At 71.6% G+C, this 54,781-nt stretch carries 55 protein-coding genes (1 of these 55 cut by a window edge); 29 read left to right on the top strand and 26 right to left on the bottom strand.

Features of this window, described 5'->3' with window-relative positions:
- Window positions 1-1,080: the 3' portion of an FAD-binding oxidoreductase gene (locus AB0B48_RS02900; RefSeq protein ID WP_357194987.1), read on the top strand. 36 nt of this gene lie to the left of the window's left edge; the window shows 1,080 of its 1,116 coding nt (coding positions 37-1,116); its start codon lies off the left edge, out of view; the stop codon is at window positions 1,078-1,080.
- Window positions 1,081-1,148: 68 nt separating this feature from the next.
- Here AB0B48_RS02900 and AB0B48_RS02895 read toward each other — a convergent pair whose 3' ends face one another.
- From AB0B48_RS02895 to AB0B48_RS02880, 4 genes are all read right to left on the bottom strand, one after another.
- Window positions 1,149-2,624, bottom strand: a complete 1,476-nt coding sequence (locus tag AB0B48_RS02895; protein ID WP_357194984.1) for a hypothetical protein — start codon at window positions 2,622-2,624, stop codon at window positions 1,149-1,151.
- Window positions 2,625-2,690: 66 nt separating this feature from the next.
- Entirely contained in the window at window positions 2,691-3,569 is an 879-nt protein-coding gene (locus AB0B48_RS02890) for a cellulose binding domain-containing protein (RefSeq protein WP_357194981.1), read from the bottom strand.
- A 192-nt stretch (window positions 3,570-3,761) separates the two neighbouring features.
- A complete protein-coding gene (locus AB0B48_RS02885) occupies window positions 3,762-3,983 on the bottom strand; it encodes a hypothetical protein (RefSeq protein WP_357194978.1) in 222 nt (73 codons plus the stop codon).
- A gap of 60 nt (window positions 3,984-4,043) precedes the next feature.
- Entirely contained in the window at window positions 4,044-5,024 is a 981-nt protein-coding gene (locus AB0B48_RS02880; RefSeq protein WP_357194975.1) for a hypothetical protein, read from the bottom strand.
- A 50-nt stretch (window positions 5,025-5,074) separates the two neighbouring features.
- Between AB0B48_RS02880 and AB0B48_RS02875 the strand changes: the two genes are divergently transcribed.
- On the top strand, window positions 5,075-5,710 hold the full coding sequence (locus tag AB0B48_RS02875; RefSeq protein ID WP_357194972.1) for a hypothetical protein: 636 nt from the start codon (window positions 5,075-5,077) through the stop codon (window positions 5,708-5,710).
- 5 nt (window positions 5,711-5,715) lie between these two features.
- Here AB0B48_RS02875 and AB0B48_RS02870 read toward each other — a convergent pair whose 3' ends face one another.
- Complete coding sequence (locus AB0B48_RS02870; RefSeq protein ID WP_357194969.1) at window positions 5,716-6,084, bottom strand: DUF4180 domain-containing protein; 369 nt, start codon at window positions 6,082-6,084, stop codon at window positions 5,716-5,718.
- Entirely contained in the window at window positions 6,077-6,529 is a 453-nt protein-coding gene (locus tag AB0B48_RS02865; RefSeq protein ID WP_357194966.1) for a helix-turn-helix domain-containing protein, read from the bottom strand. Before AB0B48_RS02865 ends, AB0B48_RS02870 begins: the two co-directional genes overlap by 8 nt.
- Before the next feature lie 108 nt (window positions 6,530-6,637).
- Between AB0B48_RS02865 and AB0B48_RS02860 the strand changes: the two genes are divergently transcribed.
- Window positions 6,638-9,931: an AAA family ATPase gene (locus AB0B48_RS02860; RefSeq protein WP_357194963.1), complete on the top strand. Its 3,294-nt coding sequence runs from the start codon at window positions 6,638-6,640 to the stop codon at window positions 9,929-9,931.
- A gap of 107 nt (window positions 9,932-10,038) precedes the next feature.
- On the opposite strand, the gene AB0B48_RS02855 is transcribed toward AB0B48_RS02860, so the two are convergent.
- The 3 genes from AB0B48_RS02855 to AB0B48_RS02845 are packed head-to-tail and all read right to left on the bottom strand — an operon-like array spanning window position 10,039 to window position 12,488.
- Window positions 10,039-10,896 (bottom strand): ABC transporter permease, encoded by an 858-nt coding sequence (locus AB0B48_RS02855; protein ID WP_357194960.1) that lies wholly within the window; start codon window positions 10,894-10,896, stop codon window positions 10,039-10,041.
- A complete protein-coding gene (locus AB0B48_RS02850; protein WP_357194957.1) occupies window positions 10,893-11,906 on the bottom strand; it encodes an ATP-binding cassette domain-containing protein in 1,014 nt (337 codons plus the stop codon). Before AB0B48_RS02850 ends, AB0B48_RS02855 begins: the two co-directional genes overlap by 4 nt.
- Before the next feature lie 27 nt (window positions 11,907-11,933).
- Window positions 11,934-12,488 (bottom strand): NAD(P)H-dependent oxidoreductase, encoded by a 555-nt coding sequence (locus tag AB0B48_RS02845; RefSeq protein ID WP_357194954.1) that lies wholly within the window; start codon window positions 12,486-12,488, stop codon window positions 11,934-11,936.
- Window positions 12,489-12,621: 133 nt separating this feature from the next.
- Between AB0B48_RS02845 and AB0B48_RS02840 the strand changes: the two genes are divergently transcribed.
- Entirely contained in the window at window positions 12,622-13,137 is a 516-nt protein-coding gene (locus AB0B48_RS02840) for a GNAT family N-acetyltransferase (RefSeq protein WP_357194952.1), read from the top strand.
- A gap of 88 nt (window positions 13,138-13,225) precedes the next feature.
- Here the strand turns inward: AB0B48_RS02840 and AB0B48_RS02835 are convergent, their stop codons facing one another.
- On the bottom strand, window positions 13,226-13,978 hold the full coding sequence (locus AB0B48_RS02835; RefSeq protein WP_357194949.1) for an SDR family oxidoreductase: 753 nt from the start codon (window positions 13,976-13,978) through the stop codon (window positions 13,226-13,228).
- 102 nt (window positions 13,979-14,080) lie between these two features.
- On the opposite strand from AB0B48_RS02835, the gene AB0B48_RS02830 reads away from it, so the two are divergent.
- Window positions 14,081-14,923 carry a helix-turn-helix transcriptional regulator gene (locus AB0B48_RS02830; RefSeq protein WP_357194946.1) on the top strand — a complete coding sequence of 281 codons (843 nt, stop codon included), beginning with the start codon at window positions 14,081-14,083 and terminating at the stop codon, window positions 14,921-14,923.
- Between the two features lie 115 nt (window positions 14,924-15,038).
- Here AB0B48_RS02830 and AB0B48_RS02825 read toward each other — a convergent pair whose 3' ends face one another.
- Together AB0B48_RS02825 and AB0B48_RS02820 are read right to left on the bottom strand one after the other, a co-directional pair.
- Complete coding sequence (locus AB0B48_RS02825) at window positions 15,039-15,890, bottom strand: aldo/keto reductase (protein ID WP_357194943.1); 852 nt, start codon at window positions 15,888-15,890, stop codon at window positions 15,039-15,041.
- A gap of 97 nt (window positions 15,891-15,987) precedes the next feature.
- Window positions 15,988-16,953, bottom strand: coding sequence for a LysR family transcriptional regulator (locus tag AB0B48_RS02820; RefSeq protein ID WP_357194940.1), 966 nt, complete (start codon window positions 16,951-16,953; stop codon window positions 15,988-15,990).
- A 52-nt stretch (window positions 16,954-17,005) separates the two neighbouring features.
- Here AB0B48_RS02820 and AB0B48_RS02815 point away from each other — a divergent pair, with 52 nt between their 5' ends.
- On the top strand, window positions 17,006-17,917 hold the full coding sequence (locus tag AB0B48_RS02815) for a serine hydrolase (protein WP_357194937.1): 912 nt from the start codon (window positions 17,006-17,008) through the stop codon (window positions 17,915-17,917).
- A gap of 154 nt (window positions 17,918-18,071) precedes the next feature.
- A complete protein-coding gene (locus tag AB0B48_RS02810) occupies window positions 18,072-19,052 on the top strand; it encodes an MBL fold metallo-hydrolase (protein ID WP_357194934.1) in 981 nt (326 codons plus the stop codon).
- Between the two features lie 41 nt (window positions 19,053-19,093).
- On the opposite strand, the gene AB0B48_RS02805 is transcribed toward AB0B48_RS02810, so the two are convergent.
- Window positions 19,094-19,633 carry a DUF1697 domain-containing protein gene (locus tag AB0B48_RS02805; protein ID WP_357194931.1) on the bottom strand — a complete coding sequence of 180 codons (540 nt, stop codon included), beginning with the start codon at window positions 19,631-19,633 and terminating at the stop codon, window positions 19,094-19,096.
- 125 nt (window positions 19,634-19,758) lie between these two features.
- On the opposite strand from AB0B48_RS02805, the gene AB0B48_RS02800 reads away from it, so the two are divergent.
- Window positions 19,759-21,066, top strand: coding sequence for a hypothetical protein (locus AB0B48_RS02800; protein WP_357194928.1), 1,308 nt, complete (start codon window positions 19,759-19,761; stop codon window positions 21,064-21,066).
- Window positions 21,067-21,130: 64 nt separating this feature from the next.
- On the opposite strand, the gene AB0B48_RS02795 is transcribed toward AB0B48_RS02800, so the two are convergent.
- Complete coding sequence (locus tag AB0B48_RS02795) at window positions 21,131-21,799, bottom strand: response regulator transcription factor (RefSeq protein ID WP_357194925.1); 669 nt, start codon at window positions 21,797-21,799, stop codon at window positions 21,131-21,133.
- Window positions 21,796-22,953: a sensor histidine kinase gene (locus tag AB0B48_RS02790; RefSeq protein WP_357194922.1), complete on the bottom strand. Its 1,158-nt coding sequence runs from the start codon at window positions 22,951-22,953 to the stop codon at window positions 21,796-21,798. Before AB0B48_RS02790 ends, AB0B48_RS02795 begins: the two co-directional genes overlap by 4 nt.
- A gap of 169 nt (window positions 22,954-23,122) precedes the next feature.
- On the opposite strand from AB0B48_RS02790, the gene AB0B48_RS02785 reads away from it, so the two are divergent.
- Genes AB0B48_RS02785 through AB0B48_RS02775 form a run of 3 tightly spaced genes read left to right on the top strand, consistent with a single transcriptional unit; the run spans window position 23,123 to window position 27,372 of the window.
- Window positions 23,123-23,872, top strand: a complete 750-nt coding sequence (locus tag AB0B48_RS02785) for an ABC transporter ATP-binding protein (RefSeq protein ID WP_357194919.1) — start codon at window positions 23,123-23,125, stop codon at window positions 23,870-23,872.
- On the top strand, window positions 23,866-26,295 hold the full coding sequence (locus tag AB0B48_RS02780; protein ID WP_357194916.1) for an ABC transporter permease: 2,430 nt from the start codon (window positions 23,866-23,868) through the stop codon (window positions 26,293-26,295). Before AB0B48_RS02785 ends, AB0B48_RS02780 begins: the two co-directional genes overlap by 7 nt.
- A 42-nt stretch (window positions 26,296-26,337) precedes the next feature.
- Complete coding sequence (locus AB0B48_RS02775; protein ID WP_357194913.1) at window positions 26,338-27,372, top strand: hypothetical protein; 1,035 nt, start codon at window positions 26,338-26,340, stop codon at window positions 27,370-27,372.
- Between the two features lies 1 nt (window position 27,373).
- Here AB0B48_RS02775 and AB0B48_RS02770 read toward each other — a convergent pair whose 3' ends face one another.
- Genes AB0B48_RS02770 through AB0B48_RS02755 form a run of 4 tightly spaced genes read right to left on the bottom strand, consistent with a single transcriptional unit; the run spans window position 27,374 to window position 30,409 of the window.
- Window positions 27,374-27,937 (bottom strand): heme-binding protein, encoded by a 564-nt coding sequence (locus tag AB0B48_RS02770; RefSeq protein ID WP_357194910.1) that lies wholly within the window; start codon window positions 27,935-27,937, stop codon window positions 27,374-27,376.
- Window positions 27,938-27,969: 32 nt separating this feature from the next.
- The gene (locus tag AB0B48_RS02765) at window positions 27,970-28,719 is read right to left on the bottom strand and encodes a hypothetical protein (RefSeq protein ID WP_357194907.1); all 750 of its coding nucleotides are present in this window, start codon (window positions 28,717-28,719) and stop codon (window positions 27,970-27,972) included.
- Window positions 28,720-28,721: 2 nt separating this feature from the next.
- A complete protein-coding gene (locus tag AB0B48_RS02760; RefSeq protein WP_357194905.1) occupies window positions 28,722-29,516 on the bottom strand; it encodes an ABC transporter permease in 795 nt (264 codons plus the stop codon).
- Entirely contained in the window at window positions 29,513-30,409 is an 897-nt protein-coding gene (locus AB0B48_RS02755; protein ID WP_357194902.1) for an ATP-binding cassette domain-containing protein, read from the bottom strand. The genes AB0B48_RS02760 and AB0B48_RS02755 overlap by 4 nt, the downstream gene beginning before the upstream one ends.
- A gap of 132 nt (window positions 30,410-30,541) precedes the next feature.
- Here AB0B48_RS02755 and AB0B48_RS02750 point away from each other — a divergent pair, with 132 nt between their 5' ends.
- The 3 genes from AB0B48_RS02750 to AB0B48_RS02740 all read left to right on the top strand — a co-directional run bounded on the left by AB0B48_RS02750 (window position 30,542) and on the right by AB0B48_RS02740 (window position 33,069).
- Complete coding sequence (locus AB0B48_RS02750) at window positions 30,542-31,795, top strand: histidine kinase (RefSeq protein WP_357194898.1); 1,254 nt, start codon at window positions 30,542-30,544, stop codon at window positions 31,793-31,795.
- The gene (locus AB0B48_RS02745; RefSeq protein ID WP_357195015.1) at window positions 31,774-32,514 is read left to right on the top strand and encodes a response regulator transcription factor; all 741 of its coding nucleotides are present in this window, start codon (window positions 31,774-31,776) and stop codon (window positions 32,512-32,514) included. Before AB0B48_RS02750 ends, AB0B48_RS02745 begins: the two co-directional genes overlap by 22 nt.
- 201 nt (window positions 32,515-32,715) lie before the next feature.
- Window positions 32,716-33,069, top strand: a complete 354-nt coding sequence (locus AB0B48_RS02740; RefSeq protein WP_357194895.1) for a hypothetical protein — start codon at window positions 32,716-32,718, stop codon at window positions 33,067-33,069.
- Window positions 33,070-33,173: 104 nt separating this feature from the next.
- On the opposite strand, the gene AB0B48_RS02735 is transcribed toward AB0B48_RS02740, so the two are convergent.
- Window positions 33,174-33,953 carry a D-Ala-D-Ala carboxypeptidase family metallohydrolase gene (locus tag AB0B48_RS02735; protein WP_357194892.1) on the bottom strand — a complete coding sequence of 260 codons (780 nt, stop codon included), beginning with the start codon at window positions 33,951-33,953 and terminating at the stop codon, window positions 33,174-33,176.
- A 304-nt stretch (window positions 33,954-34,257) separates the two neighbouring features.
- On the opposite strand from AB0B48_RS02735, the gene AB0B48_RS02730 reads away from it, so the two are divergent.
- The 3 genes from AB0B48_RS02730 to AB0B48_RS02720 all read left to right on the top strand — a co-directional run bounded on the left by AB0B48_RS02730 (window position 34,258) and on the right by AB0B48_RS02720 (window position 36,543).
- Entirely contained in the window at window positions 34,258-34,896 is a 639-nt protein-coding gene (locus tag AB0B48_RS02730; protein ID WP_357194889.1) for a hypothetical protein, read from the top strand.
- Window positions 34,897-34,938: 42 nt separating this feature from the next.
- Window positions 34,939-35,403, top strand: a complete 465-nt coding sequence (locus AB0B48_RS02725; protein WP_357194886.1) for a PPOX class F420-dependent oxidoreductase — start codon at window positions 34,939-34,941, stop codon at window positions 35,401-35,403.
- Window positions 35,404-35,484: 81 nt separating this feature from the next.
- The gene (locus tag AB0B48_RS02720) at window positions 35,485-36,543 is read left to right on the top strand and encodes a hypothetical protein (protein ID WP_357194884.1); all 1,059 of its coding nucleotides are present in this window, start codon (window positions 35,485-35,487) and stop codon (window positions 36,541-36,543) included.
- Between the two features lie 47 nt (window positions 36,544-36,590).
- Here AB0B48_RS02720 and AB0B48_RS02715 read toward each other — a convergent pair whose 3' ends face one another.
- On the bottom strand, window positions 36,591-37,823 hold the full coding sequence (locus AB0B48_RS02715; RefSeq protein WP_357194881.1) for a serine hydrolase domain-containing protein: 1,233 nt from the start codon (window positions 37,821-37,823) through the stop codon (window positions 36,591-36,593).
- A 97-nt stretch (window positions 37,824-37,920) separates the two neighbouring features.
- On the opposite strand from AB0B48_RS02715, the gene AB0B48_RS02710 reads away from it, so the two are divergent.
- From AB0B48_RS02710 to AB0B48_RS02700, 3 genes are all read left to right on the top strand, one after another.
- Window positions 37,921-38,514: a pentapeptide repeat-containing protein gene (locus AB0B48_RS02710; protein WP_357194879.1), complete on the top strand. Its 594-nt coding sequence runs from the start codon at window positions 37,921-37,923 to the stop codon at window positions 38,512-38,514.
- A 103-nt stretch (window positions 38,515-38,617) separates the two neighbouring features.
- Window positions 38,618-39,646, top strand: a complete 1,029-nt coding sequence (locus AB0B48_RS02705; protein WP_357194876.1) for a hypothetical protein — start codon at window positions 38,618-38,620, stop codon at window positions 39,644-39,646.
- 119 nt (window positions 39,647-39,765) lie between these two features.
- The gene (locus AB0B48_RS02700) at window positions 39,766-40,095 is read left to right on the top strand and encodes a hypothetical protein (protein ID WP_357194873.1); all 330 of its coding nucleotides are present in this window, start codon (window positions 39,766-39,768) and stop codon (window positions 40,093-40,095) included.
- A gap of 45 nt (window positions 40,096-40,140) precedes the next feature.
- Here the strand turns inward: AB0B48_RS02700 and dacB are convergent, their stop codons facing one another.
- Window positions 40,141-41,724, bottom strand: coding sequence for a D-alanyl-D-alanine carboxypeptidase/D-alanyl-D-alanine-endopeptidase (dacB, locus tag AB0B48_RS02695; RefSeq protein WP_357194870.1), 1,584 nt, complete (start codon window positions 41,722-41,724; stop codon window positions 40,141-40,143).
- A gap of 66 nt (window positions 41,725-41,790) precedes the next feature.
- A complete protein-coding gene (locus AB0B48_RS02690; RefSeq protein ID WP_357194867.1) occupies window positions 41,791-42,507 on the bottom strand; it encodes an aquaporin in 717 nt (238 codons plus the stop codon).
- Window positions 42,508-42,616: 109 nt separating this feature from the next.
- On the opposite strand from AB0B48_RS02690, the gene AB0B48_RS02685 reads away from it, so the two are divergent.
- Together AB0B48_RS02685 and AB0B48_RS02680 are read left to right on the top strand one after the other, a co-directional pair.
- Complete coding sequence (locus AB0B48_RS02685) at window positions 42,617-43,690, top strand: NAD(P)-binding domain-containing protein (RefSeq protein WP_357194864.1); 1,074 nt, start codon at window positions 42,617-42,619, stop codon at window positions 43,688-43,690.
- Between the two features lie 189 nt (window positions 43,691-43,879).
- A complete protein-coding gene (locus AB0B48_RS02680) occupies window positions 43,880-44,161 on the top strand; it encodes an adhesin (protein ID WP_091393621.1) in 282 nt (93 codons plus the stop codon).
- Between the two features lie 8 nt (window positions 44,162-44,169).
- Here the strand turns inward: AB0B48_RS02680 and AB0B48_RS02675 are convergent, their stop codons facing one another.
- A complete protein-coding gene (locus tag AB0B48_RS02675) occupies window positions 44,170-45,240 on the bottom strand; it encodes a hypothetical protein (protein WP_357194861.1) in 1,071 nt (356 codons plus the stop codon).
- Between the two features lie 91 nt (window positions 45,241-45,331).
- Between AB0B48_RS02675 and AB0B48_RS02670 the strand changes: the two genes are divergently transcribed.
- From AB0B48_RS02670 to AB0B48_RS02655, 4 genes are all read left to right on the top strand, one after another.
- Window positions 45,332-46,210: a sulfotransferase domain-containing protein gene (locus AB0B48_RS02670; RefSeq protein WP_357194859.1), complete on the top strand. Its 879-nt coding sequence runs from the start codon at window positions 45,332-45,334 to the stop codon at window positions 46,208-46,210.
- Between the two features lie 233 nt (window positions 46,211-46,443).
- A complete protein-coding gene (locus AB0B48_RS02665) occupies window positions 46,444-46,836 on the top strand; it encodes a cupin domain-containing protein (RefSeq protein WP_355005457.1) in 393 nt (130 codons plus the stop codon).
- A gap of 43 nt (window positions 46,837-46,879) precedes the next feature.
- Window positions 46,880-48,679 (top strand): glycoside hydrolase family 15 protein, encoded by a 1,800-nt coding sequence (locus tag AB0B48_RS02660; RefSeq protein ID WP_357194856.1) that lies wholly within the window; start codon window positions 46,880-46,882, stop codon window positions 48,677-48,679.
- Between the two features lie 259 nt (window positions 48,680-48,938).
- Complete coding sequence (locus AB0B48_RS02655; protein ID WP_357194853.1) at window positions 48,939-50,306, top strand: pectate lyase; 1,368 nt, start codon at window positions 48,939-48,941, stop codon at window positions 50,304-50,306.
- A gap of 51 nt (window positions 50,307-50,357) precedes the next feature.
- Here AB0B48_RS02655 and AB0B48_RS02650 read toward each other — a convergent pair whose 3' ends face one another.
- Together AB0B48_RS02650 and AB0B48_RS02645 are read right to left on the bottom strand one after the other, a co-directional pair.
- On the bottom strand, window positions 50,358-51,548 hold the full coding sequence (locus AB0B48_RS02650) for a threonine synthase (RefSeq protein ID WP_357194850.1): 1,191 nt from the start codon (window positions 51,546-51,548) through the stop codon (window positions 50,358-50,360).
- Between the two features lie 14 nt (window positions 51,549-51,562).
- A complete protein-coding gene (locus tag AB0B48_RS02645; protein ID WP_357194847.1) occupies window positions 51,563-52,612 on the bottom strand; it encodes a DNA polymerase ligase N-terminal domain-containing protein in 1,050 nt (349 codons plus the stop codon).
- A 94-nt stretch (window positions 52,613-52,706) separates the two neighbouring features.
- Here AB0B48_RS02645 and AB0B48_RS02640 point away from each other — a divergent pair, with 94 nt between their 5' ends.
- From AB0B48_RS02640 to AB0B48_RS02630, 3 genes are all read left to right on the top strand, one after another.
- Complete coding sequence (locus AB0B48_RS02640; protein ID WP_357194844.1) at window positions 52,707-53,495, top strand: aldo/keto reductase; 789 nt, start codon at window positions 52,707-52,709, stop codon at window positions 53,493-53,495.
- Window positions 53,496-53,621: 126 nt separating this feature from the next.
- A complete protein-coding gene (locus tag AB0B48_RS02635; protein WP_238666485.1) occupies window positions 53,622-53,774 on the top strand; it encodes a hypothetical protein in 153 nt (50 codons plus the stop codon).
- The gene (locus AB0B48_RS02630) at window positions 53,774-54,742 is read left to right on the top strand and encodes an N-acetylmuramoyl-L-alanine amidase (protein ID WP_357194840.1); all 969 of its coding nucleotides are present in this window, start codon (window positions 53,774-53,776) and stop codon (window positions 54,740-54,742) included. The genes AB0B48_RS02635 and AB0B48_RS02630 overlap by 1 nt, the downstream gene beginning before the upstream one ends.
- Window positions 54,743-54,781: the final 39 nt, after the last annotated feature.

The following is a 54,781-nucleotide window of genomic DNA, read 5'->3' as shown; positions in this document are numbered from 1 at the left end:
GTGGGCCTGGCCGCCGCCTGGGAGTCGGTCGATGTGCGGGCCGCCGCCGACTTCTGGTGCACTGTCGAAGATCGCCGAGCTGGGCTTCTCCCGCAGCGCGACGCGCCGCTGTTCTTCACCGCGCTGGGCCGCCTCCTCGTCGGCGACGACGACGGCGACGACCCGGCGAGTCGGGCGGCGCTGCTGCGGGTGCTCGGCCGCGCGTACCGTCACTTCGACCTGCTTCCGCACGCCACCACCATCGGCGACGCGTTGCTCGCCACCGTCGCCCGCCACGCACGCCCACTGTGGACGCCGCAGCTCACCGTCACCGCCGAGCGCGCCCTGTGCCGCGCCACGCCCGCCATCCGCCGCGCCGCCGCGCAGGCCGGCGACGGCCGGGCCTGGTGGCACGTCGAGGTGATCGGCCATGACCGACCGTCGCCCGACATCGCCATCCTGACGGTACGTCCCTGGCGGCGACTGCCCTTCCAGCCAGGTCAGACCGTGCCGGTCTGCACGCCGCGCCTGCCGGGTCACTGGCGCTGGTTCTCGCCGGCCAACGCCCCACGCGCGGACGGCACCGTCGAGCTGCACGTCCGCGCCGTACCCGCCGGCACCGTCTCCCACCGCCTGGTCCATCGGGTACGCCCCGGCGAGCTGCTCTGGCTCGGCCCACCCGTCGACACCGGCCTGAGCCTCGACCCGGCGAACACGAACGATCTGCTGCTCGTCGCCGGTGGCATTGGCCTGGCGCCGCTGCGCGCCCTGGTCGAACAGGTCGCCGCCGCACCGGACGGCCGGCGGGTGACGCTGATCGTCGGCGCGCGCACCTTCACCGACCTGTATGACTCGATCACCCTCGACAAGTTGCAGTGCGCCCACGACTGGCTGACCGTCGTGCCGGCCCTCTCCGACGACCCCTGCGCCGACCCGACCGAGCGGGGCGACGCCCTGACCATCGCCCTCGACCATCACCAGCCGGATCAGGACATCTACCTCTGCGGCCCACCCGCGATGCTGACCGCCGCGCGGTCACGGCTGCCCGCCCTCGGCATCCCCGCCGCGCGCATCCACCTGCCCAGGGGCTTCACCTGCTGATGGTGTGCCTACCGGACGAACTCCGACCGGCCCGCGCATGCGCGCCGCTCATGATCCTCGACGTTCGGTTACCAGTTGGCACTGAGCTGCGTGACGGCCTGGCGGAAGCGCCGCGGCGGCAGGACGGCCCGGAGCTTGTCGGCAGCGTCAGCGAAGTCCGAGATCGTGGTGACGCAGCCGTGACCGAGGTGGGCGAGCCGGATGACGCCAAACCGCTCAACCACGAGCGCCTGGGACAGCGGGACGGTGTGCACGTTCCCGTCGCCATCCACTGTCGAAATCGCGTCGATGCCAATGACCAGCTTGGCCTTGTTGTGGAGCCGCTTGGAGAACGGCGGCCTGACAACCTCACCTGCTGGCACGAAACGGGTGGTCCGGCAGGAGTCCTCGGTGGCGCGAGGAAGGTTGGGTTTCGACCCGTACGGTACGACGATCATGGCGCTTGAGAGCCAGCCCGACACGATGTCCCGCGTCGCTTGCGGAGTAAGCCCAGTCAGCTCGCTGAGTGATTCCGAGCCGTAGATCTCAGCCGTGCCGAGCAGCTCCTGGCGGGTCAAGGGTTGAAGGTCGCTGATCGACTGCATCCATTCGATGTCGCCCTCCATGGTCATGCGTCCCGTTGGCACCCGGTCAGCGAGCTCCTCTCGATCAATCCCATCGGCGACAAGCCGTTGCAGCTCGGCCCAGAGCAGCTCCGCCGCGACGGTGGCGTCGAACTTCTTGGCTTTCTTGCCGAAGTCTGGCGTGACCCTCAACCCGAGCTCGTGCCGCGTACTGTCGACGACCTCGCACATGAATTCCGCACCAATGGCCACCCCGGCCTCGTCTACCGCCTCAGCGACTCGCGACCGCAGTGCCCACATCAGATCGACCGCTTCCGCGCTGGGTTCGACACCGACCATCAGCGCGACACCACGGACCTCGTCGGCGTACCAGATCGGTCCCATCTGGTTGTTGACGAGTGGCGTGCTGCGGGTGACTCGCGGGCCAGTGGGCAACGGGAGTCGCATCGCCTGAGGCGGTTCGCCCGTCACTGTGAGAACCGCGTTTCCGCTGGTGAAGAACCTCTCGACGTACCGTCGGATCTCGTCCGCCGTGAAGAGCCTGTAGTCCACCGCGGGCCAGCGCGACAGGCCGTGTCCGCTCGGCCCGAAACGCCGCGACAGCAGCGCTCCCCACGGGTCGCGTAGCCCTTCTTCGATGTTCGACATGTACCGGCTGTCCGCATCGAGGCCCTCGACCGCGTCGGACAGATCCTCCGGCGGAAGATTGCTGATAGCCGAGCAGATGGTGGCGAAATGCCTCACGACCTGATCAGGTGGGCCGCCTGCGAGGAATGACGTGTCGTTCATCCATGTGTTGTCCTGGTGATTCTCCGCGACGTGATCCTCGGTCCAGTCCACCAGGTGCTGGACGAGATGGGTCAGGCCGATGGAGTCGATCTCTTCGTCGCGGGCGCCGCACCCAAAGATCAACGACGCGGCCAGGGTGCCAGGCGCATTGCGTTGGATGACAGTAACTCCGTCTATCTCCTCACGCCGCATGAGCGGATCGTAAAGTGACCGGTCAAGCCAAGGGCTGAGGCGTTCGACCGAGGCGGTGCCGTTGGGTCAACTGTTGGTGTCGCCGAACTCGCGTACCCCGTCCACGTCCAGCGTGATCCGCCCGTTCTCGGTCCACTGGCCGCTGGCGGCGAGCCAGCTCGGGTCGTCGCGCTCGTCGATGGTGCTCCAACTGTGCCGGTGGTGCCGAAGCTGGATCGGCCCGGTCGACTGGCCCGGCGCGAGCGTGCCGTCGGTGAAGGTCAGCTCCACCCAGCCGGGGACCGGCGTTCCCGGGGCCGGGTACGGCGGTGCCGGCGTCGACAGCACCGACGGCCCGCCCGGCGGGAGGAAGAACTGCACGGTCTGCTGGATCCGGTGACAACCCAGTGCGGCCCAGTCGCAGTTCGGCACCAGCGAGGTGTTGCCGCCCTCGAAGCGCAGGTGGTAGCGCACCTGCACGGTGCTCAGGTCGAGCGGCGCGGTGCCGGTGTTGGTGACCTTCAGGAGGTGCTGGATCTGGTTGTTCGTCGCTGACCAGTCGAGGTTGAGGTAGCTGACCGTCGCGCGACCGTAGGCGGTGCGCACGGTGGTGGCGGGTGAGGTGTCCGAGTAGCCGCCGAGCGCGCGGGCGGCAACCGCGATCCGGTACGTCGTGCCGGGTGCCAGGTCGGTCAGCGTGATCGTGGTGTCGGTGGTGGCGCCGAGGAAGCGGTACGTGTTCGGCCCCAGCGGCACCTGCACCTCATAGTTGATCGGCTGCTCCGCGCCGGGCTCGCTCCAGGCGGAGGGCGTCCAGCTGAGCGTGAGCTGATGTGGTTCGTTGACCACCACCGTGGGGGTGCCCGGGGTGCTGATCGCTGGGCCGTCGGCGCGGGCGGCGTTGACGGCGAGCAGGCTCGCCAGCGCGGCGAGGGCGATGGTGGCGGTGACGCGGCGAGCGGACATAACCGAATGGTATGCATGGACATCGATGCCAATCCATCGTCCGTCAGTTCAGTGACGCGCCGACGACGGATCCAGTCCATGACGGGACGTAGTCGGCTTGGAGATAATGCCTGCGCTACGCCGTAGGAACCGATCAGCCGGTGCAGGTGCCCTGCGAAGCGCGTGAGCCGCTGCACCGGCTGGATGGTCGGCTCAGGAGCCGCCTTGGCGCTGGACCCGCCCGTCGCCCGAGACCTTGGCCCGGCCCAGATCGCGTTCGGTGCCGGCCGGGCCGGTCGCGGTACGGCGGTGCCGTTGGTCGGGCGAGTGCTCCACGGGCGAGCCCTGGCGGCCCCGAGCGCCGCTGCCCGAATGCCGCCGGCCTCGCGCCGACTCGCCGCCGCTGTCGTGTTTGTTCTGCTTGTGACTACCCATGGACCGCGCGTACCCGGTCACTGTGCGGCTAGTCCTGAACCCTCGTCAGCTCCAGCGGCCTCACGGATTCCAATAGACGAGGACCCTGGCCTGGTCGAAACGTCGCTCCTTCAGGTCGGCACGCTGGATCACCCAGTGGATGCTCGCGCCACCCTGTCTGCCGCCGTGAAACTCGGCCAGCACAACCCAGTCACCATGGTCGGGTCCCCCACCACCACCCCCCGACTTGTCGTACCCCGACCGGCCCGAGGGGTGGGCGCCCAACCAGGCGGGGTTGAAACCGTTGCAGTCAGTGCCGTAGCCGCCCAACAGCAGTGGCGTCGGGCCCCCGGCGGAGAACATGCCGTCCGGCACTTTGCGCAGGACGGCCTGCCACACCTCGGTCATCTGTTCGAACGGGGGATCTCCCGGCAGCGGCGGCGACCACGGGGGCCCCGGGACCGTCTTGACGTAGGGCAGAGAGATGTCGACGGTGAGGTGCAGATCGCCCTGCGGGATCTCGTAATAGACCTCCGCGTACTCGTCGTCGTCCGGAGGGAAGTCGGGCGGATACTGCGCTCGCTCCTCGACCGCCACGTCTGCCGGCACATATCTGACCTCGCCCCAGCCGCTTTCTTCGGGCCAGCCGAACAGCAGCAGTTGGCCGTCGGACGGTAGTGGAAGATCGGTCACGTCTGCCGGAAGAGCAGCGCAGTCGATGGTGGCGATCAGGGGATACTCGGGGTCCTCGGCGTCGGCCGGAAGCATCACGGGTCCGCGGATAACGCCCACGACCGGTCCGTCACCCCCCTGTGTCAGTAGGGCGGAGGGGCGGGCGAGCCCCAGCCAGCGCTCCACGTCGGCGGCGGGTACGCCGCGGTGCAGCGCCTCGGCACGGACCTGATCGATGATCTTCACGTTTCGGGGAAGCACGGGAGAACCGTAGGTCAACCGTGCGACGTTCTCGACCCCGCCGGATGCTGGCTGCCCGCAAGACAGGCGCACCTGCAATCGATACCGCGATTTGCCGTCGGCGGGCGGCAGGTGGAAGCGCCCGACCATAGCCTCCGAACCACGGAGTTCCGCGAGCGCGCGATCTGTGGGAGGCGACCATGCAGACGACCGAAGGTGTGGTGTTGCCGGGGGAGCGGGCCCCGGTCAGGTTCAACATGGACAGGTGGCGGGCTGGGCTACCACCGGATGCGTGGCCCGACACGCTGCCGGCGACCGGCGAGCTCTGGCGGCGCGACGTCTTCGCGGTGGCCGACGCGTACCGGGCGGGGTCCGCGAGCCCACGGCAACTACTGACGGCCGTGCTGGTCTGGGCTTACGGACCCATCGGGTACGGCCCGTGGCGCGCCGCCAGGTCGCTCGACGCCGACCCCGAGGGCAAGCGCCTGGCGTACGCGCTGGAAGAGGTGTCCACGCCAGCGCCCGACGAGGACGCGCTGCGCACGGCGTACCGCCGCTTCCGCGACCCCGACCACGCTCGTCTGCCCTGGTTGGGGCCGGGCCTGTTCACGAAGGTTCTCTACTTCGCCGGCTACCGGCGCGGGGCGGGCGGTGTGCAGCCTCTGATCCTCGACCGTGTGGTGGCCGGCCAACTCCCCGCCGAGGCGGGTGTCGGCCGGCGCAACGGCTGGTCATCCGAGGAGTGGCTGGCCTATCTGCGGTGGGTGGCCGATCAGGCCCGGGTCAGGGGAGTGGAGCCGGACTCGGTGGAGATGGGGGTAGTGCCCGACCGCTGAGGTGGTTACCGGCCGGCGCGGAGGCGGGTGTCGAGGGCGTCGAGGTCGGGGACGAACCAGATCTGCCCGCCCTGGTTCGACTCGTGCACCAGCGCGCGCAACGCTGAACTCTCCGCGAGCTGCGCCGAGATGTCGCCGACGACGGCCAGCCGCACCCGGTAGTTGACGAACTTCTGCATCACGTCGCCGGCGAAACGGGTGCCCAGCGAGAAGAACCGTGCGTCGAGCCGGTTGGCCGGCACGGCGACCACCTGGGCGCCGAGAAACGCCGCGCCGATCAGGTCCAGCGCGTCCTGCTCGGTGGCCACCGGCGGGCCGTCGGGGTCGCAGACCAGCACTGGCACTCCGGCGCGTTCCTGGATCTGGTCAGGCATCGTGGACCTCCCGGTCGAGCAGGCCGTTGTCGGCGTTGAGTACGGCGGCGAGCAGGTGCAGCAACTCGGCGGTGGCCGCCGGGTCACCCAGGATGACGATCTTCATGCGATGGCGTTGCTCGTCGTACACGGTCTGCACCCGCAGCGGGTTGGCCTGGTCGTGGCCGGTGTTGGCGCTGGTGAGCACGAGCGTGCCGAGCCGGTCGGCGGCGGCCCTGTCGACACCGTCGACCTGGACGATGCTCGACACCTCCGCCTGCCTGGCGACGCTGGACACGGTCGGTGCCTGGCCGGTGAGCGCGTCGAGGTCGCCGGCGGCGATCCGGTACTGCTTGCCGATCCGCACCGCGCGCAGCCGGCCCGAGCGGATGTAGCCGCGCACGGTGCGCACATGAAGGTTGAGCCGGTCGGCGACCTGTTCGACTGAGTACATCTCTTCCGTCATCACTCCCTATGCTACCCCCACAGGGAAGCATAGGGAGTGATAGGGTCGACTCGCTTACCGCATTAACCCGCTCGCGCTGTCGGACAGGTCCAGTACCGTCTGGAAACCATGGACGCGCTCGGCGACGCCATCATCGGGCGGGATCACCCCGTAGGTCTGCTGCGCGCCGAGTTGGATCGCGCCGCCACCAGCCATGGCGGTCTCGCCCTGGTCACCGGCGAGCCGGGCATCGGCAAGACGACCCTCGTCACGTCGGCGGCCCGGGAGGCCCGCCAGCGGGGCGCGCTGGTGCTCGGTGCCGCCTGCTGGGACTCCGACAGCGCCCCCGGCTACTGGCCGTGGGTACAGGTGCTGCGTGCCCTGCGGCGCTCCGCCGACGACTGGGCGGTGGCGCGGCAGTCCGCCGAGCCGGCCCTCGCGGCCCTGCTCGGCCAATCCGGTGCCGACGGCGAGCAGGCCGGTCGCCTCGTCGGTTGGGCAGGCGTCGACCCCGGCCCGGACGCCGCCGACCAGGAGGCGTTCGCGCTGTACGACGCGGTGACCGCCGCCCTGGTCGCCGTCTCCCAGCACCGGCCGGTGGTGGTCGTCCTCGACGACCTGCACTGGGCCGACCCGGCCTCACTGCGGTTGCTGAGCTTCGCCGCCCAGCACACCTGGTTTGAGCGACTCCTGCTGATCGGCACCTACCGCGACGCCGAGGTCGAGTCGGGCGAGCACCCCCTGCGCCCGCTGCTGATGCCGCTGGTCGCGAAGGCCACCACGATCACCCTCACCGGTTTCACCCGCGACGAGGTGGCCGCACTGATGACCCGGACCGCCGGCCGGGAGCCGGAGGCCAGCCTTGTGGACGAGGTGCACCGGCGTACCGGCGGCAACCCGTTCTTCGTCGAACAGACAGCGCGGCTGTGGCACGCCGACGACGCGGTCGGCACCATCGCACCCGGCGGACGGGAGGCGGTGCGCCGGCGCCTCGCTCAACTGCCCGCCACCGTGGTGGAGGCGCTGACCGTCGCCGCCGTACTGGGTCGCGAGTTCCACCGTCAGGTCCTCGCGGCCTGCGCGGCCGCTCCCGCGGCGCAGGTCGACCGGCTGCTCGACCGGGCGGTGACCGCCCGACTGGTGGTCGCCCGGGGCGGTGGCCGCTTCGCCTTCGCCCACGACCTGGTCCGCGAAACCCTCTACGACGGGCTGACCGACGACGACCGGCGGGCCCGGCACGGTGCGGTCGTCCGGGCGGTCGACGACCTGCGGGAGCTGACCGACCGGCTGATCCCCGCCGACCTCGCCCGCCACGCCTACCTCGCCGGTCCCGCGCTCGACCGGGCCCGGGTGGCCACGCTGCTGCTCGCCGCCGGCCGGGCCGCGTTCGCCCGGCTGGCGGGCGACGAGGCGGCACTGCACTTCCGCCGAGCCCTTGAGGTGGTCGAAGACCCGGTACAACGGGTGCGGATCCTCGTCGAGTTCGCCGAGTCGCACTACCACCACGCCGACCGGGAAGAGGTCACGAGGCTGCTGGCCGAGGCCGCCAAGCTGGCCCGGTCACTCGACGACCCGGTGCTGCTGGCCCGGGTCGCGCTCATCGTCAACCGCGCCCGCCAGGTGGACGCTGCCCAGTCGGCCGAAGCGGCGGAGCTGGTGCGCGAGGCGTACCGCCGGTTGATCAGCGAACCGGATGCCACCGCGCCGGTCGGCGCCCTGGTCGCCGACCTGATCACCGCCAGCGAGACGATCGCCCGTCGGGGGCAGGACGACGAGGCGCTCACCTTCAGCCTCTGGGCCCGCCACGACACGACCTGGGGGCTCGGCACCGCCGCGACCCGAGCCGCGCTCACCGCCGAGATCCGGGCCGTGGCCCGGCGGACCGGCGACCGGGAAACCGAGCTGTGGGCCACCTCGCTGCGCTGGGTGGCGCTGCTGGAGCTGGGCGACCCGCGCTTCGTCGAGGAGCTCGTCACCTTCGTCGACGCCGAACGGGAGGGTGACTTCGCCCGGCACCGGATGGCGGCGGCCGTCGACAGCGGGATCATCGCGGCGTTCCAGGGCGACTTCGCCACGGCCGACGAGCGGTTCGCCTTCCTCACCGACCAGGCCGACCCGAGCTACGCCGAATTCGGTTTCATGGGCCATCACCTGCGCTGGTCCCGGCTGCTGCTCCAGGGCCGGGTCACCGAGGCCGCCGCGCTCGTGGAAGGGCTCGCCCCGACGGACTACCCGTACCGGGAGCTGCTGCGAGCGATCACCGCCGCGGAGCGTGGCGACGGCGAGACGGCGCTCCGGTTGACCGTCGGCATCGAGGCCACCGCAACCCGGTACCCGCGCCCGGTGTCACCGCTCTGGCTCCGACTCCGCGCTCAGGCCGCCGCCGCGTCCGCCGACCCGAAGCGCTGCGATGCCGCGCGGGCCGCGCTCACCCCACACCGTGGGGAGTGGATGGTGGGGCTCTTCGGCTGCGACATCAGCGGCCCCGTCGACCACTGGGTGGCGCTGATCGACGCCGCCCAGGAACGCTGGGACGACGCCATCGCCGGATTCATCGCCGCCCGGGACTCCGCCGACCGGATGGGCTCCCGAACCTGGTCGCTGCTCGCCCGCACCGGCCTCGCGAACGCCCTCGCCGGCCGAGGTCACCCGGGCGACTCGACGACGTCGGCAGCGTTGCGCGCCGCCGCCGTCCAGGAGGCGACCGCCCTCGGCATGACGCAGGTGCTCCACCGGCTCGCCGCCCCGACAGTCCGCGACATCCACCACCCGGACCAGGCCGTCTCGCTGGGTCAGGTTGCTGGTTGGGGCCAGGCCGTCGGGTCGGGCCAGGTTGTCGCGCCCGGTCGTGCCGCGCCGGTCGCGGCTGCGGTCAAGGGGTATGAGTTTCGGCGCGACGGGCGGGTCTGGCAACTGGTGTACGACAGTGTCGTGGCGCACCTGCCCGACGCCAAGGGCCTGCATGACCTGCACCTGCTGCTCAGCCGGCCCGGCAGCGACGTGCCGGCCGTCGAACTGCTCGACCCGGCGGCCGGACCGGAGCTGATGGCCGCCCGGCGAATGGGTGCCGATCCGGTCCTCGACGACGAGGCGAAGGCCCGCTACCGGCGGCACCTGGCCCGCCTCGACGAGGAGATCGACCGGGCCGCCGCCCGCGACGACGACCGGAAGGTGTCCAAGCTGGACGCCGAGCGGGTTGCGTTGCTCGACGAGCTGCGTGCCGCGGCGGGCCTCGCCGGCCGGAGCCGTCGCCTGGGCGACGAGGCCGAACGGGCCCGCAAGACGGTGACAGCACGAATCCGCGACGCGCTCCGCAAGCTCGACGACCGGCACCCGGCACTGGCGAGCCACCTGCGCGAAACGGTCTCCACCGGAACAACCTGCCGCTACCAACCCCCCAACGCGCTGCCCTGGCAGCTCTGACCGCACCCCAGCCCTCCGCGATCTTGCACTTTCGGTCGCCGGTTCAGGTGGATTCGTCACCCTTGTCGGGACAGAAAGTGCAAGATCGCGGGGGTGGGTGGGGTGGGCTAGCGGCGGTTGTACTTGTACATGGTCAGGGTGCCGAAGACCAGGACGAAGCCGGCGCTCCACAGCAGCAGCCACATCGTCGCCGACGGGTCCGAGTCACCGCTCATCGCTCCCCGGATCGCGGCCACCAGTTGCGTCACCGGGTTGACCTTCACGAACGCCTGGAGCCAGCCGGGCATGGTGCTCGGCTCGACGAAGACGTTGCTCAGGAACGTCAGCGGGAACAGCACCATCATGCTGACCCCCATCACCGACTTCTCGCTGCGCAGGATCAGCCCGAAGAACGTCCACACCCAGGAGAACGCGAACGAGAAGATCACCAGCAGCCCGATCCCGGTAACAGCCCCGACCACCCCGCCCTCGGGGCGGAACCCGAGCACCAGCCCAAGACTCAGGATCACCACGGCGGCGAGGATGTAGCGCAGCACGTCGCCGAAGATCATGCCGACCAGGGCGGCCGGACGCCAGATGGGCAGCGTCCGGAACCTGTCGAAGATGCCCTTCTCGATGTCGGTGTTGAGGCCGACGCCGGTGTACATGGTGATCATGACGACGCTGGTCACCATGATGCCGGGCAGGAAGAACTGCAGGTAGTCACGCGGGCTGCCGGCGAGGGCACCACCGAACAGGTACGTGAACATCAGCACCATGATGATCGGGAACGCGGTCACGTCGAAGAGCTGCTCCGGCACGTGCTTGATCTTCAGCATGGCCCGCCAGCCGAAGGTGAGCGACGCGCTCAGCGCGCTCGGCCGGGGCGGTCGGGAACCGGGCGCGAGCACAGTGGCCAGCGCCTCGGCGGACGGAACGTAGACGGTCGGCGCCCGCTCGGTAGTGGTGGTCGTGGTGTCGCTCATCGGGCTGCCTCCAGCTCGTCGTCGCGCTCGTCGGTCGGCACGGCGGGGTGGTCGGTCAGGGCCAGGAAGACCTCGTCCAGGCTCGGCTGGCCGAGGGAGAAGTTGTCGACCACGATGCCGGCGCGGGCCAGGTCGCCGAGTACGCGAGCGGCCTGGGAGCTGGCGTCGAGGTCGGTGCCGGCCTCGCCGACGCGGGCGGTCAACGCCACCGGGTCGGCGGCGAGCTGCACCGGCACGTCGAGCGCCTCCCGGAGCACCCGCTCCGCCTCGGAGCGCTGAGCGGGGTCGCGCAGTCGCAGGTGGACGGTGCCGGAGCCGATCGACGACTTCAGCTCACCCGGGGTGCCCTCCGCGATCACCCGGCCGTTGTCGACGACAGCGATCCGCCCGGCGAGCTGGTCGGCCTCGTCGAGGTACTGGGTGGTCAGCAGCACCGTCGTGCCGTGCGACACCACCGCCCGGATGATCTCCCACACCTGGTTGCGGCTGCGCGGGTCGAGGCCGGTCGTCGGCTCGTCGAGGAAGAGCAGATCCGGGGTGTTCAGGATGCTGGCGGCGATGTCGATGCGTCGCCGCATGCCGCCCGAGTACTTCTTCACCTGGCGGTCGCTCGCATCGGTTAGCCCGAACGCGGCCAGCAGTGCCGCGGCGCGATCCCGAGCGGCCGGCTTGCGCAGGCCGAGCAGGCGAGCCAGGAGCACCAGGTTCTCCGTACCCGTCAGGTCCTCGTCGACGGAGGCGTACTGGCCGGTGAGGCTGACCCGGGACCGGACCTTGTCGGCCTCGGTGACCACGTCGTGCCCGAAGACCCGGGCCGAGCCGCCGTCGGGTCGCAGCAGGGTGGCGAGCACCCGGACCGCCGTGGTCTTGCCCGCGCCGTTCGGGCCGAGCAGGCCGTAGACGGTGCCGGCGGGCACCTGGAGGTCGATGCCGGCCAGCGCCCGGGTGTCCCCGAACGAGCGGGTCAGCCCCTCTGCCTCGATGGCCAGACCGGTGGTGCGTCTACTCATGATCCTTACCTTTCGCGTCGGACGTGTTCAGGAGACGTAGGGTCGAGCCGCCCGGCCGTCGCGCAGTGCCAGACCCCACCAGCGCAGCTGGTCGAGCAGGACGCCGACGTCGCGTCGCAGCTCGTCGGTGCACTGGGCGGTCGGCTCGCCGGCGAGCAGGTCGATCCCGACGACGTCGCGCACCGTCATCGCGTGCAGTGCGGTGAAGACGGTACGTAACTGGTCGACCGCGTGCAGGCCGGTGGACCGACAGCCGTACGACACGAAGCCGACCGCTTTGGCCTGCCACTCGTCGTACGCGTAGTCGATGGCTTGTTTCAAGGGTGCCGGGAAGCTGTGGTTGTACTCGGGGGTGACCACGACGAACGCGTCCGCCCGGCCCACCTCGCTGACGAACGCCCGGATGGACGCGGTCGGCTCGGCGGGGTAGGTGGCCGGGAAGTCGTACTCGGTCAGGTCAACGACCGTCACCGTCAGGTCGTCGTGCCGCGCGGCCTGCTCGACGAACCAGTGCGCCAGCCGGTCGCCGACCCGCCCCTCCCGGGTGCTGCCGACGATCACGGTGATCCGCAACGGTGCCATGGCCCACCCCCCTTCCACAGTGAAGGCGCGAGGTGACGACAGGCGCCCGCTAGATCCGATCTAGCGGGCGTGGTTCGGGGGCGAAATGTCGGTGGGATCGGCTTGACTGGGGGTCGACGAACGGGGGAGCGCAATGGCACAGGTACGCATCGAGCCGTGGCACGAGGACGACCTCGACCTGCTGCGGCAGCTCAACTCACCGGAGACCCGCAAGCACACCGGTGGCCCGGAGACCGACGAGCAGGTGCTCGCCCGGCACGACAGGTACGTGCACTTCTCGGGCACCGAGCAGGGCTGCATGTTCACGCTGGTGCTGGCGGACGGGGTGCGGGCGGGCAGCGTCGGCTACTGGGCCCGCGAGTGGCGCGACCAGCCGGTGTACGAGCTGGGCTGGGCGGTGCTGCCCGCGTACCGGGGGCAGGGGCTGGCCACTGCGGCGGTGCGCGCGGTGCTGGACGTGGCCCGCGCCCGACGGGACCGGCACTACGCCCACGCCTACCCCTCGGTCGACAATCCCGCCTCGAACGCGGTGTGCCGCAAGGCCGGCTTCACGCTGCTCGGCGAGACCGGTTTCGAATACCCGCCGGGGCAGATGATGCGGGCCAACGACTGGCAGCTCGACCTGACCGCCCCACCGACAGCGAGCTGAGGTCGGCGGGGCGGCCGGTGACAGGTCACCAGGTGGTGTCGAGGCGGTGCCGTTGCTCGGCGGTCAGCTCCAGGTCAAGCGCTCACCGTCACCAGGGCAGCACGCCGTACCCGCCGCCCGCGTCCATCTGGAAGCCCCAGAGCAGCCCGCTCGGCCCGTCGGCCGGCAGGGTGGCCAGGTGCACGCTCACCTCGGCGCCCTGCTCGGCCGTGCGGAAGCCGCTGTTGCCGTTGAGGTCGGTGGCGCAGTAGCCCGGGTTCGCCGCGTTCACGGTGATCGGGGTGTCCCGCAGCTCCTTGGCGTACATCGCGGTGAGCATGTTCAACGCCGCCTTCGACGACGGGTACGGCACTGAGGTCAGCTCGAACAGCGCGCCGGCCGGGTCGGTCATCAGGGCGATCGAGCCGACCTCGCTCGACACGTTGACGATCCGGGCGGCCGGCGCCCGGCGCAGCAGTGGCAGCATCGCGTTCGTCACCGCCACCACCCCGAAGACGTTCGTCTCGTACAGCCGGCGCAGCGTCGCCACCGTCGTCTCGCTGGGCAGCCCTCGTGCGCCGTCGGCGAGGACGAGGCCGGCGTTGTTGACCAGCACGTCCAGCCGGCCGTACTCCGCCTCCACCCGCTTCGCGGCGGCCGTCACCGACTCGGCGTCGGTGATGTCGAGCGGGAGGAACACGGCGTCCGCGCCGCCGTCGCGCAGTTCCCGTTCGGCTGCCCGACCCCGCTCGGCGTCCCGGGCGCCCACCAACACTGTCATCCCCTGGGCGCCGAGCTGCCGGGCGGTGGCGAAGCCGATTCCCTTGTTGGCCCCGGTGATCAGGGCGATCGTGTTCGTCATGACGAAGAGCGTGGCCGCGCCGACGGCGTCCCGGGAGAGACGGGCCGAGGCTGGGACCGGTGGTACCACCCTGGCCGGCCCGGGTCGAGGCATGCTGGGGTCATGACGAGCAGCGGGTTGCGGCGTGACGAACTGGCGGCGTTCCTGCGTGCCCGCCGCGCCCGGCTGCGCCCCGCCGAGGTCGGGCTCCCCGAGGGCGAACGCCGACGTACCCCCGGCCTGCGCCGGCAGGAGGTCGCGCAGCTCGCCGGGATGTCGATCGACTACTACATCCGGCTGGAGCAGGGCCGCGGACCGCACCCGTCCCGGCAGGTGCTCGCGTCGATGGCCCGGGCGCTCATGTTGAGCCGGGACGAGCGCGAGTACCTGTTCCGGATCGCCGGGGAGAACCCGCCGTCCACCGTCGGTCCGAGCCGGGAGGTGACTCCGGGGCTGCGGCACCTGCTCGACGCCATGACCGAGACCCCGGCGTACCTCGTCGACGCCGCGTACCACGTGCTGGCCTGGAACCGCCTGGCCACGTACTTCGTGGGGGATCTCGCGGCAGTGCCCGGCGCGGACCGCAACATGATCCGCTGGACGTTCCGGCAGCCGGCGACCAGCGCCCACTGGACCGATGCCGAGGTGATCCGATTCGTGCGAAGCACTGTCGCGGACCTGCGGGCCGCCTACGGGCGCTACCCGGCCGACCCGGCGATCCGTGATCTGGTCACCGAGCTGCTCGGCACCTCACCCCGGTTCGCCCGGCTCTGGGCCGAGCACGACGTCGAGGAACGCCGACCGGTCGTCAAGCGGGTGCCGCACCCCGAGCTGGGGCCGTTGGAGTTCGAGTGCCGCGTCCTGCTGGTGCCGGAGACCGACCAGCGGATGATCGTCTACGTCCCCGAGCCCGGATCGCCGACCCACGCGGTGTTCCGTCGGATCGCCGAGCGCGTCGGCTCCTGAGCGCCGGGAACAGCGTGATTGACCCGCCGGAAACAGCGTGATGCCTCACAGTCATCAAGATGACTCTGAGGCATCACGCATTCAGGAGACCTGCCCGCCGAGCGGCGGGCTCAGGTCAGCGGGGGACGTAGGCGAAGGTGTCCGGGTTCGGGCCCTGCCGGCCGGCCTCGCCCTTGTCCAGCGCGGTGATCCGCTCCATCGCCGCGTCGTCCAGCTCGAAGTCGAAGATCCGGGTGTTCTCCTCGATCCGCTTCGGGGTGGTCGACTTCGGGAAGATGATGTCGCCGCGCTGCACGTGCCAGCGAAGCACCACCTGAGCCGGGGACCGGTCGAGCTGCCCGGCGATGTCGACCACCGTCGGATCGTCGAGCACCTTGCCCTGCGCGATGGGCGACCACGCCTCGGTGAGGATGTTGTGCGCGCGACCGTAGGCGCGGACCTCGTCGTTGGTGAAGTACGGGTGCGCCTCGATCTGGTTGACCGCCGGCACGACGCTCGCCTCGTCGGCCAGCCGCTCCAGGTGCGACACCTGGAAGTTCGACACGCCGATCGAGCGGGCCCGGCCGTCGCGCTGGAACTCCTCCAGCACCTTCCAGGTCGAGACGTAGTCGCCGTCGTACAGGGTCGGCAACGGCCAGTGGATCAGGAACAGGTCGATGTGGTCCATCTTCAGCGCCGCGAGGGTCGAGTCGAACGCCTTGCGGGCGTCGTCGGGGCGGTGGAAGCCGTTGTTGAGCTTGCTGGTCACGTAGACCGAGCCCCGGTCGAGGCCGGACATCCGTACCGCCTCGCCGACCTCGGCCTCGTTGCCGTACATCTCAGCGGTGTCGATGTGCCGGTAGCCCACCTCGAGGGCGGTGGTCACCGCCGAGACGGTGTCCTTCGGCTCGATCTGGAACACCCCGAAGCCGAGCTGCGGAATGGTGGTGCCGTCATTCAGGCTGATGTCGGGAATCGTGATTGCCACTGCGGCTCCTTCGCGTCTTCGTTTCCTGTCATCCATACCCGTGCGGGTGGACGATCCACCGCCCAACCGGAGGTGACGAACGCAACGGCGGACCGGTTCACCCGGTCGTGTCGAACAGCACCGGCCACGGCCGTGCCGCCGGCACCGACGTCACGGGCGGCGCGGGCACTGTGGGCTCGGCGGCGGCCAGCACCTCCGCGGCGAGTTGGCCGAACATCGCCGCCGCCGGGTGCGCCGACCGGTCCGGCCAGGCCCCCGAGGTGCGCTTGGCCAGCGGCGCGTCGGTGATCGGCCGCCAGGCCATCCGGGGTTCCCGGCGGGCCACAGCCGCCGGTTCCACTGCCACTCCGCCGCCGGCCAGCACCAGCCCGCAGAGGAACTCCGGGTTGCGGGCCGGGCGCACCCGGTCCGGGCGCCAACCGTGCTGCCGGCACACCGCCAGCAGGTGGTCGTGCCAGCCGGGGGCGGTGGCGCGGGGAGCGGCCACCAGATCAAGACCGGCCAGCGACGCGAGCGTCACCTCGCGGCCGCGGGCCAGCGGCGAGGTGCGCGGCAGCAGCACCCCCAGGGGTACGTCGACAGGGGCGCCGAAGCGCAGCCCGTCCGCCGCCACCGGGTGGTGGACGAGCCCCACGTCCAGGGTTCGCTCGGTGAGCATCCGCACCTGCTCGGCGGTGGTCAGCTCGTGCAGCTCCACGTCCAGGCCGGGCGCCCGGGTGGCGAGCCCGTCCAGCAGCGAGCGCAACGTCACGGCGGGCGTCTCCGGCGGCACCCCGGCCCGGAGTACGCCCAGCTCACCGGCGCGGATCTGCCCCATCAGGCTGCGGAGTCGACCCTCGCCGGCGAGCAGTTCCTCCGCCTCGCCGAGCAGCAGCTCACCGGCGGTGGTGAGGCGCACCTGGCGGCGGGACCTGTCGAACAGCTCGACGGTCAGCTCCCGTTCCAGCCGCTGGATCGACTGGCTCAGCGGCGGCTGGGCCATCCCGAGCTGTTCAGCGGCCCGGCCGAAGTGCAGTTCGTGTGCGACCACCACGAAGTGCCGCAGGTGCCGGAGCAGATCCACTGCCGGGACCCTACGCCAGCGCTACCGGGGCGGCACTGGTTACCGTGCTGGCGTGGACGTGGAGGAACGCATCGGGGCCATCTTCGCCGCCGTCGGGGTGACGGCCAGCCTGCACGTCGTGGACCTGGACGCCGTCGACCCGGACGCCGTCGGGGGCGGCGGGCTTCGGGAGGTCGGGGTACGGGCCGACGAGCAGGTGGTGATCGCCTCGATCTTCAAGATCCTGCTGGTGTTGGAGTTCGCCCGGCAGGTCGAGGCCGGTCAGCTGGACCCGACCGAGCGGGTGCTGGTCACCGCCGCCGACCGGCTCGGTGGATGGGGTCTGGCCGGCTGCGACGACGACGCCGAGGTGTCGCTGCGCGACCTCGCGTACTTCGCCATGTCGGTCACCGACAACACGGCCGCCGATCTGCTGCTGCGCCGGGTCGGCCCGGACCTGCTGCCGATGCTCGCCGTCGAGCTGGGGCTGACCCGTACCCGGGTCCTCGGTGGCCCTCGGGAACTGGTCGAGATGATGCTCGCCGACGTGGGCGCCCGGACCGAGGCGGAGTTCGCCCGCATCTTCCCCACGCTGCCGGCGGACCGGGTGCGGGCGATGCGGGTCTTCGACCCCGCGCACACCACGTCCAGCACCGCCCGGGAGATCACCCGGCTGCTCACGCTGATCTGGCGGGACGAGGCCGGGCCGGCGGCGGCCTGCGCGATGGTCCGCACCTGGATGGCCCGGCAGATCTTCTGGACCCGGCTGGCCGCCGGTTTCCCGCCCGGCGTCCGGGTCTCCGGAAAGACCGGCACCCTGCCCGGGTTCCACCTGGAGGCCGGGGTCGCCGAATACCCCGACGGCGGCCGGTACGCCATCGCGGTCTTCGCCCGCGCCGAACAGTTGACCCCGCGCCGCATCGACGTGGACCTGGCGATGGGGGAGGCCGCCCGCACTGCCGTCGAGGCGCTGCGCGGCGACTGATTACGCGACCCGCCGAGCGCCGCCGCACCCCTGCTGAGCAGCACCGATATTCGGCGGCGTATCGAAGTCGACGGTCCTTGATCTTGGACCGCGGCCGGGTGCCGCTGGTTGGCTCGTGGTCGACACATCACCCGACCACGGGGAGTACATCCGCATGCCCAGTCTCGACCGCCGACGCTTCCTGCGCGACGCCGCCGCCACCACCGCCCTGGTCTCCGCCGGTGGCCTGGCCGCCGGCGTCGCCACCCCGGCCCAGGCCGCGCCCTCGACCGCCGCAGCCCCCGGGCCGACCGCTCGCCGCAAGGGCGCGGTCAGCTTCCGCTGGTGGGGTACTGCCGGCTGGCGCGTCGACATCGGCGACCGCACCGTTCTCGTCGACCCGTTCCTCAGCCGGATCGACACCGGGCTGTTCACCGGGGCGTTCAAGACCGACACCACGTTGACGGTGCGCACCGACGTGATCGACCCGCGGGTCGACCGGGCCACGACGGTGCTCGTCACGCACACCCACTGGGACCACTTCATGGATGTGCCGTACATCGCCAAGCGCACCGGGGCGCGGGTGTTCGGCACGCTGACCGCGTACCACCTGGGGTTGGCCTACGACGTGCCGTCGACGCAGCTCAGCTCCGTGAAGGGTGGGGAGGTGCTGGACTTCGGCGACCACAGCGTCGAGGTGGTCGGCTCGCTGCACAGCCGCAACCCGTCGTACTCGGTGGCGTTTCCCGGGGTGCGGGTGAGCCCGCCGCCGCAGCCGGCCACCATCGCCGACCTGCCGGAGGGCGACACGCTGGGCTACCTGCTGCGGGTCGACGGCGGGCCGTCGGTCTACTTCACCGGGGCCAGTGACGTCGCCGAGCGGAACCTCACCGGCCTCGCGCCCGACGTGGCGATGGTGGCCATGCAGAACGCCACCACCACCGGCGACTACCTGCCCCGGCTGCTGGAAGGGCTGGACTACCCGAAGGTCGTGGTGCCGGTGCACTACGACAACTTCGAGACGGCGTTGCAGAACCCGCCGCCGGTCGCCCCGACCGACCGCACCCGGCTGAACGAGATGATCGCGGCGGTGCGCCGGATCTCGCCGCGCAGCCGGGTGCTGGTGCCCGAGTACGAGACCGCGTACCACTTCTGAGCAGCGTCGGTGGGGGTCGCCGAGCCGCGACCCCCACCCGGTCAGGAGGCGGCCATCTCCGCCAGGGCCCGCACCGACTTCCAGTTGCGGGAGGTGGACACCACGCCGAGCTTCTTCTCCAGGTACGCGTTCGTGAACTTCGACCGCCCGTAACCGCCGTCGACGTAGTGCAGGAACACCTCACGGCCGGTCACAGTGAACGACACGTTCTCGCCACCAGGCACGGCCAGGGCATCCGCTGTGGACTTCTCCGGTGCGGTGGCGAGGAAGGCCACCAGCAGCCGCGTCGGGTCGTCCTCCCGGTCGGCGTACGGGTTGCCGCCGGCGATCGCCGCCAGCTCCCGGGCGCTGCGTACCAGCACCGGCACGGTCAACGCCAGCTCGTCGGTCAGCGCCCGCGCGATGCCGGCGGCCAGCTTCTCCGCGTCGCGCACCGAGCTGCCGAAGGCCACGTTGCCGCTCTGCAGGTACGTCTGGACGTCCTCGTGCCCGAGGTCGGTGACGATCCGACGCAGGTCGGCCATCGCCAGCCGGGTGCTGCCGACGTTCACCCCACGCAGCAGTGCGACGTAGCGGGTCATGGCTCCTCCGTCCACATGGGTACGACGTCAGCCTAGCGGTGTGCGCGGAGCTGTCGGACGGGATCGATAAGCTCCCACCGCCGGATGCCACTGAGCGAATCGCCGGTCTTCCCTGGAGGTCAACTTTGATCCGTTCCCGCTTTGCCGTGGCGATCGCCGTCGCCGCAGCGACAGCGATCGTGGGGCTTCCCACGACCGCACACGCCGACGAGATCCCGATCGTCACGTCTGCCCACAGCGACTACGACCTCGATCGGGGCACGTTGCTGGTGTCCATCACGTCGCCCAGCGACGTCACCGATGTCCGTGCGCACATCCGCGAGTACAACACCGGGGCGGAGGTTGCCGTTCAGGAGGACTTCTACCTCCAGTCCGGCACCGAGCGTGACGGCGTGTGGCGATCCAACCCGATCATCCTCGACAAGCTCGGCTACTACCGGGTCGACGTGGAGGTCACCGACGAGGCCGGTCACCACGTCACCCAGACCGATGCCGGCGACCTGGACTACTCGGTGGTCACGTTCTTCGACAACGTCACGCTGAACCGCACCACTGTGACCTATGAGAACCGCAACGTGACAGTGCGGGGATGGCTCAAGGGGCGCTGGCCGGGCAGCGGCGAGATCAGGTCCCTGGGGAGATTCCCCATGACGGTGAACGCCGACTTCAGTTGGGACGCGGTCACCACCAGGGCCGACGGTTCCTTCACCGGCACTGTCACGATCGGCCGCAAGGACGTGCAGGTGTACGCGAACTACCGCTATGACAACGACCATCTCTTCCACGGCTCGTCGCGTTCGGCCGAGACCGCCATCACGATCACCAAGCGGCCGATGCGGATCACCATCGACACGGACCGACCCAAGATCCTCAAGGATGAGAACGTCACGGTGAGCGGTCGGCTGACCTGGCGGACGCCGGAGGGCTGGGTGCCGGTGCCCGGTGTGGAGCCGGGGGTTTCCCTCTGCATGAGCGCCGACTACTGCCGCACGTACCTCGGCTCCGCCACCACGGACGCGGACGGTCGGTACTCACTGACCACCTCGCCGTACGAGACCGGCCGCCTCCAGGTGGGTTACTCGATGGACGACGACTTCGTCAGCGCCGCGGTCGCCAGCACGAACATCTCCGTGCTGCAACCGGCCGCGTTCCGCAGTTTCTCGGCGGCCCGGGAGAACGCGACGACTGTGACGCTCAGCGGCGAGATGGAGTTCAACGGCGGGTTGTCCCCGGGGACGGTGCCGCTGAAGGTGCAGTTCTCGGCGACCGGCGACGACGACACCTGGGGCACCCAGGCCACCATCTACGCTGGCGGCAGTTACGACTTCGCCACGTCGATCTACCGGAAGACGGCTGGGTTCTGGCGGGTCGTCTACCCCGGCACCTCTACCGACTTCCAGTCGGCGACCAGCGCGTCGGTGTACGTCAGCTGATCTCGATGGGGCGCGGGGGCGTCCAGATCGGATGTTCCCGCGCCCTCGTCGACACACGACCTCGCTACCCCGACCGGTGGGGACCCACCAGGCCCGTCTCGTACGCGACGATGACCAGTTGCGCCCGGTCGCGTACCGCCAGTTTGGTCAGCAGCCGCCCGACGTGCGTCTTGACGGTGGCCTGGCTGAGGTTGAGGTGCGCGGCCAACTCCGCGTTGGACAGGCCCCGGGCGATCAGCGCGAGGACCTCCCGTTCCCGATCGGTCACCCCGTCGAGCTGGCGGGGCAGCGGCCGGGTCGGCTCCGGCTGCCGGGCGAACTCGTCGATCAGCCGGCGGGTCACCGTCGGCGCGAGCAGCCCCTCCCCGGCGGCGACCACCCGGATCCCGGTCAGCAGATCCGCCGGTGGGGTGTCCTTGAGCAGGAACCCACTGGCCCCGGCGCGCAGCGCCCCGTAGACGTACTCGTCGAGGTCGAACGTGGTCAGAATGATGACGCGGGTGTCGGCCGTCGCCGGGTCGGCGCAGATCCGCCGGGTCGCCTCGATGCCGTCCATCTCCGGCATCCGGACGTCCATCAGCACCACATCCGGCCGGTGCTGCCCGGTCAACGCGACAGCTTCCACGCCGGTGCCCGCCTCACCGACAGTGGTGCAGTCCGGGCTGAGATCGACCAGCAACCGGAAACTGCCGCGCAGCAACGCCTGGTCGTCGACGATCAGCACGCGGATCATGCGGCCACCCGGTAGGGGAGGCTGGCCGTCACCGCGAAGCCACCGTCGGGGCGGGGCCCGGCGCGGAACTCCCCGCCGTGCAACGCCACCCGTTCCCGCATGCCGATCAACCCGTGCCCCTCCCCGCCGAGCAGGACCGGCCGCTGGCCGTCGTCGGCCACCTCCACCCGCACCTCGTCGGGCAGGACGGTCACCGTGGCCCGGCAGGAGGCCGGCGCCGCGTGCTTCACCACGTTCGTCACCGCCTCCTGCACGATCCGGTACACAGCGAGGCCCACCGACTCCGGCACCGCGCCCGCCGGCTCGTCCCGCCGCACGTCGAGCTGCACGTCGACCCCGCCGATCGCCGCCTGCCGGGCGAGGAGGGGCAACTCGTCCAGCCCTGGCGTCGGCGCGTACGGGCTGTCCTCGCGCAGCACGCCGAGCACCCGACGTACGTCGGTCAGCGCGGTGCGGCCGGTCTCCTCGATGACCCGGAGCGCGGCACCCGCCTCACGGGGGTCGGCCTCGGCGACGTGGTTGGCGACGGCCGCCTTGACCACTATGAGGCTGAGCGTGTGCGCGACCACGTCGTGCAGCTCACGCGCCACCCGCAACCGCTCCTCGGTGGCAGCCTGACGAACGAGCTGGTCACTCTGCCGGGTGGCGAGGGCTCGTCGCTCCCGGATCTGCCAACCGATCACCCAGGCCGGCGCGACCATGACGGCGGCGTAGGCGACAGCGCCGGTCCGCGACCAGAGGTCCCCCGCGGTCAGCACCAGGCCGACGCTCACCAGCGCCAGGCAACCGGCGGCGCAGAGCAGCGACCGGCGGGTGGGCGTCGCCACGGCCACCGTGTAGAAGGACAGTCCGATGGCGAGCGCCGGTGCGGCGGCGGCGAAGTTGGGGATCACCCCGGTGATCAGGGCGACGGTGGCGACGGAGCTGATCCCGACGGCCACCGCCATCGGCCACCGTCGCCGGACGGCCAACGGCAGCCCGAGGGTCATCCCGACCAGCACCGACACCCAGAGCGGCTCGCGTACGCCACCGTGCAGCGGCGACTCCAGCGCGGCGTACGGGCAGAGCAACCCGCCGACGGCAACCGCCAGCAGGGCGTCCACCGTGTACAGGTCCACCGGCCGCATCCGTCGGGTCAACAGGAGAGCAGTCACCAGTCGAACGGTAACGATCGGCTGGATCGACCGCGTCCGCCTGTGGGCCGTCATCCCCGAGGACGACGTACCGGTGCTGCCGGGCCTGCGAATCCACCCGGGGGAGGGCCGGAAAGTGCCCGCTCCGGCACGACGCGCCGTACCCCCCGCGTTCGGGACCGTAACGGTCATGACCACAGACACGGTGACAGTGACGGGGCTGCGAGCGGTGTACGGCACCGGCACCCGGCGGGTTACGGCGCTCGACGGCGTGACCACGCGCTTCGCGAGCGGCACGTTCACGGCGGTGATGGGGCCCTCCGGCTCGGGAAAGTCGACACTGCTGCACTGCGCGGCGGGGCTGGACCGCCCGACCGAGGGAACCGTCACGATCGACGGCACCCGCCTCGACAACCTCAGTGAGGACGCGCTGACCCGGCTGCGGCGCGACCGGATCGGCTTCGTCTTCCAGGCGTTCAATTTGGTGTCCACGCTGACCGCCGCGCAGAACGTCGAGTTGCCGTCGCGCCTGGCCCGCCGTCGCCCGCCAGCCGGGGACGTGATCGCCGCCCTCGACGCCGTCGGTCTCGCCGACCGGGCCGGGCACCGGCCGAGTGAGTTGTCCGGCGGGGAACAGCAGCGCGTCGCCGTGGCCCGAGCGTTGATCACCCGCCCGGCGGTGGTCTTCGCCGACGAGCCGACCGGGGCGTTGGACAGCGCGTCCTCCCGGCAGGTGCTCCGGCTGCTGCGGGCACTCGTCGACGACCACGGGCAGACCGTCGTGATGGTGACCCACGATCCCGCCGCCGCCGCGTACGCCGATCGGGTCCTCCTGCTGGCCGACGGCCGCGTCGTCGACGAGCTGACCGGCGGGTTCACCGCCGCCGCCGTCGCCGCCCGGATCGCCCAGCGGGAAGCCGTCGCGGAGTCGTCGTGCTGAGTGTCCGGCGGTCGACCAGCGCCTTCGTGGCCGTGGCCATCGGGGTCACGCTTGTCGCGGCGGCCACCCTGCTGCTCGCCTCCGGCCGCCCGCAGGTGCCGGACCGGCTGGCGCGGGCGGCGGTCGTGGTGCAGAGCCCCGAGGCGGGTGCGTCCGCTGAGGAGTTCGTGCCGACCCGGCCCTGGTCGGCCAGCGCGGCGGCGGAGTTGGTCGGCAGGCTGGCCGGTCTGCCGGACGTGGTAGCGGCGGTGCCGGACCGCACCTTCTACGCCCAGCCGCTCGTCGACGGCCGGCCTTCGGCCGCCGACACCCGGCGCGAGGACGCCTACCAGGGGCACGGCTGGTCCAGCGCCCAACTGGGTGGGCTGCGCCTCACGGCTGGCGAGCCACCCCGCCGGCCCGGCGAGGTGGTCGTCGACAGCGCGCTCGGACTGCGCGCCGGCGCACCGGTCACACTGCTGACCGCGGCGGGCCCGGAGTCGTACACCGTCACCGGTCTGGTCGACGGACCCGGCGTCCACGTCGCGGACGAGGTCGCCGCCGCGCTCGCGCCCGGCGTGCGGGCCATCGGGCTGGTGCTCGCCCCGGACGCCGACCCCGAGCGGGTCGCCACGGCGGCTCGCGGAGTCGTCGGCGGCGACGGACTGGTGTTCACCGGTGCCGCCCGTGGTGCGCTGGAGCCGCGCGGCGACGCCCGTACCCGGTGGATCGGCATGCAGGTGCTCGCCGCCACGGCGGCCCTCGCCGGCTTCGTCACGGTGTTCGTGGTCGCCTCCACCTTCGCGTTCACCATCGCGCAGCGCCGCCGTGAGCTGGGTCTGCTGCGCGCCGTCGGTGCCACCGGGGGCCAGGTTCGCCGGATGGTGTACGCCGAGGCGCTCGCCGTCGGCGTCTCGGCGGGGTTCGTCGGCCTGCTGGTGGGCGCGGCGCTCGCCCCGTTGCTGGGTCGGCTGCTGGTCGACGTCGGCTTCGAACCGTCGACCTTCCGGGTCCGCTACGAACTCTGGCCGATCGCGGTCTCGCTCGCGGCCGGGCCGGTGATCGCGGTGCTGGCCGTCTGGTCGGCGTCCCGCCGGGCGGCGCGGGTCCGCCCGTTGGAGGCGTTACGCGAGGCTGCTGTGGAACAGCGACCGGTAGGGCGGGTGCGCGCCGCCACCGGGGTGCTGCTCCTCGCGGCGGGGGCCGCGCTCAGCCTCGGCACGGCGACCGCCGACGAGGCTCGGGTGGGGGCGCAGTACGCGCTCTACGCGGTGATGGCGTTGGTGGCCGGCACCACGGTGCTCGCCCCGGTGGTGGTCGGGCCGCTGGTGCGCCTGCTGCGTTCTCCGGTGCGTCGGCCCGGTGGCGCGATCGGGATGCTGGTCCGGGGCGGGGCATTGACCGCGACCCGGCGGACCGCCGCCATCGCCGCGCCGGTGCTGCTCACTGTCGCGTTCGCGGTGCTGGTGTCCGGGATGGTGCGCACCAGCACCGCCGCGTACGCCGCGGGTCGGGCGGATAACGTGAACGCCGGCTGGATCGTCGTGCCGGACCGCGCACCCGGCCTGTCCGACCGGGCCGTCGCCGCGACCGGTGGCACCGCGCTCCTGCCGACCACCGTCTACCGCACCGACCCCGGAACGTCGCCACCGGACCGGCCGATGACAGCGCTCGGCGTGGACCCGGAGGGCTTCGCCGCCGCGAACCGGGTGCTCACCGTCGTCGCCGGTTCGCTGAACGACCTGAGGGGCGACGACACGGTGGTGGTCACCGCCTCGGCGAACCGCCTGCCGTCGGAGCCGTACCCGGTGGTCTTCGCCGACGGGACGACGGTGCCGTTGCGCGTCGTCGCCGTGGTCGACGACACCTCGATCCCCGGCGACCTGCTGGTGCCCCGGGCCGTGGTGCGGGCGCACGACCCGTCGGCGCTGACGTCCACCGTGTACGTCCGGGACCGCATCGATCCACCGGTCGGCGCGCGGATCCTCGACGTGCCGGGCTGGGCGGCCGAGGCGGACGCCGCCGAGGACCGCCTCGTCTGGCTCTTCACACTGCTGCTGATCGGGGTGTCCGCCGGCTACGGGGCCGTCGCGGTGGCCAACACGCTTCTGCTGGCCGCCGCCGGCCGCGCCGCGGACCTGCGGCTGATCCGGATGGCCGGGGCGACCCGACGGCAGGTCATCTGGCTGGTCACGGCGGAGTCCGTGCTGGTGGTCCTGATCGGCGCGCTGCTGGGTGGGGCTGTCGCGTTCGTCGGTCTGCTCAGCATCAGCGCCGGCCTCGCCGAGCAGGTCGGTGCCCCCGTCGACCTGGTGATGCCATGGTCGGTGATCGCCGGGGTGGTGGGGCTGTGCCTGCTGCTCGCGGTGCTGTCCAGTGTGTTGCCGACGTGGCGGCTGCTGCGCCACCGTCCCGCCCGGTCACCGGTGGGCCTCGTCGGATGACAGCGCCCCCCGCGCGGACGATGGGCCAGCTACCGTCCATGGATGCGATTCGCGCGCCCGGTCGGGCTGATCCTCTCCGCCGCCGCCGTCGCGCTCTGGGCGTACGGCATGACCACGTGGCAGCCGCTGACCGAGCCGCTCGGCCCGTGGTCGGAGCACCTGCCGGGCAACAACGCCTACTGGGCGCGCGACCTGCGGTTCATGGCGATCATGGCGGTGCCGCTCGGGTTGGTGCTGGCCGGGCGGGGGCAGATGCGGTGGAGCGGCCCGGCTGTGGTGCTGGGCGGCTGCTGGATCGCGGCCGACGTGGCTGTCGACCGGGCCGACCTGATCGGCGTCGGCGCGACGGTGCGCCTCGCCGTCGCCGGCTACGCCGTGCTCGGCGTGGTCGCGGCGCTGCTGCTGTGGTGGGAGCGTGCCGTGCCGCCAATGGGGGAGCCCGATACGGAGTCGGCACGGGAGCGCGGCGCGACTCCGGCCACCAACCGGCGGGTGTTGACCGGCGCCGCCTGTGTGGCCGGGGTCCTGACGCTGGTGGCGGCCGGAATGGAGTCACCGACCGACCGGGAGCCGGAACTGCACCAGGGTGCGCTGGCCACGGCGGCGCTGCTGGTGGCCCTGGCTGTCGGTGCCGCGTTGGCGGCCGCTCCGGTGCGGACCCGGGTTCGCGTCGGGCTGGCGGCCGGCCTCACAGTGGTGGCAGTGCTCGGCGTCGGGTGGGTCCGTGCCACAGCGCCCGGCACACGCCTCCTGCCGGAGGCCGCTCTCGGGGCGGTGCTGCTCACCGGAGTCACACTCCTGGCCTGGGACTGGCCGGGCGGGCGGCCGATCTGGCGGCACCACGCCCTGGCCGCGCTCATCGCGCTCGTGGGTCCGGTGGTGTTCCTGGTGGCCACGGCCATCTCCATGATGATCCTGATGCCGATCGGCGCGGCGTTCACCGCGCTGGCCGGCAACAGCCCGATCAATTCCGCCGACTCCGATCTACTGGTCTCCCTGGTCGGGCTGCTCGCCGGGTTGGGAATGGCAGTGCTGCTGGCGCGGCCGAGCGTCGAGGACCGTCGGCAGCTCCGCTAGCTCACTCGACGACCGGCAGCACCACCTCGTTGCGGCGCAGGAACCACGGCTTCCACGGCGGGTCGAAGCGCGCGTACCGGATGGCACCTGTCGGTTGCAGCCCGGCCGCGGTCACCGACCGGCCGAGCATGGTGGCCCGCTCGCTGAACGCCTGCTCCGTCCACCGCCCGGAGAACCGCATCGCCGCCGCCAGCCGCGCCGGGATCTCGCGGATCCGCACCCGGGCGTCCACCGGCTCGGGCACTGTGGCGGCGGTGAAGCTGGCCGGCATGACGAACTGGATCAGGTACGCGCCCGGCCACTCACCCTCGATCTGCACCACTGGCACGGTCATGGCGATCTTCTCCGAGCCGCTGGCCGCCGCGATCGGCGGCGCGGCGGAGCCGATCGGGTGCCGGGCCCGATTGGCGCCACCGATGTACGCGGCCAGCGGCCGGAACGCCTCGATCGGCGCCCGGGTGAACGACGCCTGGATCTGCATCTCGGCCACCAGGTGGGCGGGGTACCGACGCAGCTCGAAGCCGGGGTGTCGAGACACCACCCGGTACGGCTGCTGTTCGGTCATCGCGCGGCTCCCAGGGTCTGCTGGGACAGACGCTACCGCCCGTCCGGCTCCCGCTCGGCCGAAGTCGGCCGCTCCGGCCCGGCGGGGAGTGCCCTGGTGGTCAACCGCCAGTACTGCCGCTTGTCCTCGTCGCGCAGCACCACCCCGATCTGCCCCAGCTCGCGGCGCAACTCCCGGGCGTCGTCGCGGCGGTCCCGCTCGATGGCCCGTTCCCGGGCACGCAGCAGCGCGTCCGCGCCGGCCGGCAACCCGGGCAGGTCCAGAACCCACAGCCGGTACGCCGACCGGTGCGGGTCGTCGTCCGCCCAACCCCAGCCGTGCTCCCGGAACGCCGCCGCCAGTTGGGCCGCCGGCAGGTCCGTCGACTCCCGGACCAGTTCCGCGCCGTCGGCGTCCAGCAGCACCAGGTGCTTGTCGGCGAGGAAGACCACCCGGGTGTCGACCCGGGCGATGGTCCGGTTCTCATCCGAGCGGCGCAGCTGGACCTGCGCCCCGTCGACGGTGACGATCAACCGTTCGGCGGTGCCGATCCCGGCGATGACCAGGCCGGCCAGGACGCCCACCCCGATCGTGCCGGCAGTGGCCTGCGGCTCGGGCAGCCGGTCCAACCACTCGATGAGGTCGCTGAACGGCACCCAGGGCAGCCGGGCGAGCCAGCCCGTCGCCGCCGCGAGGAGCCATCCGGCGCCCGCGCCGAGCAGCGGAAAGCCACCCCACAGGACCGCCAGCTCCACCGGGCCGCCGCTGACCACGGTGCGTGGTCGGTAGCCGGCCATGTCCATGGTCAGGACACCTCGCGGCGGAGCGTCCGGAACAGCCCGGCGGCCAGCGGCAAGACCAGCCAGACCAGCAGGGACACCCCCAACCGCGCCCACTGCTCACCGGTGACGGTGCTGGTGAACAGGGGTTCCATCGTCTGGTTGGGGTCAAGCCAGCCGGCCGGCCCGCGCAGCGGCCGGACCACCTCGCTGAGCACCGTCCAGAGGGTCGGCAGCAGCAGGTAGCCGACGATGGCCAGCGGCGGGTTGAGCAGGAGCAGACCGAAGGCGGCACCCATCAGCGCGCCGGCGACCTGGGCGATCGCCGTGTTCAGGATCAGCGGTGCGGTGGCATCCCAGGTGCCCGCGCCGCCCGTCGCGGACGCCACGAGCGTCCCGGCGGCGGCGACGGCCAGGGTGACCAGCAACGAGGCGAGCGCGGCCAGCACCACGGCGATCAGCTTCGCCGTCACCACCCGTTCCCGCCGGGGCACCAGCGCGTACGTCGTGAGAGCGGTGCGCTGGGACCACTCACTGGTGATCGACAAGATGCCCAGCACCGGCAGGAGCACGTTGACCGGCAACAGCGACGGAGCGTAGAAGGTGAAGAAGGTCAGCTCGTCATCCGCGCCGTAGATCAGCAGGAGGATGACGACCGCGACGACGATCAGACCGATGGTGATCAGCAGCCAGCGGCCGGCCCGGGTGTCGACGAGCTTGCGCACCTCCACGGCGCTGAGACGGAGCAACGACGGGCGGCGTACCGGAGAGTGGTGCCGTGGCGCGACGGCGCCGGCGGCGGGCGCGGTGGTGGTGGTCATCGAACGGCCTCCTTGGTCGATTCGCCGGCGGTCAGGGTGAGGAAGAGCTGTTCCAGGCCGCCGCCGCTGGCGGGTCGCAGCTCGGCCAGCGCGACGCCGGCATCGGCCGCCGCCTGGCCGACCGCCTCGGCGTCGGCCTGCACGAGCAGGCCCTCCGAGCTGTCGGCGGCGCTCAGGTTGGCCACCTCCAGCGCCCGACGCAGCGCCGCGTCGTCGCGGGCGCGAACCACAGTGCCGCCCCCGGCCAGCAGCTCGTTCTTGTCGCCCTGGGCCACGATCCGGCCGCCCCCGATCACCACCAGCCGGTCCGCGACCGCCTCCACCTCGCGCAGCAGGTGGGAGGAGAGCAGCACGGTGCCGCCCCGGTCGGCGAAGTCACGCAGCAGGCCGCGCATCCAGAAGATTCCCTCCGGGTCCAGGCCGTTGGCCGGCTCGTCGAGGATCAGCACCCGGGGGTCACCGAGCAGCGCGTGCGCCAGGCCCAGGCGCTGGCGCATGCCCAACGAGTACGCCCGGACCCGACGCTTCGCGGCCACCGCGTTCAACCCGACCAGGTCGAGCTTCGCGGCGACCTCGCGCCGGTCCAGACCCATGGTGTACGCGGACAGCGTCAACGCCTCGCGGCCGGTCCGCCCGGCGTGCTGGGCGGAGGCGTCCAGCAGCACCCCGACCTCGCGCCCCGGGTTGGGCAGCTCCCGGTAGGGGCGCCCGGAGACGGTGGCGCGGCCGGCGGTCGGCGCGGTGAGCCCGCAGATCATGCGCATGGTGGTCGACTTGCCGGCGCCGTTGGGGCCGAGGAAGCCGGTGACGGTGCCCGGCTCGCAGTGGAACGACACGTCGTCCACGGCCGGGTGCGGCCCGTACCGCTTGGTGAGGTTCTCTACGGTGATCATGCGGTTGAGCCTGCCCGCGCCGCCCGGCCATCCGCTGCGGCCACCGGTCGGTGCCGTCTCGACCTTGGTCGATCATCGGATCTCGACTTTGGTAGCTGGTCGTGTCGCCCGTCGGCTGCCTAGCATGGGCGCGTGACCAGCATCGCCGTTCCGGAGCACCCGTGGCTGCTGCCAGGGGAGCTGGTGGTGCCGGCCGAGCGTGTCCGGGAGCGGCCGCGCCGCACCACGCGTGACTGGGTGGTGGATGGCCTGGCGTTCCTGCTCGGGCTGCTGTGGGTGCTGTTCGTCACCTTCGACGCCCTGTCGCCCAACCCAGAGGCGGCGATCGCGCTGCCGCACGACTGGATGGTCGGCGTCGACACGGTGCTCGGGCTGGTCTGCTGCGGGCTGCTCTGGGTGCGTCGGCGGTGGCCGCTCGGGCTGGCCCTGGCCACCCTGCCGCTGAACCTGTTCTCGATGGCCGCCGCCATCCCGCTGTTGATCATCTACTTCACAGTGGTGGTGCATCGCCGGACCGCCGTCGCGGTCGCGGTCACCGGTGCCGGGCTCCTCACCAACCTGGTCTTCAGTTGGACCCGTCCAGATCCGGTGATGCCGTACTGGGCCACTGTGACCTGGGGGGTGGTGATCACCTTCGCGGTGCTGGCCTGGGGGATGTTCGTGCGGGCCCGCCGACAGTTGATCGTGTCGTTGCGCGAGCGCGCCGAGCGGGCCGAGGCGGAGCAGCAACTGCGGATCGCCCAGGCCCGCCACCTCGAACGCACCCGGATCGCCCGGGAGATGCACGACGTGCTGGCCCACCGGATATCGCTGCTCAGCCTGCACGCGGGTGCTCTGGAGTTCCGCCCGGACGCGCCGGCCGAGGAGGTGGCCCGGGCCGCCGGGGTGATCCGGGGCAGCGCGCACGCGGCCCTTCAGGACCTGCGGGAGGTGATCGGGGTGCTGCGCGCCGAGGACGACGGTGCCGGCGACGCCCCCGAGCCGCCGCAGCCCACCCTCGCCGACCTGCCGGCGCTGATCGCCGAGTCGCGGTCGGCCGGGGTGCGGGTCAACGTCAGCGACAGCGTCGCCAGCCCGGGGGAGGTGCCGGCGGCGCTGGGTCGGGCCGCGTACCGGATCGTGCAGGAGGGGCTGACCAACGCCCGCAAGCACGCGGCCGGCGCGGCCGTCACCGTCGATGTAGCCGGCGGGCCAGGCACCGGACTGACAGTGGCTATCGGCAACCGCTGGCCGGTCGGCGTGCCGGCCGGCGGCACGCTGCCGGGTGCCGGCACGGGCCTGGTCGGCATCAGTGAACGGGTCACCCTGGCCGGTGGGCGGCTCGCCTACGGTCGGGACGACAGCGGTGACTTCCGGCTGGCCGCCTGGCTGCCGTGGCCGGCGTGACCAGCCCCGCCGGACCGCCGGACGCGACCGGGCCGGCCGGAGTGGCCGGGCCGCCGGTACGCGTGCTGATCGTGGACGACGACGCGTTGGTCCGGGCCGGGCTCTCGATGATCCTCGGCGGTCTGCCGGACCTGGCCGTGGTCGGCGAGGCGGCCGACGGTGGCGAGGTGCCGGCGGCCGTCGCCGCGTACGCCCCGGACGTGGTGCTGATGGACATCCGGATGCCGCGGGTCGACGGGCTGACCGCCACCGAGGCGCTGCGTGCCCAACCGCACCCGCCGGAGGTGCTGGTGCTGACCACCTTCGACGCCGACGAACAGGTCCTGCGGGCGCTCCGCGCCGGGGCGGCCGGTTTCCTGCTCAAGGACACCCCGCCGGCGGAGATCGTGCGCGCCGTACGCCGGGTCGCGGCGGGCGAGGCGACGCTCTCGCCGACGGTGACCCGGACGTTGATCGCCCACGTGACCGCCGCCGCCCCCGGCCCGGTCGGCCCGGATCCGCGCCGGGAACGGGCGCTGCGGCTCCTCGCCGGGCTCAGCGAGCGGGAGCGGCAGGTGGCGGTCGCGCTCGGGCGGGGTCACACCAACGCGGAGATCGCGGGGGAGTTGTTCATGAGCGTGGCGACGGTGAAGGCCTACGTGTCCCGACTGCTGACCCGGTTGGAGCTGAACAACCGGGTCCAGGTGGCCCTGCTCGTGCACGACGCCGGCCTCGTCTGACGGCCGGTCGCGCCGGCCTGTCGGCGGACGATCTGCTTACCGCGTACCGGAATTGAACTTTCGTCCGGTGTCCGCCGTACCCATGGCCGAGGATGTCGGTGCGGTAGGTCCGCCGTACCGCTGCCGAACTGCGGGAGGCCTGCCGTGCGAGTTGGTGAGCAGTCGACGGATCCCATCGATCAGGTACTGGGTGAGGTGCCAATGCCGGCACCACTGACCCCGGAGGATGTCCGGCTCGCGGTCCGGGCGGTGGTAGTGCACACCGCCGAGGAGTGGCCCACCGGGCCGCTGTGCCGCAACGACGGCGCTTCCTACCCGTGCCGACTGCACCGCTGGGGGCGTCGGGTGTTGGAGGCACACGGGCTCAACGAGCGGCAGATCGAAGCGTTGATCCGGCATGGCAATCCGTTCGTGCACGTGCCGTTTCCGTTCACGGCGACCGGGCCGTCGCGGCAACAGGCCGCGCGGGCCGTCCCCCAGGGGGTACGGCCCACCGCTACCGGCCGGCCGGTGACTCCCCCCGTCACCGCGCCGCGCTGGCCCCGGGCGAGCTGAGCGCGCTGTCCCCCTCCGCCCACACGACCCGGGGCGACACGACGTCGGCCCGGCGCGGAGATTCCCCCCTCCGCGTCGGACCGACGTCGCTCTGAGCGGTCGACTCAGTTGCCGACCCCGCAGTCCGGGGCGGACCAACTCGTCGTGTTCGAGCTGTCGTCGCTGTTGTTCTCCCGGCGTGAGTCGACGTGCACGTGGTCGTCGTGGTCGGGGTAGCCCGGCCCGTAGATCCCACTGAAGCCGTTGTTGCGGGCGCCGCGGGCGACCTGGCACAGCGAGGACGTCCGTGAGGTCACGTCGGCCGCGTTGCCGTACAGGTGTTGGCTGTCGGACGCGCCGCCGACCTGGTTGTTGCAGGCGCGACTGCGGTATCCGCTCGACACGTAGAGCGGCTTGTCGCCGAGGCTCTTGCGCAGCGCCTCCAGCTTCCACATGGTGCGCAGCGCGTTCTGCTTGGTCTGGTTCGCCGACAGCGGGCCGCCGCTCCACCCGCTTTCGCCGCACCCGTTGTCCAACTCGCCGTAGGTGAAGTGCGCGGGCGTGCAGTCGTTGTCCTGGAGTTGGTAGAGCTTGGCGAAGGTCTGTGGGCCGGCGATGCCGTCGGCGCGCAGCCCGTACGCCTGCTGGAACCGCTTGACCGCGGCGGCGGTCTTCGGCCCGTAGCGGCCATCGTTCTCCACGATGTCCCGGTAGCCGGCCCACCCGGCGACCCGGATCTGCAACTGGCGGACGTCATCGCCGGACCGCCCCTGGCTCAGGGTGCGGTTCCAGGTGTAACAGCCGTCCGCGTGCGCCGCCGGTGCGGCGACCACCGTGGCGATTACGGCCCCTGGCAGTGCCAGGGCGAATGCGACGGCGACCCGCTTCAAGGTGTTTACGCGCACAGAAGTCCTCCCGATAGGAGAGCGAATGGGGTGGCTCCAGGACATCGACCGAGAAGTCCCGTGATTTCCACCCTCGCACTGATCAGTGCCGTTGGAGGTGGTTAACGAGAATCGTGCTCACAATCCGCTGTGGCTGGGTATTGGCTGGGAATTCGGCTGATTTGCGAAACAGCCATTTCCGGCCGATCACCCCTCCTGCGGCCAAGCGCACCGAACGTCGCAATCTGCCACACGCAGGGTGATGTTCCCGGGGTGATCGGGGCCGGTAACGTCAGCCCCGGGTGGCGGACTGGCGGAGGTGCACGTGGCACGCGGTGGCGTCTTCTGTGTCGAGGGTCAGTGGCACCGTGACCTCAACGAGCGGGGCTCGGTGCTGCCCACGCTCGAGCTGCTGGAGCGGCTGGGCAAGATCCGGTTCATCCACAAGGACGCGGCCACCCGCGACGAGCTGTTCTACTTCCTGGACCGTTGGCTGCTCAAGCAGTACGCCGACCACCGGGTCGGCTTCTTCGCCATGCACGGCGAGCCGAGCCGGCTCTGCCTCACCGACTGGCAGTCGGTGGAGCTGAACGAGGTGGCCGAGCTGATGGCCGGCCGCGCGGAGGGGCGGCGACTCTATTTCGGCAGCTGCTCGGTGCTGCGGGCCTCGGACGCGGTGCTGCGCGAGTTCCTGGAGGTCACCGGAGCCGCCCTCATCTGCGGTTTCACCCGGGAAGTCGACTGGGTCGAATCGGCGGCCTTCGAAACCGTGCTCCTCGACGTGCTCGCCAACGGCCAGCGCCACAATGCCGCCGAGCTGCGGATGGGCTCCGCCCACTGGGCGCCGCTCGCGTCGTACCTCGGCTTTCGGGTGATCTACGCCAACGGTCGGGCCTGGCGTCCGTCCGGCCGTCCCCGGGTGCCCACCCAGGAGGCGCGCCGCGCCGCGGCCCGACCCCGCTGACCCGCCGCCGCCGCTGCGCCCGCACCCTGGTAGGAACGGGGGATGGCACGCAGCATCGCAAGGAACACCCGGGTCGACCGGGACGGCCTGCTCGACTTCCTCCGGCCGCGACACCGCGTCGTGCTGATGACCACCCGGGCGGACGGGCGACCGCAGTCCTCCCCGGTCTCCGCCGGGGTCGACGGGCAGGGGCGACTGGTCGTCTCCACCTACCCCGAGCGGGCCAAGGTGAGCAACCTCCGCCGCGACCCCCGGGTCTCGGCCTGCGTGCTCAGTGACGACTGGAACGGCCCCTGGGTGCAGATCGACGGCACCGCCGAGGTGCTCGACCTGCCCGAGGCGCTGGAGCCGCTCGTCGAGTACTTCCGCAGCATCTCCGGTGAGCACCCGGACTGGGACGACTACCGGGCGGCGATGGTGCGTCAGGGCAAGTCGCTGATCCGGATCACCATCGACGCCTGGGGCCCGATCGCCACCGGTGGCTTCCCGGCCCGTCTCGCCGACTGACCCCTCGTTCGGTGGATCCACCGGCTGGTGCGCATCGACTACGGTGAGCCAAGCAAGATCCACTGACCCGAACGGGGACCCATGAACAATCCTTCCGTCCCTCGCCGGCTGCTCGCCTGGGCGGTGCCGGCCACCCTCGCGTTCGCCGTCGTCGCGCCGGCCCTGCCGGCTCAGGCCGCCCCGGCCAACACCCCGACCCCGGCCGTCGCCGGCCCGGTCGACAAGGACCTCAACGGCGACGGCGTACCCGACCTGGTGACCGTCGGCGGCACCACGACGGGCCTCGCCTCCGGCGTCTGGGCGGCGCGGGGTCGGGTCGACGCGACCACCGGCGTCGGCACCGGCCGCGTGAAGGTCCCGGCCGTGAACATCGGCGTCCACGGCAACGGGGTCTCCGGCAACGAGATCCCGGCCGCGGACTTCGACGGCGCCCAGGTGATCACCGGACGCTTCTTCGGCACCGCGAACCAGGACTTCCTGGCCTACTACCCGGGTGGCGTCAACGCCGGAGGCGGCAGCTTCATCGCGGGCGTCGGCGACGGCACGATGGTGAACCCGTACCGCGGCAGCGGACAGGTCACTCTCATCCGCGATTACCTCCTCGACGAGTACGGCAACTCTCCGATCCAGCTCGTCAACGGGTTCACGGCGGACGGCGTCGACACCGGCATCCCGGACCTGCTGGGCATCGTCGGCGACGCGAGCAACGGTTACCGCCTGGCCTACTACCCAAACGTCTGGGCACCCAGCCTCTACCTTCCGCTGCCGCAGGGCAACGCCACTCCGACCGGCGGCAGCGACTGGCAGAACTGGACCCTGGCCAGCACCGAGCTGGCCTCGGGGGCGGCGTTGGTGCTGCGTAACGCCACCACCGGTGACCTCTACCTCTGGCAGGGCGTCACCATGACCGACAACGGCGACGGGACCGGCGCGCTCGCCTACACGCAGTACCGGCTCGCCTCCGGATGGAACACGGGCGTCGCGATCAGCAGCCTCACCGCCGCCGACCAGAACGCCGACGGCGTGGCGGACCTGTGGGCGGTGTTCCCGGACGGCAGCGTGCGGGCGTACCTGATCTCGAACCTCTCGGCCGGGAAGCCGGCGAAGATCCGGGCGATCCAGGCGCAGCAGCTCCGCTGACCTGAAGTGTGGGGTGCGTCAGCCGCAGGCGACGGACCCCACTCCGGTCAGTCGACCAGGGCGGCGTAGACGAGCTGGCGCAGCTGGGAGCGGAGCGGGTAGGTGCTCGACGGCATCAGCTGCGTGAACAGCAGCGCGGTGATCTCCTCGGCCGGGTCGACCCAGAACGCGGTGCTGGCCACCCCACCCCAGTAGTACTCGCCGACGCTGCTGGGCACCCGGCTGGGGACCGGGTCGTCGACCACCGCGAAGCCGAGACCGAAGCCGATCCCGTCCAGTGTGGTCTCCGCGAAGCCGCCGGTGGACAGGGTGCCCAGGTCCTGACCGCCGGGCAGGTGGTTGCGGGTCATGAACCGCACAGTGCGCGGCCCGAGCAGCCGGACGCCGTCAAGCTCTCCGCCGCGCAGCAGCAGCTGCGTGAACCGGTGGTAGTCGGCGGCGCTGGAGATCAGGCCGCCACCGCCGGAGAGCAGCGCCGGCTTGCTGAACGCGAGCGACCCCAGGCTGTCGTAGCGGACGGCCCGACCGCTGCGCGGTTCCGGTACGTAGAGCGCGGCCAGCCGGTCGGCCTCGTCGCCCTCCACCCACCAGCGGGTGTCGGTCATGCCCAGTGGGCCGAAGATCCGGTCGGCGAAGAACGCGTCGAGGCTCTGCCCGGAGATCACCTCGACGAGTCGGCCGAGCACGTCGGTGGCGACGGAGTAGCCCCACGCCGAGCCGGGCTGGAACAGCAGCGGCAGTTCGCCGAAGGCCGCGCAGGCCCCGGCCAGGTCGACGTCCGCGGGCGGGTACAGGTCGTAGCCGGCGGCCCGGTAGAGCCCGTCGACCACCGAGGTCTGCATGAAGCCGTACGTCAGGCCGGCCGTGTGGGTGAGCAGGTGCCAGACCCGGATCGGCTCGACCGCCGGCACCGTGAACGGCTTGAGCGCCGACCCCTTGGAGTAGACCCGCAGGTCGGCGAACTCGGGGAGCCAGCGGCTGATCTCGTCGGTCAGCTCGAACCGGCCCTCCTCCCACAGCATCATCGCCGCGACCGAGGTGACCGGCTTGGTCATCGAGTAGATCCGCCACAGCGTGTCGGCCTCGACCGGTGCGCCCGACTCGCGGTCGCGCAGCCCGTACGTCGAGGAGTGCGCCACCTCGCCGCGCCGGGTGACCACCACCTGCCAGCCGGCCAGCCGGCCGTCGTCGACGTACCGGCCGAAGTGCTCGTCGATCCGCGCCAGCCGCGTCCTGTCGAAACCGATCTGATCCGGGTCCTTGCTCCGAGCCACACTCACGCCGCCGAACCTACTCGCCGGTACACCCGTGCGGGAAGGGGGCCGGCACCGGCCCCGCCGGCGGTCGGCTGTCGGCAGCGCCCACTAGCCTGGCCAGATGCCGGAGTTGACCGAGGACGTGACGTTCCGCAACGAGGACTGGTACGGCGAGGAGTTGGCCGACCGGCACTTCGTGGGTTGTGAGTTCTTCGGGGTGGACCTGACCGAGGCGGTGAGCAGGGGTGCTGTCTTCACCGGGTGCACGTTCGGCAACGTGGCGTTCAACGCCTCCCGACATGTCGACTCCGCCTTCACCCGTTGCGTGTTTCGGCGGTGCAATTTCTTCGAGGCCGAGTTCACAGGCTGCAAGCTGGTCGGCAGCACCTTCAGCGAGTGCGATCTGCGTCCCTTGACGGTGGACGGCGGTGACTGGTCCTTCGTCGCGCTGCCCGGCGCCGATCTGCGTGGCGTCCGGCTGACCGGGGTGCGCATGCGCGAGGTGGACCTCACCAGGGCCAACCTCACCGGTGCTACGGTCACCGGTGTCGATCTTTCCGGGGCGCAGCTGACCAACGTCCGGCTCGGTGGCGCCGACCTGCGGGGCAGCGATCTCACCGCGCTGGACCCGACGGTCGTCGAACGGGCCGGTGCCGTGATCGACGTCGAGCAGGCAGTGGTCGTCGCGCAACTGCTCGGCTTCCGGATCGGCTGACCCGGAAAGGGCTTCTGGTCTGCCCAGGTGTCCGTTCGGGGCGGCCGGGTTGTCCGGCAGCGTCCCATTGTGGGCTGGACACGTCCGGCAGTCCGGATCTAGCGTGTCGTCCACGCCCCGGGTAAACGTGAAACTGCCCACAGTGGTGGTGTGGTCCTCGGCGGTCCAAAACGGCCGGGCGGCGGAGTTGGAGGGGTCGGTGGCGGACGAAGACCGCACGCGGGCTGGTTCGAGGGCTGGCGACACGCCGTCGAACCACCGTCCGCGTGCCATTACCGCCGGGAAGACCCGCAGTGTGTTGCGCCGCGCCCGACAGCGGCGGCGCTGGGCGGTGGAGGGAGCGGCCGTACTCGTCTGCCTGGTGGTGTTGATCTCGTATCTCGCCACCCGGTCCGGTCCGGCGCCGGACGACGACCAGGCGGGTCCGGGCGGCGTTTCCGCCCGTTCCACTGGTTACCCGGCCGCCGAGGGGCGCACCGGCGAGGCGGGGCCGGCGACGCCGGGCCTGCGTCCGCGCCAGCGCCCACCCTCGCCGGACCCGACGCCGTCGGCCAGCGCGCCCACCCCGCCACCGCCGAAGCCCGGTTCGCCGGCACTGACGGTGAGCCGGGGCGAGATGCCCGCCATCGTCGACCTCACCGCCGTGGGCGCCCGGGACTGGGTGCATTGGGGGGAGCGCGGCGGCAGGTCGACGAACCGCAAGCGTTCCGGATCCGGCGAGATCATCGACGGGGGTGGCCCGGGCCGGCGGGTCGGTTGGGACGGCAACCAGGAGTACGTGCGCTGGGCCGACGGCACGCCGGAGCGGTCGACGGACGGCAGCTCCAACGGCGTCTACGCCTGCGGTGCCGGGAACGGGTTCAGCCTCGCCGTCGCCGGCAGTGGTGAGCCGCGCACGGTCCAGCTCTACGGTGGCACCTGGATGGCTCGGGGGCGACTGGAAGCGCGGCTGTCCACCGGCGGGCCCGCCAGCATCGCCCGACTGGAAGACCCGTACACCAGTCAGAGCGCCCAGTTCACGATCCGCTTCACTCTGCCGAAGGGTGCCCGGCTGCTGTTGAACTGGACCGTCGAGAAGGTCTTCACGCAGCACTGCGGCAACGTCGGCCTCCAGGCCGTGACGGTGCGTTGACTGACTGACTGACTGATCGCTGTGCGATCGGCCAGCGGGACAGTTTGTCCGTCGCGGACTGTCGAACCCGTCGTAACTTTCTGCTGTCCCCATCCGACCATCCAGTGTGGAGGCAGCCGATGAGCAGCAGCACGACCCACCGCGTCCGTCGTGCCGCTTCGTCCGGCACCGGTGAAGCGTCCGGGGAGGTTCTTCGCGACATCCCCCTGCCGCCGTACGTGACGGGCGAGGACACCCAGTTCGCCGTACGGGCGGTGGTGGTGCACGCCCCCCGACGGTGGTCCGGGGGCGTGGTCTGCCGTAACGACGCCAGCCCGCACCCGTGCCGCCTGCACCGCTGGGGCACCCGGGTGCTGGCGCTGCGCGGGCTGCGGGCCGCCGAGATCGCCGCGCTCATCGAACGCGGTGACCCGACGGCGGTGGTCCCCCCACCGGACCGTCCGGCCTGAGCGCTCGCCGGGCCGGGAGGCGCTTCCGCGCCTCCCGGCCATCGTTCAGCAGGTGATCGGTTTGACCCAGGAACACTCGATGCCCTCCGGGGTACGCGGCGTCTCCGGCACCGCCGGCGGGGCCACCCGTGCCGCCGACGCACCACCCTCGCGGAAGCCGGCAAGCGCCACGGCGACCTGGTCCTCAAGCGACTTCACCGACGCCGTCAGGTAATTGTTGAGCAGGATGGAGAACGCCAGCAGTCGCCCATCGGCGCTGGTCACGTAGCCGGAAAGCCCGGAGACACCGGTCAGGCTGCCGGTCTTGGCGTGCACGTTGCCCGCCGCCGGTGTGCCGGCCATCCGGCTGCGCAGGGTGCCGCCGGCGAACCGCTCCGGCTGACCGGCGATCGGCAGCGCCGCGTACCAGGTCGCGAACCACGGTTCGGCGCGGACGGCGCTCAGCAGGTCGACGAACTCGGCCGCCGGGATCAGGTTGCGCCGGGACAATCCCGAGCCGTCACGCTGGCGCAGTCTCCCGGTGTCCATTCCGGTGTCGGCGACGTACTCGCTGATCGCGGTGAGACCGGCCGTCCAGGTGCCGGAGCCGGAGAGCACCCGACCGATCTCCTTGGTCAACACCTCGGCGTGCCCGTTGTTGGACAGCTTCAGGAATGGCGTCATCAGCTCGCCCAGGCTCATCGAGTCGTGGCGCGCCACCGGGTGGGCCGTCTCCGGGGTGGGCTGGCCGAGCACGGTCCGGCCGAGCACCCGGACGCCGTGTCGGTGCAGCGCCGACCGGAACACGTCGGCCGCGTAGCCGGTGGGTTCCCAGACGGTGACCCAGTCGCTGGCGGGCTCATCGCCGACGGCGATCTGACCGGTCACCACGACGGTGTTGCCGCCGTGCTCGCGCTCGATCGAGATCGAGGTCTCGCCGTCGCTGACCGTCTGGGCGCGGTTGTCGACAGTGACGTACCCGGTTGCGGGGGTGGTGGTGACCACAGGCGGGGCGCCCGCCCGGTCGGCTGGTGCGGCGTGCACGATCACGGTGCCCGCGTCGTAGTCGGTGTCCGGGGCGACGGTGAGCGCGGAGACCTGCGCGGCGTAGTAGTAGGGCTCGTCGTCCCAGGTCCAGTCGGGGCCGAGTCGGGTGTTGTCGTAGCGGGTGTCGTCGGCGACCAGGTTTCCGGTGACCACCCGCACGCCGTCGGCGGCGACCCGCGCGGCGAGCGCGTCGTAGTCGGCGGCGAGCATTGTCGGGTCGCCTCCACCGCGCAGGTAGAGGTTGCCGGAGAGCAGGCCCGCACGGCGCTTGCCGCCAGCGAGTACGTCGGTGCCGAAGCGGTGCCCCGGGCCGAGCAGCTCAAGGGCCGCGGTCGAGGTCAGCAGCTTGGTGTTGGACGCCGGGACCAGCCGGCGGTCGCCGTTGCGGTCATAGAGCGTCTGGCCCGTGCTGGTGTCGACGACGACCACCGACGCCTGCGCGCCGGCCAGCCGGGTGTCGGCGAGGATCGTGTCGATGGTGTCGTGCAGGCGGGTCGTCGCGGGGGTGGGCGATTCGGCTGTGGCACCGGGCGCGGCGGCAGTGGCCGCGGTGGCGACCAGCGCGAGCAGCGCGAGGGCCCGGGGAAAGTGACGACGATGCATCCGCTGATGCTGTCACGGAGATATTCGCCAGAAAAGGCCCTCAGGCGAAAGTTATTGCCGTCCAGGTCATTTCGGCCTGCCGACCGTCTTCTCGTGGCCACCCCAGTAGTGCCGCTGCGCGCCCATGACCAGTGGTGCGACGAGCGCGGCGAGCGCCCCACCGAGCAGCGGGAAGACGATGAACACCCAGAGCTGCCGCAGCGCCACGCCGCCCTCGAAGACCGCCGGGCCGAACGCGCGGGCCGGGTTGACCGCCGCTCCGGTCAGCGTCACGCCCACCAGTTGGGTAACGGCCAGGGCCAGGCCGATGGCCAGCCCGGCGGTGCCCGGATTCTCACTCCGACTGGTCACCACCAGCACGACCAGCACGAAGAGGAAGGTCAGCACGACCTCCAGCACGGCTGCCCCGCCCCGGTTGATGTGCGCGCCGTAACCGTTGGTGCCCAGGGCCCCGGTCTGGTCCGCGACGTCACCCCACCGGGTGAGCGCCCAGAGCACGAAGGCCGCGACTGTCGCGCCGACGAACTGCGCGATCCAGTACGCCACCGCCCCGAGTGCCGAGATCTTGCCGGAGAGCAGCACACCGAGCGTCACCGCTGGGTTGACGTGGCTGCCGGAGAGGGGGCCGATCGTGTAGACGAGGGCCACCATCACGAACCCGAAGGCCAGCGCCACCACCACCACGCCGCCCTGGACCCGGGCGGCGACCGCGCTGCCCACTCCGAAGAACACCAGCAGAAGGGTGCCGAGGAATTCGGCCGCGTACCGACGGAAGTCGCTCATTCACTCAGCGTAAGTGCAGCTCAGGTGGCCGAAGCCGGAATGGCCGTCTGTGATCGGCGCGACGGTCGAGGACGGGCACAGCGATGACGTCTGGCGCGTTGTAGCCCACGTGGACACCCACTCCGTGGACGTCGTGGTGATCGGCGCCGGGCAGGCCGGCCTGAGCGCCGGCTACCACCTGCACCGCACCGGCTTCGCGCCCGGCAGCGGCTTCGTCATCCTCGACGCCGACAACGGGCCCGGCGGCGCCTGGCAGCACCGCTGGCCGACGCTGGTCTTCGACCGCGTGCACGGCTTCCATGACCTGCCCGGGCTGCCGTTCCCGCCCACCGAGCCGCAGCGCCCGGCTTCCGAGCAGGTCAGCGCCTACTTCGCCGCGTACGAGAGGGCCTTCGACCTGCCGGTGCGGCGGCCGGTGCGGGTCCGGGGGGTGCACTCCCGCCCGGACGGACGACTGGACGTGCGCACCGACCGGGGCACCTGGAACGCCCGAGCCCTGATCAACGCCACCGGCACCTGGACGCGACCGTTCTGGCCGCACTACCCGGGCCGGTCGACGTTCCGGGGACGCCAGTTGCACACCGCCGACTACCGGGGGCCCGCCGAGTTCACCGGCCTGCGCGTGGTGGTGGTCGGCGGCGGCACCTCGGCCGTGCAGCTGCTCGGCGAGGTCTCCACGGTCGCGGCGGCCACCACCTGGGTGACCCGCCGGCCGCCGACGTTCAACGACGAGGAGTTCGGCCCGGAACTGGGTCGCGCCGCGGTGGCTCGGGTGGACCGGGTGGTCCGGTCCGGCCGGCCACCGGGAAGTGTGGTGGGCGTGACCGGGCTTCCGGTCACCCCGGAGGTACGCCGACTGCGCGAGCGCGGCGTCCTCGACCGGCTACCCATGTTCGACCGGATCACGCCCGACGGGGTGGCCTGGACGGACGGGCGGTTCGTGCCGGCGGACGTGATCCTCTGGTGCACCGGCTTCCGGGCTACCATCGACCATCTCGCCCCGCTGGGGCTGCGCGCGCCGGGCGGCGGTATCACCATGGACGGCACCCGGGTGGTCGCCGACGCTCGGGTTCACCTGGTCGGGTACGGCCCCTCGGCCAGCACGATCGGGGCCAACCGGGCCGGCCGCGCGGCGGTCAACGAGATTCGCGCCTGGCTGGCGCCGGCCGCCGCTCTCCACTGACCTGGCTCTATTTGACGGATGGTCGGCCAGCGGGCACGGTGGGAGTGACGGGGCCGTCAGCTGCCCCGATTCGATGCGACGGCGATGACCGTTCGCCCCTCTGCCTCCCACGTGTGCTCGTACGCGGACCGACTGTCCGGTCCGCGCGGTATCCGACCGCGAGCCGACAATTCACGAGGAGTTCCGTCAATGCTCACCATGACCGACAACGCCGTGCTCGTCATCCGTGACCTCGCCAACCAACAGGACGTCGCCCAGGACGGTGGTGTGCGTATCGCCGCCGACACCGAGGCGGGCTCGCTCACCGTCGAGCTGGTGCCCGAACCGGTACAGGGCGATCGGGTGGTCGACAACCAGGGCGCCCGGATCTTCCTGGACGAGGACGCCGCCGAGCTGCTCGGGGACGCGTCGGTGGACGCGACGGTCGACGACGAGGGCATCATCCAGTTCGGCTTCACCGAGAAGCAGTAGACCCGGCCTCAGCGCAGCGATCGTCCCCGCTGCGGTGGTGGCCCCTGCCCGGGGTGCCACCGCGGCGCCCCGTCGCCAGCCGGATGCGACAGCGTGGCGAGCACGTGGGCCAGGTGGTGCGAGGTGCTCCACGCCGCCCAGTTGGCGGTCGAGCCGGCCCCGGCGCCCCGGCGGGCCCGGCGCAGCAGCTCATGGTCGCCCCAGGAGAAGGCCGCACCGGTGGTCGGCCAGTGCGGTGCCGACACCAGCGTGCGACACAGGTCGGCGAACCGGTCGTCGCCCCGGCCGCCGCGTCGCGCCCAGCGGTAGACCCACCAGCTGCCGTCGTCGGTGTAGCGCACGGTCGGCAACCGGTCGCCAGTGTCATCCGCGCCCGGCCCGGCCGGGTGGACGCCGTAGTCGCCGTAGTCGACCCCGGTGTCGGCCAGCCGCCGCCACAGTCGCCAGTCCCAACGGTCCAGTTGGACAGGCTCGTCGGTGGGCAGACGGGACAGCGTCGGAGGCATACCGCCCGCCGCCACCGTCACCGACCGCCAGGCGTGTCGGCGTGCCCAGTCCAGCAGGTGGCGTACCCGGGGCTCGGCGGTCCGTACATCCGCCGGACAGCAGACGTCCCCCGCGTCCACCAGCAGGTCGCACTCCTCCGGGGCGAGGCCGGTGAAGCGCCAGATCCGTTCCACCGCCGTGGTGCTCGCGTCCGGCCCGGCCCGGTCCCGACCGGCCCGTAGCCGGATGAGCGCGCGCCGGCCGTACGCCCGCGCCGCCGCGCCGTGCGCGACCAGCCGGTGGTCGTTCTCGGAGAGCCCGATCACCGGCACCACCGGTACGCCCCAACGGGTCAGCTCCGCCTCGGGGATGTCGGGTAGTGCGCTGACGTCGACGGCGGGCAGCAGCCCGTACGGCATCCGGCGAATGGCGTCCATCGTGGACGGACCGATCGCGCCGATCTCCAGGATCGGGGCGACCAGTGCGGCGTACGCGGGATCGAGGTGGCTCAGGGCCTCAAGCTCGCCCCGTCGGTTGGCGAGGATGGGGCGGTAGACCGGTGTCGTCGCCCGGCCCCCGTGGGCGGGCACCATACTTCAATCTAGCCAGGCATACGGACATGCCCCAGGAATGTAAGCCGGAATTCGGCTGCTCGACTGTCGGTTCGGCGACTACCATCCACCGATGCCCACGCCGATGCACCGCTACCAATCCGACGAAGAGGACAGCGCGCGGTGGGGCGGGTTCCCGTTCCGCGACGGTGACATCGTGATCAGCACCCGCTCCAAGAGCGGCACCACCTGGATGCAGATGATCTGTGCGCTCCTGGTGCTCCGTACCCCGGAGTTGCCAGCGCCGCTGACAGAGCTCTCGCCGTGGCTGGACTGGTTGGGCGAGCCGCGGGCCACCGTGTACGACCGGCTGGCCGCCCAGCCACACCGGCGGTTCATCAAAACGCACACCCCGCTGGACGGGGTGCCGCTCGACCCTCGGGCGCACTACGTGGTGGTGGCCCGGCACCCGCTGGACATGGCGGTCTCCCTCTACCACCAGGGCGCGAACCTGGACCGGGCGCGGATCGCCGAGCTGACCGGCCAACCCGTCCCGGCCGGGCCGCCCCCGGAGCGGCCCTCGGTAGGGGAGTGGTTGTCGAGCTGGGTCGACCGGGAGGCGGACCCCCGCGCCGCGCTGGATTCGCTGCCCGGAGTGCTGATGCACCTCAGCGACGCGTGGGCCCGCCGGCACGAGCCGAACGTCGAGCTTGTGCACTACGACGACCTGCTGGCCGATCTGGGCGGGGAGATGCGCCGGCTCGCCGACCGGTGGAAACTCCCGAGCCCGGGGCCGGAGTTGGTGGAGGCGGCCACCTTCGGTCGCATGCGGGAGCGGGCCGACCGGCTCGCACCGGACACGCTCGGCGTGCTGCGCGACCGGCAGGCGTTCTTTCGCCGTGGCGGCTCAGGTCACTGGCGCGATCTCCTGAACGAGGCCGGCCTCGTCCGCTACCAGCGACGGGTCGCGGCGCTGGCCCCACCCGACCTGCTCACCTGGCTGCACCGCTAGGTCACAAGAGCGCGCGGCGCCGCTCCGTGATCGGAACGTCGCCGCGCTCTGGCCGTCTCCCACCACCGCAGCCGTTCGGCGGTACGCCGGCGGGGACCTGGCTCGACCGGCCGTTCGCGCCGGTCCGCTCCTCGATCCCCGGTCCGTGCGGATCCAAACCCGCCCAGCGTCAGGAATTCCACCATTCGTGAGTCCCGGCGTGGCGCACCGCCGGACGGGGTAAGAGCATGGGCATGGAGCATTTCACTATCGCGACTGTCGCCGAGCAGAGCCCGGATTTCCGGCGCGTGCTGTGGACCGGTGAGCACACCCAGTTGGTCATCATGACCATCCCCGCCGATGGCGAGATCGGCGAGGAGGTGCACGAGGACATCGACCAGATCCTCACCTTCGTGAGTGGCGTCGGCGAGGCGCGGGTCGCCGGCGCGAAGCGGAAGGTCGTCGCGGGCGACCTGGTCGTGGTGCCGGCGGGCACCAAGCACAACTTCGTCAACACCGGTCCCAACCCGCTGGTGCTCTACACGGTGTACGGGCCGCCGGAGCACGCCGACAAGGCCGTGCACAAGACCAAGGAAGAGGCCGACGCGGCCGAGGCGGCGGGCGAGGACGAGCCACCGACCGAGTGATCGCCTCCGGCCTGATCCGGGCCGATGCGGGTACCCCCGGCGGGTGGAGCAGCAGCCGCAGATCTCCGACTACGGGTTTCTGTCGGACTCTCGTTCGGGTGCCCTGGTCGGCAAGGACGGCTCGATCGACTGGTGGTGCCCGCACCGGTTCGACGGGTCGTCCGTGTTCGCGCGGTTGCTCGACCCGGGAGCCGGCCACTTCCGGCTGGCGCCGGTAGGGGCCGGCGGCCCGGGTCACCGGGTGGAGCGCGCGTACCTGCCGGACACGTTGGTGCTGCGGACGGTGCACCACACCCCGCACGGCAGCGTGGCGGTCACCGACGCGCTGGCCGCCGAGGTGGGCGCCCGCGCCCACGAGCTGGGCAAGAACTCACCCGCCGTGCTGATCCGGGTCGTTGAAGGGCTCTCCGGGCGGGTACGCATGGCGTTGGACTTCGCGCCCCGCCCGGAGTACGGCCTGCTCACGCCGTACCTGCACGAGCAGCCGGACGGCGGGGTGCTGGCCGGTGCCGGCCCGGTGGTGCTGATGTTGCGCGCCGGAGGCCTGCACCTGCGGGCGGGCACCGACCGGGTGACCCACGAGTTCGAGGTCTCCGCCGGTCAGACGATCGGGATGGACCTCGCGTTCGGTGAGGCGTACGGCGACCCGCCGGCCCGGGTGGACCCGCTGACCACCCTTGCCGAGACGACGCAGGCGTGGCGGGCGTTCCGGGAGACGCACACCTATTCCGGTCGCTACCCCGAACTCGTCACGCACAGCGCGACGGTCCTGACCGGTCTCACGTACGCCCGCAGTGGCGCGGTCGCCGCCGCGTTGACCTCGTCGTTGCCGGAACAGATCGGCGGCGACCGGAACTACGACTACCGCTACTCCTGGTTGCGGGACTTCTCGTTGACCATGCGGGCTCTCTGGGTGGCGGCCTGCCCCGACGAGACGTCCCGGCTGTTCAACTGGGCGACCCGCTCGATCGGCCGGTTCGGTGACGAGCCCGTGCCGGTGCTCTTCGGGCTGGAGGGGGAGCGCGACATCTCCGAGCACCACTGCAACCACCTGCGCGGCTACCGCGACAGTCGACCCGTGCGGGTCGGCAACGACGCTTGGCGGCAGCGGCAGCTCGACGTGCCGGGTGAGGTGATGTCGGCGGTGTGGCGGCTGCGCGACTACCTGGGCACGCGGTTCGAGGACGAGCTTCGGGAGATGGTGCTCGGGCTGACCGAGCAGGTGGCCACGACGTGGCACCTGCCGGACCGGGGCATCTGGGAGACCCGCGACGAGGAGCGCCACTACGTCTCGTCCAAGGTGTCCTGCTGGTTGACCATGGACCGGGCGGTGGGGCTCGCCGACCGGCTCGGTGATCGGGCCGACCCCCGTCGATGGGCGCGGGTACGCGACGAGATCCGCGACACAGTGCTGCGCGAGGGGTGGAACGACCGGATCGGCGCGTTCACCGGCGCGTTCGGATCGCCGGAGCTGGACGCCTCGGTGCTCGCCCTGCCGGTCACGCACTTCCTGCCCGCCACCGACCCCCGGATGCGCTCGACGATCGCGATGGTCGAGCGCGAGCTGGGCACCGAGGACGGCCTGCTGCGGCGTTGGACGTCCGACCCCGCCGGATTCCTGCTGTGCTCGTTCTGGCTGGTGGAGTGCCTGGTGATGACGGGTGAGCCGAAGCGCGCCGAGGCGCTCTTCGAGCGGGTCGTCGGGTACTCCAACGACGTGGGACTGTTCAGCGAGCAGATCGACCTGACCACCGGCATGCAGATGGGCAACATGCCCCAGGCGCTCTCGCACATCGGGCTCATCAACGCGGCCTGGCGGATCACCGAGCCGGAGAGCTACTGATCCGGTGGGCGTTTCCGTCAGGGCCGGAATCCTGCAACAGACCTGCAAGCGCCAGGCATTGACGCTGATGGTTGGACAGTCCTAGCCTCGATGGAGTGGGAAAGCCCTTTCCCAGGGCTGTTGATCCCGCTTCACCCCGCTTCGGATCCGGGCGTCCGACGGGGGCGCACACCGATCCCGTCCAACGCGGCACGCCGTGCGAACACGTCTCGGTACGGCCGCCGAGGGATCACCACCACATGCGTCAAGGAGGACACCTGTGCAGAAAAGACGACTCTCCGGCCGCCGACCACTCCTGCTAGCGGTGGGCGCCGGGGTGACCGCGGCAGCCCTCGCCGCCGGCATGACCTCGGCCTTCGCGGCCACCGTCTTCAGCGACGACTTCACCGACGGCGACACCTCCGGCTGGTCCAAGTCCGGCGGCACCTGGACCGTCGACGGCTCGGGCGTGCTCAACCAGTCCAACGCCGGTAGCGAGCTGGCCCGCCAGTTCGCCGGCCAGAGCAGCTGGACCAACTACTCCGTGCAGGCCCGGGTCAGGCCGACGAGCTTCGGCTCGTCCAGCGCCCTGGTCGGGCTCGCCGCCCGCTCCACCAGCAGCACCAAGATGTACCGGCTGGCCCTGCTCGGCTCCGGCCGGGCCGAACTCCAGGCCGTGAACGGAAGCTCCGTCACGGCGATCGGTTCCGCCGCGCTGGGCATCGGCACCGGCACCTGGTACACGCTGCGCATCGAGACCAGCGGCAGCACCATCCGCGGCTTCGTCAACGGCACCCAGATCGCGTCCGGCAGCAACAGCCTGGCCGGTGCGGGCCGGATCGGCCTGGTCACCGCGTACGCCAGTGGCGGCTTCGACGACGTGCTTGTCGACTCGTCCGGCGGCGGCACCCCGACCACCCCGCCACCGACGACCACCCCGCCACCCACCACCCCGCCACCGACGACCACACCTCCGCCGGCTGGCTGGCCGACGCCCACCGGCAGTCAGAAGGTGGACGCCACGATCCCGGTCTCCGGCTCGTTCGACGGTGGGCTCAAGCGCTACTACGGCATCGGTGACGGCGGGCAGAGCGAGAGTCAGGACCCGATGTTCGAGCTGGCCGCCGGCGCCACCCTGCGCAACGTGATCATCGGTGCTCCGGCCGGCGACGGCGTGCACTGCGAGGGCAACTGCACTCTGATCAACGTCTGGTGGGAGGACGTCGGCGAGGACGCGGCGACCTTCCGCGGCGGCACCACGTACACGGTCGACGGCGGTGGGGCCCGCTCGGCCAGCGACAAGGTCTTCCAGCACAACGGCTCGGGCACCGTCTACATCAAGAACTTCCGGGTGGAGAACGCCGGCAAGCTCTACCGCGCCTGCGGCAACTGCTCCACGTCGTACCAGCGGCACGTGGTGATCGACAACGTCATCGTCCGGAACACCGACGCGATCGCCGGCATCAACACCAACTGGGGCGACACCGCCCGGTTCAGCCGGATCACCATCGTCGACGACCCGGACCGGGAGACCTCGATCTGCGTGAAGTACAAGGGCGTACCGAAGGGCAGCGAGCCGACCGAGATCGGCGAGGGCGCCGACGGCGTCAACTGCCTCTACTCGCCCTCGGACATCACCTACCAGTAGACCGGCACGACGGCGCCCCGCGCACCGCCCGGTCCGCGGGGCGCCGTCACCTCACCCCATCAGGGGTACGCCGGAGACGTCGACAGTGTCCGGATACTTCAGCCCGGCACCGGTGTTGAGCACCACCACCCGCTCGCCGGCCCGGATCCACCCGCCCGCCCGCAGTTGCTTGGCCGCCGTGAGGCACGCCGCGCCCTCCGGGCAGAGCAGCAGCCCCTCCCGGGCGGCGAAGTCCCGCAGATCGGCCAGGATGTCCGCGTCGTCGACGGCGACCGCCGTGCCGGAGGACTCCCGCAGCGCCGCCAGGATCAGCTCGTCGCCCAGCGGGGCCGGCACCGTGATGCCGAACGCCACGGTGTGCGCGTCGGTCCACGGTTGGGCCCGATCCTCGCCGGCGGCGAAGGCCCGCACGATTGGCGCGCAGCCAGTGGACTGCACCGCCACCAGCCGGGGCAGCTTGTCGCCGATCCAGCCCAGCTCGCGCAGCTCATGCAGCGCCTTGTGGATGCCGATCAGGCCCACCCCGCCGCCGGTCGGATAGATGATCACGTCCGGCGTCTGCCAGCCGAGCTGCTCGACGATCTCGTACCCCATCGTCTTCTTGCCCTCCAGCCGGTAGGGCTCGCGCAGCGTGCCGGCGTCGAAGATCGCCCCGTTCGACTCCGCGATCAGCTCGGCCACCCGCCGACCGGCGTCGCCGATCAACCCGTCGACCAGGCGCAGGTCGGCACCGGCGGCGACGCACTCGCGCCGACAGATGCTCGGCGCCTCCAGCGGCATGACGATCGTCGCGCCCATTCCGGCCCGCGCGGCGTACGTGGCCCAGGCCGACCCGGCGTTGCCGTTGGTGGGCATCGCGATCCGCTCGACGCCCAGCTCGCGGGCCCGGCTCACCCCGACCGCCGCGCCCCGGGCCTTGAACGAGCCGGTCGGGATCAGCCCCTCGTCCTTGACCATCAGGTCCGCGATGCCGATCTCGGTGCCGTACGCCGGAGCCCGCAACAGCGGCGTCCAGCCCTCACCCAGCGTGGTGACGTGCCGAGGGTCGGCGACCGGCAGCAGCTCCCGGTAGCGCCACAGGTCGGCCGGGCGCAGCGGGAAGTGTTCCGGGGTGACCACGGTCGCCACAGCCGGCAGGTCGTAGCGGGCCAGCAGCGGCGACCCGCACTCGCAGAGATTCTGTAACCGGTCGGCGGCGTGTTCCTTGCCGCAGCGCGGGCAGTCCAGGTGAGTCAGGTACACGTCGCTCCTCGCCGTCACACCGCGTCGATGCTCAGCCAGTGCCGGCTGCGCCGCCCCGGCTGGTAGACCGAGTCCAGTCGCTTGGCGACCACGCCCGGCAGGCCCTGTTCCCGCCCGGCACGCAGGGCCTCGTCGCCCGCGCCCGGGAACCACGGCGGAGTCTGCCAGTGCGTACCGGACAAGACCAGCCCATCGAGCAGCTCCCGGCGTTGCGCGTACGGCACGTCGACGCTGCTCACGCCCTCCAACCAGAGCAGGTCGACGATCAGGTACTGGGCGCCGGCGGGGACCCGGCTGCCGGCGGCCGGTCGAACCGGGCGGACCCGCCCGGCACCGTCGATGCGGACCAGCACACCGTCGAGCACCGCCTCGGTCGGCGCGAGCGCCTCGGCCATCGCGCGCAGCCACGGATACCCGCCGGTGATCTCCTCGTCGGTCTCGGAGAGCAGCCGCAGTCGCCCGCCGGAGACGTACGCCATCGCCCGCATGCCGTCCCAGCGCAGCTCGTACCCCCAGGCGGCGAGGTCGCGGGGGAGCCGGGCGGCGGACGTGGCGTGCATCGGTCGGACCAGATCCGGCATCGGCGTCCAGCCCGGCGGCGCGGGGTCGGTGCGGCGGACCATCCAGTCCCGTCCCCCGGTGGCGAAGAGGACGTAGCGGCCGGCGGTCCGCTCACCGGAGAGCGTCACGATCACCTCGTCGTCGCGCCACTTCTCGCAGCGGTAGGTGCCCCGGTCGTGAATGAGCATCCGGCCGCCACCGTACTCACCGGCGGGGATCTCACCGGCGAAGTCGAGGTACTCCATCGGGTGGTCCTCGGTGTGCACGGCGAGGTGGTTGTGACCCGGATCGCGGGGTAGACCGCGCGGGACCGCCCAGGACGCGAGCACCCCCTCGTGCTCCAGGCGCAGGTCCCAGTGCAGGCTGCGGGCGTGGTGCTGCTGGATGACGAAGCGGGCGGCGTCAGCGTCGGGGCCGGCCGACGGCGGGCTCTCCGACGGCACCGGCTCCGGTGTGCGGGCCGCGTCCCGCCGTCGCCGGTACTCGTCCAGCCGGTCGGTCACACCCGCATTCTCCGACACAGCGGACCGGTGCGCTGGACGCCGGAGTGTCCGGTTCGCTCGGCGGTCGGGGGCGCGGCGGGGTAGAACGGACCTCATGGACCTCACCGACCAGCCCACCGCCCTGCTCCCCGGTGACGTGCGGATGCCCCTGCTCGGCTTCGGCACCTGGCAGGCCACCGGCCAGGCCGGTTACGACGCCGTGCTGGCCGCGCTCGACACCGGCTACCGGCACCTCGACACCGCCACCGTGTACGGCAACGAGCGGGAGGTCGGCCGGGCGGTACGCGAGAGCGGGCTGCGTCGGGAGGACCTCTTCATCACCACCAAGCTCCCGCCGGACCGGGTGGGTCGGGAGCGCGCGACGCTGGAGGCCAGCCTTGAGGCGCTCGGCGTCGAGCACGTGGACCTCTGGCTGATCCACTGGCCGCCGTCGTCGCCGGGGGACAGCATCCCGCTCTGGCGCGAGATGCTCGCCGCCCGCGACGAGAACCTGGCCCGGGCGGTCGGAGTGAGCAACTACAGCACCGCGGAGATCGACGAGCTGATCCAGTCCACCGAGGAGAACCCGGCGGTCAACCAGATCCGGTGGAGCCCGTCGCTGTACGACCGGCAGCGGCACGCCGAGCACCGGGACCGGGGCGTGGTGCTGGAGGGCTACAGCCCGTTCAAGACCAGCGATCTCAGTGACCCGGTGCTGACCAGGATCGCCGGCGCGCACGGCGTCTCCCCGGCGCAGGTGGTGCTGCGGTGGCACATCGACCACGAGATCGTGGTGATCCCGAAGTCGGTGACTCCGGAGCGGATCACCGCGAACTTCGACGTCTTCCACTTCTCGCTCACGGCGGAGGAGATGCGCGACATCGACGCGCTCGGTGAGGTCTGAGTCGGCGGAATCCTTCAGTACGTGACCGGGGAATGAAGGGTATCGACATCGACGTACGTGACGGTATAGCGTCCCGTCATCACGTTCGTCGATCCATTCGTACCCGTCAGTCGCTGGAGGATCGCCATGGCCAGAACCCCGTCCATCCGTCTGCCCCGTCGTGGGGTGCTCGGCATCCCCGCCCTGGTGGTCGCCGCGCTGACCGTCGTCACCCGACCCGCCGCCGCGAGCGCCGCGCCGAAGGCCGAATGCCTCGCCGACCTGCTCCAGGACGCCTGATGGCGACGATCCCCTGGCTGGTGGACGTGCTGCGCGCCGCCGGGGTCCAGGTCGTGGTCGAGGGTGACTGGCTCAACCGGATGCGGCCCGGCTCGTTCGACCCGATCGGAGTGCTCTGGCACCACACCGCGTCGACCTCCAGCGCCAGCAACCCGCACCCGGCGCTCGGCATCTGCATCAACGGCCGGTCCGACCTGCCGGGCCCGCTGTGTCAGGCGCTGGTCGACTACAACGGTGTCTTCCACGTCATCTCCGCCGGCCGGTGCAACCATGCCGGGGCCAGCGGCGGCAGCGGGCCGATCCCCGCCGGGGACGGCAACACTCTGATGATCGGCTGGGAGATCGACTACAACGGCGTCAACCAGGAGATGACCGCCGCGCAGTACAACGCGTCGCTCGCCGCCACCGCCGCCGTGCTCACCCGGCTCGGCCGGGACAGCAGCTACGCCCGAGGCCACCGGGAGACCAGCACCTCCGGCAAGATCGACCCGTCGTTCATCGACCTGAACGTCATGCGCGCCGACGTGGCCGCGAAGATGTCCGGCGGGACCCCGCCGGCATGGTCCTCCATCGTGGACAACACCACCGCCGGCCGTTTCAGCGCCAGCGCGAACTGGGGTGTGTCGACGTACTCGGCGCAGCGCTACGGTGCCGACTACCGGTACGCGGAGCCGGTCGCGGCCAGTGACGCCGCCTGGTACAAGTTCAACGTCCCGGCCACCGCCAACTACCGGGTCGACGCCTGGTGGCCGGCGACCTCCGGATACAACGGTGCCGCCCCGTACATCGTCGCCACGACCACCGGCAACCGGACGGTCGTCGTCGACCAGCGGGCCACCGGCGGGCAGTGGCGGTCCCTCGGCACGTTCACGCTGCCGGCCGGGGACGCCAACCGGGTGGCGGTGAGCCGGTGGAGCAGCGCCACCGGTCTGATCGTCGCCGACGCCGTCCGCCTCACCCGCGTCTGACCCTGATCTCCTGAACGGTGGGGGCGCGACCGTACGGTC

Source organism: Micromonospora sp. NPDC049089 (assembly GCF_040648775.1).
Classification (GTDB): Bacteria; Actinomycetota; Actinomycetes; order Mycobacteriales; family Micromonosporaceae; genus Micromonospora.
This window is presented reverse-complemented; position numbering and strand designations above follow the sequence as displayed.

Excerpts from the sequence above, each read along its gene's own strand:
- AB0B48_RS02895 (WP_357194984.1), bottom strand. The coding sequence starts at position 2,624 with ATGCGGCGTGAGGAGATAGACGGAGTTACTGTCATCCAACGCAATGCG.
- AB0B48_RS02890 (WP_357194981.1), bottom strand. The coding sequence starts at position 3,569 with ATGTCCGCTCGCCGCGTCACCGCCACCATCGCCCTCGCCGCGCTGGCG.
- AB0B48_RS02885 (WP_357194978.1), bottom strand. The coding sequence starts at position 3,983 with ATGGGTAGTCACAAGCAGAACAAACACGACAGCGGCGGCGAGTCGGCG.
- AB0B48_RS02880 (WP_357194975.1), bottom strand. The coding sequence starts at position 5,024 with ATGGTCGGGCGCTTCCACCTGCCGCCCGCCGACGGCAAATCGCGGTAT.
- AB0B48_RS02875 (WP_357194972.1), top strand. The coding sequence starts at position 5,075 with ATGCAGACGACCGAAGGTGTGGTGTTGCCGGGGGAGCGGGCCCCGGTC.
- AB0B48_RS02870 (WP_357194969.1), bottom strand. The coding sequence starts at position 6,084 with ATGCCTGACCAGATCCAGGAACGCGCCGGAGTGCCAGTGCTGGTCTGC.
- AB0B48_RS02865 (WP_357194966.1), bottom strand. The coding sequence starts at position 6,529 with ATGACGGAAGAGATGTACTCAGTCGAACAGGTCGCCGACCGGCTCAAC.
- AB0B48_RS02860 (WP_357194963.1), top strand. The coding sequence starts at position 6,638 with ATGGACGCGCTCGGCGACGCCATCATCGGGCGGGATCACCCCGTAGGT.
- AB0B48_RS02855 (WP_357194960.1), bottom strand. The coding sequence starts at position 10,896 with ATGAGCGACACCACGACCACCACTACCGAGCGGGCGCCGACCGTCTAC.
- AB0B48_RS02850 (WP_357194957.1), bottom strand. The coding sequence starts at position 11,906 with ATGAGTAGACGCACCACCGGTCTGGCCATCGAGGCAGAGGGGCTGACC.
- AB0B48_RS02845 (WP_357194954.1), bottom strand. The coding sequence starts at position 12,488 with ATGGCACCGTTGCGGATCACCGTGATCGTCGGCAGCACCCGGGAGGGG.
- AB0B48_RS02840 (WP_357194952.1), top strand. The coding sequence starts at position 12,622 with ATGGCACAGGTACGCATCGAGCCGTGGCACGAGGACGACCTCGACCTG.
- AB0B48_RS02835 (WP_357194949.1), bottom strand. The coding sequence starts at position 13,978 with ATGACGAACACGATCGCCCTGATCACCGGGGCCAACAAGGGAATCGGC.
- AB0B48_RS02830 (WP_357194946.1), top strand. The coding sequence starts at position 14,081 with ATGACGAGCAGCGGGTTGCGGCGTGACGAACTGGCGGCGTTCCTGCGT.
- AB0B48_RS02810 (WP_357194934.1), top strand. The coding sequence starts at position 18,072 with ATGCCCAGTCTCGACCGCCGACGCTTCCTGCGCGACGCCGCCGCCACC.
- AB0B48_RS02805 (WP_357194931.1), bottom strand. The coding sequence starts at position 19,633 with ATGACCCGCTACGTCGCACTGCTGCGTGGGGTGAACGTCGGCAGCACC.
- AB0B48_RS02795 (WP_357194925.1), bottom strand. The coding sequence starts at position 21,799 with ATGATCCGCGTGCTGATCGTCGACGACCAGGCGTTGCTGCGCGGCAGT.
- AB0B48_RS02785 (WP_357194919.1), top strand. The coding sequence starts at position 23,123 with ATGACCACAGACACGGTGACAGTGACGGGGCTGCGAGCGGTGTACGGC.
- AB0B48_RS02775 (WP_357194913.1), top strand. The coding sequence starts at position 26,338 with ATGCGATTCGCGCGCCCGGTCGGGCTGATCCTCTCCGCCGCCGCCGTC.
- AB0B48_RS02770 (WP_357194910.1), bottom strand. The coding sequence starts at position 27,937 with ATGACCGAACAGCAGCCGTACCGGGTGGTGTCTCGACACCCCGGCTTC.
- AB0B48_RS02765 (WP_357194907.1), bottom strand. The coding sequence starts at position 28,719 with ATGGACATGGCCGGCTACCGACCACGCACCGTGGTCAGCGGCGGCCCG.
- AB0B48_RS02760 (WP_357194905.1), bottom strand. The coding sequence starts at position 29,516 with ATGACCACCACCACCGCGCCCGCCGCCGGCGCCGTCGCGCCACGGCAC.
- AB0B48_RS02755 (WP_357194902.1), bottom strand. The coding sequence starts at position 30,409 with ATGATCACCGTAGAGAACCTCACCAAGCGGTACGGGCCGCACCCGGCC.
- AB0B48_RS02740 (WP_357194895.1), top strand. The coding sequence starts at position 32,716 with ATGCCGGCACCACTGACCCCGGAGGATGTCCGGCTCGCGGTCCGGGCG.
- AB0B48_RS02725 (WP_357194886.1), top strand. The coding sequence starts at position 34,939 with ATGGCACGCAGCATCGCAAGGAACACCCGGGTCGACCGGGACGGCCTG.
- AB0B48_RS02720 (WP_357194884.1), top strand. The coding sequence starts at position 35,485 with ATGAACAATCCTTCCGTCCCTCGCCGGCTGCTCGCCTGGGCGGTGCCG.
- AB0B48_RS02710 (WP_357194879.1), top strand. The coding sequence starts at position 37,921 with ATGCCGGAGTTGACCGAGGACGTGACGTTCCGCAACGAGGACTGGTAC.
- AB0B48_RS02700 (WP_357194873.1), top strand. The coding sequence starts at position 39,766 with ATGAGCAGCAGCACGACCCACCGCGTCCGTCGTGCCGCTTCGTCCGGC.
- dacB (WP_357194870.1), bottom strand. The coding sequence starts at position 41,724 with ATGCATCGTCGTCACTTTCCCCGGGCCCTCGCGCTGCTCGCGCTGGTC.
- AB0B48_RS02690 (WP_357194867.1), bottom strand. The coding sequence starts at position 42,507 with ATGAGCGACTTCCGTCGGTACGCGGCCGAATTCCTCGGCACCCTTCTG.
- AB0B48_RS02680 (WP_091393621.1), top strand. The coding sequence starts at position 43,880 with ATGCTCACCATGACCGACAACGCCGTGCTCGTCATCCGTGACCTCGCC.
- AB0B48_RS02675 (WP_357194861.1), bottom strand. The coding sequence starts at position 45,240 with ATGGTGCCCGCCCACGGGGGCCGGGCGACGACACCGGTCTACCGCCCC.
- AB0B48_RS02670 (WP_357194859.1), top strand. The coding sequence starts at position 45,332 with ATGCCCACGCCGATGCACCGCTACCAATCCGACGAAGAGGACAGCGCG.
- AB0B48_RS02665 (WP_355005457.1), top strand. The coding sequence starts at position 46,444 with ATGGAGCATTTCACTATCGCGACTGTCGCCGAGCAGAGCCCGGATTTC.
- AB0B48_RS02640 (WP_357194844.1), top strand. The coding sequence starts at position 52,707 with ATGGACCTCACCGACCAGCCCACCGCCCTGCTCCCCGGTGACGTGCGG.
- AB0B48_RS02635 (WP_238666485.1), top strand. The coding sequence starts at position 53,622 with ATGGCCAGAACCCCGTCCATCCGTCTGCCCCGTCGTGGGGTGCTCGGC.
- AB0B48_RS02630 (WP_357194840.1), top strand. The coding sequence starts at position 53,774 with ATGGCGACGATCCCCTGGCTGGTGGACGTGCTGCGCGCCGCCGGGGTC.